The organism is Streptomyces minutiscleroticus (assembly GCF_014650875.1).
GTDB lineage: Bacteria > Actinomycetota > Actinomycetes > Streptomycetales > Streptomycetaceae > Streptomyces > Streptomyces minutiscleroticus.
In genome coordinates this window covers 57672-115342 of record NZ_BMVU01000026.1, presented here as the reverse complement: position 1 = coordinate 115342, position 57671 = coordinate 57672, and the positions used below count along the sequence as shown (strand labels likewise).

The window sequence follows — 57671 nt, the reverse complement described above, 5'->3', positions numbered from 1 at the left end:
GCCAGCTCCTTCACGCCCTTGGCCGCGACGGCCGCCAGTACGGGGTCGGGCGAGGCGCTGAGCCTCCCGAAGTGCGCGAGGCGCCAGCTGGAGAGCACCAGCAGCCGCACCATGGAGAAGGCGAAGTCACCGTTGGGCAGTTCGGCCAGGCGCACGTTGCGGAAGTCCCCGGCGTCGCGGAAGTAGGCGTAGGCGTCCTCGTCACGTCCCGTGCCGTCGACCTGGCCGCAGCGCGCGTACAGCAGGCGGGCCTGGCCGAGCAGGTCGAGCCCGATGTTGGCGAGCGCCACCTCCTCCTCCAGCTCGGGAGCGCGGGTGGTCCACTCGGCCAGCCGCTGGGCCGAGACCAGGGCGTCGTCGCCGAGCGCCAGGCAGCACGCGGCCAGCTCCGCCGCGTCGACCCCGGCGGGCAGGGAGGTGTCCACACCGTGCAGCGGGTCCTCGAAGCCGGTCCCGAACGCCCAGCGGGCGTCGCCGTCGTCGTGCTCCTCGGCCAGGGACAGGTAGACGTGGTCGTCACTCATTTCCCTGCTCCTAGATGTGCGGGACGTCGCCGGGGATGTCGTAGAAGGTGGGATGGCGGTAGACCTTGTCGGCGCTGGGGGCGAAGAAGGGGTCCTTCTCGTCGCGGGTGGAGGCCGCGATGTGCTCGGAGCGCACCACCCAGATGCTCACGCCCTCGTTGCGCCGGGTGTACAGGTCGCGGGCGTGGGTGAGCGCCATCCGGTCGTCGGCGGCGTGCAGCGACCCGACGTGCACGTGGTTCAGCCCGCGCTTGCCGCGCACGAACACCTCGTACAGCGGCCAGTCGCCCTCGGGGGTGTGCGTGTCGCTCATGCCACTGTTTCCTTCCTCGCCCGGGCCGCCTGCCTGGCCGCGTGCGCGGCGGCCGCCTCGCGCACCCAGGCGCCCTCCTCGTGAGCGGTGCGGCGCCGCTCCATCCGCTGCGCGTTGCACGGCCCGTCGCCCTTGATGACGCGCATCAGCTCGTCCCAGTCCGGGGTGCCGAAGTCGTGGTGCCCGCGCTCCTCGTTCCAGCGCAGCTCCGGGTCGGGCAGTGTCACACCGAGCTTCTCGGCCTGCGGGACCGTCATGTCGACGAAGCGCCGGCGCAGCTCGTCGTTGCTGTGCCGCTTGATCTTCCACGCCATGGACTGCGCGGAGTTGGGCGAGGCGTCGTCGGGCGGGCCGAACATCATCAGTGACGGCCACCACCACCGGTCCACCGCGTCCTGGACCATCTCGCGCTGGGCGTCGGTGCCGCGCATCATCGTCATCAGTAGCTCGTAGCCCTGCCGCTGGTGGAAGGACTCCTCCTTGCAGATGCGGACCATGGCGCGCGCGTAGGGCCCGTAGGAGCTGCGGCACAGCGGGACCTGGTTGCAGATCGCGGCGCCGTCCACGAACCAGCCGATCACCCCGACGTCGGCGAAGGACAGGGTGGGGTAGTTGAAGATCGACGAGTACTTCTGCCGGCCCTCGATCAGCCGCCGGGTGAGGTCCGCGCGGTCGGCGCCCAGCGTCTCGGCCGCCGAGTACAGGTAGAGCCCGTGCCCGGCCTCGTCCTGCACCTTGGCGAAGAGGATCGCCTTGCGGCGCAGCGAGGGCGCCTTCGTGATCCATTCCCCCTCCGGCTGCATGCCGATGATCTCCGAGTGCGCGTGCTGCGCCACCTGCCGGATCAGCGTCCTGCGGTACCCCTCGGGCATCCAGTCGCGCGGCTCGATCCGCTGGTCGCGCGCGATCGTCGCGTCGAAGTGTTCCCGCAGCTCCGGAGGGGCGTCCTCCGCCGGTGCCGCCTGCGCCTGCGTCGCAGCCATCCGCATCCCCTAACCCAACCGACCGTTCGTTCGGCCCATGATACGCGGAGCACCCCCGGTCCCGGCAACCGTCCGGGCGGCACGGCGTCCGGACGGTACGACGTCCGGGCGGCCGCGGCACGGAAGCGCCCCGGACCGGGGAACCCGCTCGGGGACGAGCCGTCACTGCCCGACGCCCGAGAGCCCCTGGGCGAGCTGGGCCACGAAGTCGATGACCGCCCGGCCGAACGCGGTCGGGGCGAGCAGTACGCCCAGCGTGACGGCCACGGTCAGGCACAGCATCTGGTCGACCCTGCTCCGGGCCTGAACACGGCGGCGCACCAGCAACACGAGGATGACGGCCAGCAGCAGCGCCACGTCAATGGTCAACATCATGTGCCCGGACCTCCCGTCGGACCGCCACCGGCCCGGTCCACCGGGCGACGGCTGTGCGGCTGCGCTCTCTTGTGTAGCGCGCAACGAAAAGGGCGGGGAGAAGGGCGGCCACAATTGGCGACAAAGCACCTTTCTGACTTGTTTCACCATGCAAGCACGCAAGCCGGGCGCACGACGGTTCGGCGGCGCGAGCGCCCGCGCCGAGGGCGTACGGACCGGAGCGCGAAATCCCCGGCGTACGACGGGGCCGCGCACGCACGGCTACGGAACACCGTGTCCCGCGCCCGCGGTTCCGGACGAACCCGCGGGCGCGGGGAGCACCGGCTCGTGGAGGGTCCGGCCGGGGGTTCACTCCGCGTCAGCGCCCGGCGGCTCCGTCGGCGGCGGTCTCCGGGTGGTGCAGGTCGAACGCCGGGGACTCGGAGCGGATGCGGGGCAGCGAGGCGAAGTTGTGACGCGGCGGCGGGCAGGAGGTCGCCCACTCCAGCGAGCGGCCGTAGCCCCACGGGTCGTCGACGGTCACGCGCTCGCCGTACCTGCCCGTCTTCCACACGTTGTACAGGAACGGCAGGATCGACAGGCCGAGCAGGAACGAGCCGATCGTGGACAGGGTGTTCAGGAGTGTGAAGCCGTCGGCGGCCAGGTAGTCCGCGTACCGGCGGGGCATGCCCTCGGCGCCCAGCCAGTGCTGGACGAGGAAGGTGAGGTGGAAGCCCGCCGTCAGGGTCCAGAACGTGATCTTGCCCAGGCGCTCGTCCAGCATCCTGCCCGTGAACTTCGGCCACCAGAAGTGGAACCCGGCGAACATCGCGTACACCACCGTGCCGAACAGTGTGTAGTGGAAGTGCGCCACCACGAAGTACGAGTCGGAGACGTGGAAGTCCAGCGGCGGGGAGGCCAGGATCACGCCCGTGAGACCGCCGAAGACGAAGGTGACCAGAAAGCCTGACGTCCACAGCATCGGTGTCTCGAAGGAGAGGCTGCCCTTCCACATCGTGCCGATCCAGTTGAAGAACTTCACCCCCGTCGGCACGGCGATCAGGAACGTCATGAAGGAGAAGAACGGCAGCAGCACACCGCCGGTGACGTACATGTGGTGCGCCCACACGGTGACCGAGAGGCCGGCGATCGCGATGGTCGCGCCGATCAGGCCCATGTACCCGAACATCGGCTTGCGCGCGAACACCGGGATCACCTCGCTGATGACACCGAAGAACGGCAGGGCCAGGACGTAGACCTCCGGGTGGCCGAAGAACCAGAAGAGGTGCTGCCACAGCAGGGCCCCGCCGTTGGCGGCGTCGAAGACGTGGCTGCCGAACGTGCGGTCGCACTCCAGGGCGAGCAGCGCGGCGGCGAGCACCGGGAAGACCATCAGGATCAGCAGGCCGGTCAGCAGCACGTTCCAGGTGAAGATCGGCATGCGGAACATCGTCATGCCGGGCGCGCGCATGCAGACGATGGTGGTGATGAAGTTGACCGCGCCGAGGATGCTGCCGAAGCCGGACAGCGTCACACCCATGATCCACATGTCGGAGCCGACGCCCGGCGAGTGCACGGCGTCCGACAGCGGCGCGTACAGGAACCAGCCGAAGTCGGCGGCGCCCTGCGGGGTGAGGAAGCCGCCGGCCGCGATCAGCGAACCGAACAGGAACAGCCAGTAGGACAGCATGTTCAGGCGCGGGAAGGCCACGTCCGGGGCGCCGATCTGCAGCGGCATGATCCAGTTGGCGAACCCCGTGAACAGGGGCATCGCGAACAGCAGCAGCATGATCGAGCCGTGCATCGTGAACGCCTGGTTGAACTGCTCGTCGGACATGATCTGCAGTCCGGGGCGGGCGAGTTCGGCCCGCATGAGCAGGGCCAGCACCCCGCCGACCATGAAGAAGCCGAACGCCGAGACGAGGTACAGCGTGCCGATCCTCTTGTGGTCGGTGGTGGTCAGCCACTCCACCCACGAGTGGCGGGGACCGGGGCGGACGGCCGCGCCCGTTCCGGTCCCCGCCGCCGGCACCCCGGCCGTCGTGCTCCGCGGGTGCCGTGTGCGGCCATGCGTGTGATTGACGTCCACGGGGACGCGACCTCCAGCTGTACTGATCCGGGAGACGGCGCGCGGAGGACCGGGCGGTCCTCGCGGCGCCACGGGAGCCGGTCCGTTCCGGCTGCCTCATGATCAGTGGTGGCGGGAGGGCGGGCACAGGGCTGAACAGTCCCCGGCGCCCAGGGCCGAACGGCCCCGCTCCCCCGGCCCGCCGGCCGGTGCCGGCGGGGGCGCTCAGGTGCCGATCAGCGTCCTGACGCCGAGCAGTTCGGGAAAGAAGGTGAGGTCCAGGGCGCGCCGGAGGAATCCGACACCGCTCGACCCGCCCGTGCCCGTCTTCATCCCGATGGTGCGCTGGACCGTCCGCAGGTGCCGGAACCGCCAGACCTGGAAGGCGTCCTCCAGGTCCACCAGGTCCTCGCAGGCCGCGTAGACGTCCCAGTCCGTGTCGGTGCTCTCGTACACCCGCCGGAAGACCGGGAGCAGTTCCGCCGTCTCCACCCACGGTGTGCGCACGTCGCGGTCGAGCACCTCGGCCGGGACCGCGTGGCCGCGGCGGGCCAGCAGCCGCAGGAAGGCGTCGTACAAGGTGGGTTCGTCCAGCAGCCGGGAGAGCGTGCGGTGGACGTCGGGCCGGGACGCGAAGACGGCGAGCATGCGCTCGTTCTTGTTGCCGAGCAGGAACTCCACGGCGCGGTACTGGTACGACTGGACCCCCGACGAGGTGCCGAGGGTCCCGCGGAACTCGGCGTACTCACTGGGGGTGAGGGTCGACAGCACGGACCACTGTTCGGTCATGGTCCGCAGGACCGCCTTCACCCGGGCCAGCCGCTTGAGCGCCACCGGCAGTTCGTCGGCGTCGAGCAGGTCCCGGGCGGAGAGCAGTTCGTGCAGGACGAGCTTGAGCCACAGCTCCGTGGTCTGGTGCTGGATGATGAACAGCATCTCGTCGTGGTGCGCGGGCGTGCTGCGCGGGTGCTGGGCGCCGAGGACGGCGTCGAGCTCCAGGTAGGCGCCGTAGTCCATGGACCGGCTGAAATCGGTCCTGATCCCGTCTTCGAGCGGACGCTCGCCGTTGGTGACGTGCACGGGTACACCTCCGTACTGGCGAGCGCCAAACTATCGCCTCCTCGGCGGTCGCCGGATCAGTGAAACGCACCGTTCTCGTTTCCGGGGTGGCGGGCGCCCGGCCGGAAGCGTGTGCAGACCCGGGAGAGAACACCTCGGAGAAAACATGTGGAAGGCCGGAGCGGGGGCCGCTACGGTCGCCGCGATGACTACTCGATCTCTCCGCAGATTGGGGGTCCCGTCCACGCAAGGTGAGTGCTGATGGCCACTCACCTCACGGACGGGGACTCCCGCCTCTCCTTCTGGCTGCGCGTGCGTGAGTACGCCGTGCCGCCCTCCATGATCGAAACCGCGACCGCCCGCCGCCTCGCCGGGGACTGGGCCGGGGCGTGCGCCGCCGCGGGCGTCGACGTCGACCTCGACCTGCGCTCCGTGGCGCGCACACGGCCGGGCGCTCGCCGACCGGGTCCGGGCCGATCTGCGCCGACTGGCTCCCGACCTGCTGCGCTGGCACATGCCGAGGATCGCCCCCGACGGGTGGCTGCGCCCGGGACTCACCCTCGCCCTGGCCCGGTACGACACCGCGGGACACGGCCGCGAACGCCCCGTGCACCTCGTGGTGCGGACCGCGCCCGCCTGGGCGGACGCCGGCCAGCGCATCAGCCTCGCGCTGTGGGACGGCTCCCGCGGCGCCTCCGGGGACGAGGCGGGCGCCTGCCGGCATCCGCATCCCCGTCCCGACCGGCGCTTCCGCCTCGACCTGCACCGCCACCTGTGGGACGCGCACAGGGCCGACGAGCTGCGGGTGCGGTGCGGGGCCGACCGGCTCGGCCCCGTCGGTCGGCTCGGCCCGGTCAGTCGGCTCGATCCGGCCGATCGGCTCGACGGGGCCGGGAGAGCCGCGGGGGCTGGCGGGGCGTCCGCCGGTGGTCGCGGTCCCGAGCCGTACCGGAACCTGCTGGAGTCGTTGCCACCGGGGCGGAGTTGCGCCGTCGACCGGTGGGCGGCCGAGGCACGGATCCTGCTCCGCGCCGAGGGGCGGTCCGCCGGCGCCTTCACCGTGCGGTTCGGCGGCAGGCACCGGCTGGTGCTGGAACTGCTCGCGGACGCGGACCGGAACGGGGACGGCGGGTCCGTATCCGGGTGCGGGTCCGTATCCGGGTGCGGGTGCGGGTCCGGGTGCGGGTGCGGGTCCATAGCCGAGTGCGGGTCCGGGTCCGGGCGCGCGTGCGGGTCCGGCGACGATGAAGACCTCGGAACGTCCGCCCTGCGCGTCGCGGACGCGCCCGGGAACGGCCGCGCCTCCGCGCTGCCGGTGCTGCCCGACGCGGCGACCTGGGTGCTGCCCGACCTGGAGCTGCTGCGCACCGGTTCGCTCACGGCCGACCGGCTGCATCCGCTGGTCGCCTCGGCACTCGTACCGGGTCACGGGGCGGCCGGACCGTACCGTGCGCCGGACCGGACGCCGTCGGCGCGCCTGGTGGAGTGCCGGGGAGCCCGGCACCGGGTCGGCCTGGTCGACGGGGTGCTGACCCCGTTGGACCACGACCCGGCCGAGATCCGGCGGGAGGAGCTGCTGGCCGCGCTGACCGGCACTCCGCTGCCCTGCCTCCAGGTCATCGACCGGGCGCACCGCAGGCCGGACGACCTCGCCGGCATCCGCGAACGCCTCGGCCACGGCGACGTGGCCGGTGCGCTCGCCGTCGTGGAGGACCTGCTGGGCCCCGGCGCGCTGCTGCGCGACGGCGCCTTGCGGGACGCGCTGGAGGCGGCCGCGCGACGGCGCGTCACGTACGGGCTGTTCCGGGCCGGTCTGGCCGAGCCCGCGCCCGCGTCCGGCCGCAGCCTGCCGGGGCCGGAGCGTCCACGCGGCCATCGTCCGCACCCGCGGCACGCCACTCTCCACCGCCCTTGAACCCGCACACCGTCTTCCGGGGCGCACGCCCTCACACCGTCTCCCGGACCTGAGTCCCCTTCACACCGGCCGTCGCGCCGAATCGTCACACCGATCCGCCGTACCGATCCGCCGCACCGGTCTTCCGTACCGGCCCGTCGCACCGCCCCGTCGCGCCTGCCCGGCCGACCACGAACCCACAGGTGATCAGACATGCCCTCGAACACACCGTCCACCGCCACCGGCGCCTCCGGCCCGGCCCGCGCCTCCCAGCTCGACGTAGCCGGTGAACTCCTGCGCCTGCTGCGCGCCACCACCACCGAACCGCGCGCCGACGTACAACTGGAGGCGCTGGCCCCGGCCGTCGCCGCCGACCTGCCCGTACTCCTGTGGGGCCAGCCGGGCAATTGGGCCCGCACACGCAGGGCATGGTCTGGCTGGACTTCGGCAGCGGCGCCGACGGGCTGGAGCGCGAGTGGGACCTGGGGCCGGACGGCGCGCACGGCTGGGCACGGGTGGTGGACGTCGGGTAGACCGCCGCAGCCACCGGGACCGCCGGGACCGCGCCGGCCGGGACGGCCGTACGGCACCGCTTAAGGTGAGGACATGCGACCCGTCTCCCGTCCCCGCGCCGCCGGCCGCGTCCGCGCGCGGGCCATGGGCGCCGCCCCCGAGCCGAACGCCCCGGCCGGTCCCGGCGACGGCCCCGCGCCGAGTCCCCGCACCGGCCCAGGGCCCGGTCCCGATTCCGGCGGCACGACGCTCCCCCGCTGTCCCGGCAGCACGGCTGCTGCCCGTGGACCCGGCGGCGCGGTGGACGCCCGTCGCTCCGGCGGCACGACGCTCCCCCACTGTCCCGACACCACGACGCTCCCCCACTGTCCTGACACCACAGCGGCCGCCCACTGTCCCGGTCCCGCCGACACGGCGACCACCCGCTGTCCCGGTCCCGCCGCGGTCGCCGGCTCCCGTACCGGCGGAGTGCGCGGATGACCGCGGAGACCCGCTCCCTGCCCGTGCTCGCGCCGGAGTCGGTGGACACACCCTTCACCATCGTCGGCTACGACGAGGTCTTCACCCGCGACACCACCTGGAACGACCACTCCCACCCCTTCCACGAGCTGCTCTGGAACGCGCGTGGCGCCTCCACGGCCGTGGTCGGCGCCCGGGTCTGGACGATCACACCGGCGTTCGGGCTGTGGATGCCCGCGGGCACGCTGCACTCCGGTTCGGCGATCGCCGGCACGTGGATGCGCGGGAGCTTCTTCGGGTTCGCCACCACGACCTCGATCTCCGACACCCCCGTCGCCGTCGAGATCACCCCGCTCCTGAGGCTGCTGCTCGAACGGCTCGGCGATTCCGGCCTCTCCCCCGGTTCGCGGAGGACGACCGAGGCGATGGTGCTCGACGTGCTGGAGCCCTCGCCCCGCGAGCTGCTCGTGCACGCCCCCACCTCCGGCCTGCTGCGCCCGATCGCCGAGGCGGTGCGGGAGAACCCGGGGGACCAGCGGACGCTGACCGACTGGGCGGGTGAACTCGGTGTGAGTCCACGTACGATCACACGCGCTTTCAACGCCGAGACGGGCACCAGCTTCGCGCGCTGGATCGCGGCGGTCCGCGCGCAGCACGCGGTCGGCCTGCTCACCCGGGGCTGGGACGTCGAGACCGTCGCGGAGCGGGTCGGCTACCGCTCGGCGAGCGCGTTCGGCGTCGCGTTCCGGCGTACGACGGGGCTCACTCCTGGCATGTTCCGGGCCTGCTGAGAGGCGTCCGGACCGGATTCCGGGCCTCCCGAGGAGCGTCCGCGCCCGATTCCGGGCCTCTTGGAAGCGTTCGCGGCGGATTCCGGTCCTTCTGAGGGCGTGTGCCGCTTCACCGTACGATGCCTCCTGTCCCGATCGCGACATCCGCTGTCTCAAAGGATCGATTGCGACACCGACCCCCCTCCCTTAGAGTCCACCAAAGGCAAGCCTTACCTAACCGGCTTGCGTCAGTACGGTGCACCGCTCCACGACGGCATTCCCCACACCCAGGCGTGCGAGGACCGGCACCCCTGACATCCGGACAGTGGAGTACGAAATCATGCGTTCATATCGCCTCAGGTCGCTCGCCGTGGCGGCCGTGGCCCTGCTGGGTCTGTCCGCCTGCGGCGGGCAGACCGACACCGACGACGCCGCCGAGGCGAAGAGCAGCGGTTCCGGCGCGTTCCCCATGACGGTCGAGCACGCCCTCGGCAAGACCACCATCGCGTCGAAGCCCAAGCGTGTGGCCACCGTCAACTGGGCCAACGACGAGGTGCCGCTGGCGCTCGGCGTCGTGCCGGTCGGCATGGCCAAGGCGAACTTCGGCGACGACGACGGCGACGGGGTCCTGCCCTGGACCGAGAAGCGGCTGAAGGAGCTCAAGGCCGACACGCCCGTCCTGTTCGACGAAACCGACGGCATCGACTTCGAGGCGGTCGCCGACACGAAGCCGGACGTCATCCTGGCCGCGTACTCGGGCCTGACCCAGCAGGACTACGACACCCTGAGCGAGATCGCGCCGGTGGTGGCGTACCCGGACGCCGCATGGGCGACCCCGTGGCGCGACATCATCCGGATGAACAGCAAGGCGATCGGCCTCGCCGACGAGGGCGACGAGCTGATCGCCGACCTCGAGGGCGAGATCGAGGACACCGTCGCGAAGTACCCCTCGCTCAAGGGCAAGTCGGCGATGTTCATGACGCACATCGACCCCGGTGACGTGAGCAAGGTCGGCTTCTACACCGCGCACGACACCCGCACGCTGTTCTTCGAGGACCTCGGTCTGAAGATCCCGGACAGCATCGAGAACCTCTCCGAGGACTCGGAGAAGTTCTCCGGCACGCAGAGCGCGGAGCAGATCGACGTGTTCAACGACGTCGACATCATCACCGGGTACGGGGACGAGAAGGGCGAGCTGGTCAAGACGCTCGAGGAGGACCCGCTGGTGTCGAAGCTCCCCGCCGTCGAGCGCGGCTCCACGGCCTTCCTGTCCGGCTCCGGCCCCGAGGCGACCGCGGCGAACCCGACGCCCCTGTCGATCTCCTGGGTGCTGGAGGACTACGTCGCCTCGCTCGCCAAGGCCGCGGACAAGGTCAAGTGACGACAGTACGAACCCCAGCAGTGCCGGACGCCGCCGTGGTGCGGCGTCCGGCCCGTGTCCGGACCCTGTGGCTCCTCGCGGCCCTGCTGGTCCTGGCCGCGATCATGGTGGCCTCCGTCGCCCTCGGCTCGCGCAGCGTCGCCTGGTCCGACGTGTGGGCGGCCCTCGGCGGCTCGGACGGGACCCTGGAGGAGGCGGCGGCCACGAAGCGCATCCCCCGCACGGTGCTCGCGGTGCTCGTCGGCGCGTCGCTCGGCCTGGCCGGCGGTGTCATGCAGGGCGTGACCCGCAACCCGCTGGCCGACCCGGGCGTCCTCGGCGTCAACATGGGGGCGTCGCTCGCCGTCGTCACGGCGGTCGCGTTCTTCGGTCTCACCTCGCCGACCGGGTACATCTGGGTCGCGCTGGCGGGCGCCGCGCTCTCGGCCGCGTTCGTCCACACGGTCGGCTCGCTCGGGCGCGGGGGCGCCACGCCCCTGAAGCTCGCGCTCGCCGGCGCCGCCACGTCGGCGGCGTTCGCCTCGCTCGTCACCGCCGTCATCCTCCCCCGCAACGACGTCACCGGCAGCTTCAAGCTCTGGCAGATCGGCGGCGTCGGCGGGGCGTCCTTCGAGCGCATCGGGCAGGTGCTGCCCTTCCTGCTGGTGGGCTTCGCCGTCTGCCTGCTGTCGGCGCGGGCGCTCAACTCCCTCGCGCTGGGCGACGAGCTCGCGGCCGGACTCGGCGAGCGCGTCGCCCTCGTACGGGCCACGGCCGCGCTCGGCGCCGTCGTCCTGTGCGGGGCGTCGACCGCGATCGCCGGGCCGATCGGCTTCGTCGGGCTCGTCGTGCCGCACGCCTGCCGTCTGCTGGTGGGCGTGGACCACCGCTGGCTGCTGCCGTTCTCGGCGCTCCTCGGCGGCTCGCTGCTGACCGCCGCCGACGTGGTCGGGCGGGTCGTGGCGCGCCCCGCGGAGATCGACGTGGGCATCGTCACCGCGCTGATCGGCGGCCCGTTCTTCATCTACATCGTCCGCAGGCAGAAGGTGCGTGCCCTGTGAGTGCCCACGTCGTCACCCGCCCGTCGACGGTCGAGGCCGTCGCGCGCGGGCGCGTCCGCCGCGCGTCCCGGCGGCGTCTGGTCGTCCTGGCGCTGGCCGTCCTCGTCGTCGCCGGCTTCGTCGTGTCCCTGATGTTCGGGCAGACCTTCTACCCGTTCGACGACGTGCTCCGGGTGGTGTTCGGCGAGCAGGTGCCGGGGGCGTCCTTCACCGTCGGCCGGCTGCGGCTGCCGCGGGCGGTGCTCGCCGTGGTGGCGGGCTTCAGCTTCGGCCTGGCCGGCGTCACCTTCCAGACGATGCTGCGCAACCCGCTCGCCAGTCCGGACGTCATCGGCATCAGCTCCGGCGCGAGCGCCGCGGCGGCCATCGCGATCGTGTCGTTCTCCCTCGGCGAGACGACGGTGTCGGCCGTCGCGATCGCCGCCGGCCTCGGTGTGGCCCTGCTGGTGTACTTCCTGGCGTTCAAGGACGGTGTGGTCGGCACCCGGCTGATCCTGATCGGCATCGGGATCTCCGCCATGCTCGACAGTGTCATCTCCTACGTGATGTCCCAGGCCGCCGAGTGGGACTTCCAGGAGGCGATGCGCTGGCTGACCGGCAGCCTCAACGGCACGACCTGGGACCAGGTGGTGCCCGCCGCCCTCGCCCTGGCCGTGCTGGCCCCCCTACTGCTGTCGCAGCGGCGCAACCTCGCCGCGCTGCAGCTCGGCGACGACACCGCGTCCGCCCTCGGCGTCCGTGTGGAGCGCACCCGCGTCACGGTCATCGTCGCCGCCGTGGGGCTGATCGCCTTCGCGACCGCGGCCTGCGGCCCGATCGCGTTCGTGGCCTTCCTCTCCGGTCCCATCGCGGCCCGGATCGTGGGACCGGGCACCTCCCTGCTCGTGCCCGCCGGGCTCGTCGGCTCCCTGCTGGTGCTCGTCGCCGACTTCACCGGCCAGTACGCCTTCGGCACCCGGTACCCGGTCGGCGTCGTCACCGGCGTCCTCGGCGCGCCCTACCTCATCCACCTGATCATCCGCACCAACCGGGCGGGAGGCTCCCTGTGACCACGTCCCACTCCCTGGCGGCCGAGCGGCTCACCCTCGGCTACGGCGACCGCACCGTCGTCGACTCCCTCGACCTGGTCGTCCCGCCTGGCCGGGTCACGGCCGTCGTCGGCGCGAACGCCTGCGGCAAGTCGACGCTCCTGCGCTCGATGTCGCGTCTGCTCGCCCCGCGCGAGGGGCGCGTCGTCCTGGACGGCAAGGAGGTGCACCGCCTGCCCGCGAAGGAGCTGGCCCGCACCCTCGGGCTGCTGCCCCAGTCGCCGGTCGCCCCCGAGGGCATCACCGTCGCCGACCTCGTCGGCCGCGGCCGCCACCCCCACCAGGGCCTCTTCGCCCGCTGGAACGAGAAGGACGACGAGGCCGTGGCCGCCGCCCTGGACGCCACGGACACGGCGGCGCTCGCCGACCGCTCCGTGGACGAGCTCTCCGGCGGCCAGCGCCAGCGGGTGTGGATCGCGATGGCGCTCGCCCAGCAGACCGACCTGCTGCTGCTCGACGAGCCCACCACCTACCTCGACGCCAGCCACCAGGTCGAGGTCCTGGACCTGCTGACCGACCTCAACCGGGCGCGCGGCACCACCATCGTCATGGTCCTGCACGACCTCAATCTCGCCGCCCGGTACGCGGACCACATCGTCGCCCTCGCGCAGGGGCGGCTGCACGCGGCCGGGACCCCGCAGGAGGTGCTGACGGAGGACACCGTCCGCACCGTGTTCGGCCTGGAGAGCCACATCATCGAGGACCCGGTCTCGGGCCGTCCCCTGATGCTCCCGATCGGCCGCCACCACGTCCGGCCGCGGGCCGGCGCGACGACCGCGCGGACTCCGGCCGAGGAGGCGCACCGGTAGCGCGGGCGGCCCGCCCGGCGGAGCGCCCGCCCGCCGTTCCGTACGGAACCGGCCTCCCGTACGGAATCGTCTCCCGTACGGGACCGGCCGCCGGCTCTCTGCCGAACCGGCGGCCGGCCCGTCGTCCCGCCCCGCAGGCCGCGACCGCCGTACGGCTCGTCCGCTTCCCGCGGGCAGGTCCTGCCGGGCGGTCGCTTCCTGCCCGCCGGCAGGGCCGCCGGTCGGGCGCGCGTCACTCGGAGACGAACTCCGGGCGCACCCGGGGCGGCCACTGCCCCACGGTGAAGACGCCCATGGAGTAGCTCTTCGAGATCAGCGCGGGCCTGTTGGTCACCTTCATCTTCCGCAGCAGCGAGGAGACGTGGTACTCCACTCCCCCGCGGCTGAGGAAGAGCTTCGTGGCCAGTTGCACCGTGGACTCGCCGGCCGCCACGCCCTCCAGGATGCGGGCGTGCATGGGGCTGAACAGCTTGCGGCGGGTGCTGACGATCCGGGGACTGCTCTCCGACTCCTCGGGGTCGACCAGCACCAGGATGCGGTTGACGCGACCCGTGCTGCTGCGCACGGCGATGCCCGTCATCTCTCCGAGGAAGACGGCGTCCTTGGAGTCGACGGCGACCATGTGACCGGCGAAGCGGGGGCTCTGGCCGTCGGCCAGGCGTGTCAGTTCGTTGCGCAGCTTCATCTGCACGCTGGGGTGGAGGAACTCGCAGAAGTTCTTCCCGGCCACCCGGCCGGGACTCGAACCGAACCGGTGGATGAACGACTGGTTGGCGTCGAGGATGCGGAACTCGAGGTCCAGGTTGGCCATGCACACGAAGGACTGCTGGAAAAGCGCCCAGTAGCTGTCGCGATAGGAATCGGACGCCCAATCGCGGGAAGCACCGGGAATTATCTCAGCAGAGTCGGGGCCTGCATTCTTCATGGGGGTGGGCCACTCTTTCTCTGAGTCGAGCCTCAGAGGCGCTTCTTCGGAGGGGGGTGATGCGGGGAGACGATCGGTACGCCTCTTCACGCCCCAGAGATTGCCATTCGTTGAAAAGTCAAGTCAAGGCTTCCAGGTATCCACCAGACCTTTTGCGGTTAAGACTGCGGTACCCGCGGGGCATGGTTCGGTCGGCGTTGCGGTACTTGCGGTGCGCCATTCCACGGACTCGTTCCCCACTGTTTCCGGTCCCGATCCGGATTCCGCCCCGTATCCGCGATCCGGGCACGAAGAGGGCATCCGCACCGCCCGTTCGGGCATCGTTCCCTCAGGTGGGCGCGGCCGGTTCGGCCGGTCGACCGCCCGCACGGGCCCCATCGCCCTCGCGCGCAGCGTTCCGCATGCCCTTCCGGTCCCCGTCGTCGGGCCCCGCGGAGCAACCCTCGCACCCGAGAAACGGAAAGGGGAATGGAGGGGGAACGCAGGACGACCGGGCGTATCCCGCGGAATGCTCCGGCCATGGATACAGGGGCCGGCGGCCGGTGGTCTGCGGCCGGCGGCCGAAGTTATTCAGCTGTCCGCCGCCGTATCGGGTTCGAGCATACGGGCGAGCCCCTCGCGGCCCGCTATCCCGAATTTCCGGTACGAACTCGTCAGGTGCCTTTCCACCGCGCGCACACTGATTTCCAGTTCATCGGCGATGTCCCGATTGCTCAGCCCCCGGGCGGCCCGCTGCGCGACTTTCGTCTCGGCGGGGGTGAGACCGGCCGCCACCGCCCGCGCGGGCCGTGCGGCGAATCCCGCGTCGGCGGGGGCGGAGCGCGCCTCGGCCAGCAGCAGCCGCCCGCGGCCCGCGAGCCGCTCGCCCTCGGCGTCCGAGGTGCCCTGCAGCCGCTGTCCGAGTGCGATCAGGGCATGGGCGAGATCGAGGCGGCTGCCCGCGGCGTCGAGGGCGTCGACGGCCTCCCGCAGCAGCGCCGTGCCGTGCGGGCCCTCGGTCAGCTCGCCGCGCAGTCTCAGGGCGCGCCCCACTCCGCTGGGCGTTCCCCAGGCCACGGCGCGTTCCTGGTACTGCTCGGCCGTCTCCTGCGCGCGGGCGGTCATGCCCAGCCGGTACTGGAGCCGGGCCGCCCGCACCTGCCAGCGGAACAGCCAGGGGTTGAACCAGCCGGCCCGCTCCAGCGCCCGCCCGCAGTCGAGGTACCGGGTGAGCGCGACCGTCAGATCGCCCCGCGCCTCGGCCCTGATCCCGCGCAGCGTGCGGTCCAGGGCGAACAGCCGCACGTCGGCGCCGGGGCCCTCGACATCGATGTCGACCTGTCCGGCCAGCTCCTCGTCGTCGAGGTCGGTGGCGATCCGGCCCAGGGTGAGGGTGGGCAGCAGCCGGTCCTCGGACGGTTCCCCGGCGGTCAGCGCGGCGGCGCGCAGCGCGCACGCGCGGGCCGCGGCGGCCTCGCCCCGGGCGAGCAGGACCAGTCCCCACTGCGCCTCGACCCGGGCCCGCTGGGCCGGGGTCCCCTCGCGGGCCGCGTACAGGCGCGCGGCGCCGAGCCAGGAGGCCGCGGCCTGCGGGGCCTCCGCGATGCACAGCACCGGGGGCACGAGTTCGAGCGCGGGGCCGTGCAGGCAGGAGTGCGCGGGCTCGTGGTCGAGCACCTGACGGGCCATCCGGACGACGTCCCGGTGACCGGTGCGCCCGTGCATCGCGGCGCAGAACAGCAGCACGGTACGGAGTTCCCGCTCGGCCTCGGAGACGTCGCCGTGGAGTTCGCCCAGTTCCCGCAGGCGCCGCGCGGCCGAGACGACGGTCGCGTGGTCGTCGAGGCCGACGTAGCGGACCCGCGCCTCCAGGCGCATCGCGAGCCAGCCGCCCTGCCGGTCCTCCTCGGGCGGGGTGCCCAGCGCGGCGGCGGTCTCCCGCACGAGCCCGACCAGTTCGGGGTCGCCGGCGACGGTGCGCATCGGCACGCTCGCCACCATCTCGGCCCGCCGCCCGGGCCGCGGCATGAGGCGGGCGGCCTGCGCCAGGTGGCGGCGGGCCGAGGGCGCGCCCGAGTCGAGTTCGATCGTGCCGAGTTCGAAGAGCAGCTCCGCGCGGACCGGTCCGTCGGCGGGCACGTCGGCGAGGGCCCGGCCCAGGTAGCGCACGGCGTCGTCGGGGGCGCCGCGCCGGCGGGCGGCCGCGGCGGCGGCGCGCAGCTGGTGGATCTCCCAGGGGTCGCCGATCCGGTCGACGTGGAGCAGGGGGGCGACGGCCTCCTCGGGGCCCGCGCCGCTCTCCTCCAGCAGGACGGACGCCTCCCGGTACCAGTGGGAGCTCTCCTCGGCGCTCATGGCGCGCAGGACGACCCCGCCGATGTCCGGTACGCCGTCCGCTCCCCCCGCGCCCGCGGGCCAGAGGGCGGCCAGGGACGCGCGGGCGTGGTCGCACTCCTCCTCGCTGAGTCCGGCCAGCCGGGCCACGAGCTCGCGGTCGGCGCCCGGCCCGAGGACGGCGGCGGCCTTGGCGTAGGCGTCGAGCACCGGTTCCCTGCGCAGCGCCAGCAGCAGCCTCTCCCGGCACAGTGACTCGCCCAGTTCGCGCAGGTCCCGGGTGCGCCAGTGCGGAGCGCCCAGGCGGCGCAGCCGGGCCCGGTCGGCGAGCACCCTCAGGTCCTTGGGCCGGCCACCGGTGACCTCGTGGCAGGTCCGGGCGAACTCAGCGGGGCAGTCGGCGCCGAAACGGTTCTCCACCAACCGGGCCGTGGCGTGCCGGGTCAGCGGCCGGGCGCGGACGCGGTGGGTGGCGCGGTCGGCGATCTCACGGACCAGTGGATCGGGTGCGCCGAGGCCGCCCTTGCGGACCACGGCGATCAGTACGGGCATGCCGTCGAGGCGTGCGGCGAGGTGGGCCAGCGCGTGCAGGGAGGCCTCGTCGGCCCAGCGCAGGTCGTCCACCAGGAGCGCCACGGTGCGTTCGGCGGCGGTCGCGGCGAACAGGATGTGGAGCCGGTGCAGGGTGTCGGCGAAGGCGGCGGGACCTCTCGCGGCGGCCCGCGGGTCGGCCACGGCGGCGAGCACGGGGTGGGCGACGGGCGGGACGGCGACCCCGGGCTCGGCGGCCAGTTGCAGGATCAGCTGGCGTACGACGCCGAAGGGGACGGACCGTTCGGTGGCGGTCCCGGCGGAGCGCAGGACGAGGGCGCCGCGGTCACCCGCCACGTCGGCCAGCCGCTGGAGCAGGGCGGTGGTGCCGGTGCCCGCCTCGCCGTCGACGAGGACCAGGGCGCCGGAGCCCGACCGCGCCTCGGCGACCGCCTCGTTCAGGACGACCTGCTCCTCCTCGCGCTCCAGCAGCATGGGTCAGGCGCTCTCCCGCCCGGCCAGGACATGGGCCACCAGGGCCGCCCGGCCCCTGACGCCGAGTCTGCGGTAGGTCTTGGTCAGCCGGAGCTCGACCGTGCGGGTGGCCATGCCGAGCCGGTCGGCGATCTCCCGGTTGGTGAGACCGGCGGCCACGAGGTCGGCGACCTGCCGCTCGGACGCGGACAGGACGTCGCCGGCGGACGCTTCGCCGGCGGTGGCGGCGGGTCCGGAAGCGGCGGCGGGCCGGGCGGCGTCCACCGGCTCGGGAAGGTCGACGCCGTGGTCGGCGAGCGTCTCGCGCACACGGGCGCGCAGGGCCGTGAAGGCCCGGCCCGTGCCCCAGTGCTCGACGATCCGGTGCTCCTCGGTCAGCAGCTCGCCGGCGGTCCCGGAGGCGCCGAGCAGGTGCTGGGCGACGGCCGCGGTGTGCCGCCAGGGGATGAGCACGGGGTTGCGCCAGCGGCGGGAGCGCAGCAGCCGGCCGCACTCCTCCAGCAGGAGCAGGGCGCGCGGGGCGTCCTCGTCGATCAGGGCCAGTTCGGCGCGCGCGTACAGCAGGTGGGCGGTGGCGACGCTCTCCTCCCCGGCGGGCGCCTGCGCGGCGCGTTCGGCGGCGGTCCGGGCCTCGTCCACGCGGCCGCAGCGCAGCAGGGCGAGGATCTCGGCGGCGGCGAGCCGGGGCAGCAGCAGGGAGTGCCAGGAGGCGCGGGGCAGCTCCCGGACGGCCTCGGCCAGGTGGCGCAGGGCCTCCTCGGGCCGTCCGAGCCGTACGGCGGTCTCGGCGTGGCACAGCAGGACCTGCGCGACGACGGCGCGGGCACCGCTGCGCCGGGCCTCCGCGGCGACGGCGTCGAAACCGGCGACGGCGCCGGGGACGTCGTCGGCGCACGACAGGGCGCGGGCCGCGGCCAGCCGGCACATCAGGGGCACGCCCTCGGGGTCGGCCGACACCTGCCGGGCCAGCTCCAGGACCCGGGCGCGCTCCTCGGCGCGGGTGGCAAGGAACCAGGCGGCGACCGCGGCCTGGGCGGGGTGCCCGGGGCGGTCGGAGTGGGAGGGGGCGGGGGCGACGAGGGGCAGACCGCCCTTCTCGTTCTGCGCGAGCCGGCCGAGGGCGCGCAGCGGGCGCAGGAGCGGGTCGGGTATCCCGGTCAGGGCGCGCTGGTGGACGTCGGCGATGACCCAGCGGGCGGTGTCGGCGTCGCCCCGGGCGAGCAGGAGGTCGGCGGCGCGCAGGACGCCCGGCCAGGTCTCCTCGGTGGCGTGCCGCAGCAGTACCTGGCGCAGCCGGCCGTCGCTGGCCTGCGGGGCGGAGACGGCCTCGGCGGTGGCGAGCCGGAGCAGGAGCCGGACGCGTTCGGAGTCGGGGACGGGTTCGCGCAGGGCCAGGCGGAGCGCGGCGGTGGTGGCCTTGTCGGCGCCGCGCACGGGCCGGCCGGCCCCGGGACCGGAGGCGGTGCGGGGGCGGACGAGGCCGGTGACGGCGCCGAGCATGTCGACGACGGTGCCGATGCGGAGGCCGCTGTCGCCCTGGAGGGCGGCCGCGCGGACGTGCAGGGCGTCGCGTTCGGCCCGGGTCAGGCCGGCCAGGACGTCGTCGGCGAACCAGGCGTGGCGCAGCCGGGGGGTGCCGGTGTGCCCGGCGAGCAGTCCGCAGGAGCGCAGGACGGCGACGGCGTCCTCGAAGGCGGTGTCCGCCAGCCCGGCGAGCGCGGCGATCCGGTCTGCGTCGAGCGTGCGCCCGGCCGCGGCGATCACCCGCAGGAGCCGTACGGCGTCGTCGGGCAGGCCGCGGACGGCGGAGAGGGCGCAGGCCGACCAGGCCGCGCGTCCGGCGGCGGCGAGTCCGGGGACGTCGTCGGCCTCCAGGGGCCGGCCGAGCGCCGCGATCCGGTCGGCGACCGCGCACAGCACGGCGGGGTGCCCGTCGGCGACGGCGTCGACGGACAGCGCGGACGGCGGCACCGGACGGCCGGCGCGGGCGCTCAGCAGCGCGCGCGAGTCCTCGGCGTCCAGCGGGTCGACGCGCAGGGGGCGGACGAGGCAGGGGCCGTCGGGCAGTTCGGCGCCGGCGGCGACGAGGAGCTGGCGCAGCGGGAGCGGCGAGGTGCCCAGCACGAGGACGGAGCCGTGGTGCAGGCGGCGGGAGAGGTCGACCAGCCAGCGCAGGGACTCGGGGTCGGCGAGGTGCAGGTCGTCCACGGCCAGCAGGACCGGGCGGGCCACCGAGCTCGACAGCAGGGTGTCGCACATCCGCACCATGACGGCGGCCGCCGACTGCGCGTCGCCCTCGGCCGCGGCGAGGGCGCCGATCCGGGAGGCGGGCCACAGGCTGGCCATCAGCTGGGTGACGACGGCGTAGGGGACGCGGGACTCGCGGGGCGAGCAGCGGGCGACGCCGACGGCCGTACCGGCCGCGCGGGCCCGGGCGACGGCCCGGTCGAGCAGGGCGGTGCGGCCCACTCCGGCCGGGCCGGTGAGGAGGGCGAGGTCCGAGGTGTGGCGCTCCAGGCCGACGAGGAGGTCTTCGAGGCTGCCGAGGGTGTCCTCCCGCCCTATGAGGGTGTGGGACGGCAGTGCCGGAACCACGGTCACGAACGCCTCCCGCGGTGGTGCTCCAGGGTGCCGCGGACAGGACGCGGAGAACGACTCGTGAACCGATCCGGACGGTTGCCCATGCAGCACCCCTCGTCTGACGACAGCCGGTGACCTGCCCTTCCTCTGATGACGGACGTTACCCGGCTTCCCCCGCCGCGACGGATCACGGCCTCGAACCCTGAGCTTTTTCTGAGGTTGCCGTTCCGCAACACGCGTTGATCGGGGCACCCGCCGCAGAGAGAGCCGATCCGGCCGTTCCCGGGAAAACGCCGGAGCGCCGCGCGAAATGCCACGGCCGCGTTCAGGATTCCTGATTCCGGAGGCCGGAGAGGGCCTCGGTCAGCTCCTGCCTGCGACGGATGCCGAGCTTGCGGTAGACGCTGGTGAGATGGAACTCGACGGTGCGCTGGGAGAGGAACATGGCCTCGGCGATCTCCCGGTTGGTGGCCCCGCCCGCGGCCCGCTCGGCCACCTGGCGTTCGCTTCCGCTAAGGGAGTCGACGGGGGAGGCGGTACCGCGGCGCAGCCGTCCGCCGGCGGCGGCGAGGGCCGGCCGCGCCCGGCTCAGCAGCAGCCGGTCGCCGCACAGCACGGCCCGGTCGATGGCCCGGCGCAGCCGCTCCCGGGCGCCCTCGGTGTCGCCGCGGTCGAGCAGGCGCCGGCCGAGGAGGTACTCGGCGCGGGCGTGTTCGAGCCGGCCCGGGGTGCCGTCGAGGACGCGGGCGGACTCGCCGAGCAGTTCGACACCGGCGTCTCCGGGGGTGAGGGCGCCGCGGACGAGGGTCAGCATGCCGCGCGCCCGGGCCGTGCCCCAGCGCTCCACGGAGGCGGCGACGCGTTCGGCCACGTCCAGACCCTCGCCGGGGCGGCCGAGTCCGGCGAACGCCAGGCCGGCGTCGAACCACCAGGGCGCGAAGAGCGGGTGGGCGATGCCGGCCTCGTCGAGGCTCTCCCCGCAGCGCAGCAGGTGCTCCAGGGCCCCTTCGAGGTCGCCGAGCGCGGCCCGGACGCGGCCGCGGGCCATCAGGTAGCTGTGGTGCTCGATGGTGAACTGGTCGAGACGGGGCCGTGCGACCAGATCGAGGACCTCCTGCGCCCGGTGCGCCTCGCCGCGGTGCACCAGGGGGAGGGCGAGGGAGTAGTACGGGGTGACGGCCGTCCGCACCCGCAGTTCCCGGATGAGCACGTCGAAGGAGAACTGCCCGTCGGAGAGCGACTGCCCCACGTCGCCCGCCCACAGGCGGACCTGGGCGCGGGTGCTGGCGACGAGCGCGGCGGTCCAGGCCTCGCCGCGGCCGCGGGCGTGTTCGAGCAGCGTGGTGAGCACCGTGTCGACCGGTTCGATCTCGTCGGCGAGGTAGAGGGCGACGCTGGCTCCGAGCACCGCCCAGCCGCCGAGCCCCACGTCCCCGGCGCGCAGGACGTGCGCGGCGGCGGGCACGACCTCGGCGGCGGGCCGCCCCTGGAGGGTGCGGAGCGCGGCCAGCATGCCCAGCTGCTGGCGTTCCTCGGCGGTCTCGCCGCGGGGCGGCGCCTGGTCGCGGAAGCGTTCGCCGACCCGGCGCAGCGTCGACTTCTCGTCGAGGCCGGAGACGAGGAGCATCGCCTCCATACGGGTGCGCAGCGCCCGGTCGGCCGGGGAGTCGCCCAGTTCGGTGCCGGTGCTCTCCAGTGCCTGGTCGACGAGTTCGAAGGCGCGCAGCGAGTTCTGCGCGGCGAGCGAGGTGACCGCGTACTGCAGGACGAGCAGGCAGCGGGTGCGCGGGTCGGTGTCCAGCGAGAGGGCGTGTTCGAGGTGGCGCAGCGCGGCCCGGGGGTCGCTGTGGACCAGCGTCCGGGCGGAGACCGACAGCAGTTCCACGTCGTCGGGGGCGTGGCGCAGGGCGCGGCCGAGGTACTGGGCGGCGGCGGCCGGGGCGCCGCGCTGCTCGGCGCCGAGGGCGGCCGCGCGCAGCACGGTGACCATCCACGGCTCCGGGACGCCCGGCAACAGCATGAGCTGGGCCGCGACCTCCTCCGTCGGCCGTCCGGAGTCGTTGAGCAGCCCGGCCGCGCGTGCGCGCAGGGCGGTGCGCTCGGAGTAGGGCGTGGCGTTCAGGACGGCGTCCCGGATGAGGTCGTGGCGGTACTCCAGCGAGTCCGGGCGCAGCAGCCCGGCCGCGCGCAGGTCCTCCACGGCGCCGCAGGCCGGCCCGGGGCGGGTGCCGGCGAGCGCCGCGACGGTCTCGATGTCGTGGCCCTCCAGGACCGCGGCCGCCCGGGCCACGGCGAGCCGGTCGGGGGCCAGCCCGTCGATCCGGTGGCGGGCGACGACGCGGTGGCCGAGGCCGTCGAGGACGGCGGCGTGGTCGACGCCGGACAGCGCGGACAGTTCCCTGATGCCGTCGGCCATCAGCTGCACCAGGAACGGTGTGCCGCCGGTCAGTTCGGCGCAGGTGGCGACGAGGCCGGGCGCGGGCGCGGTACCGAGGGCGGCCGTGAGCAGGTCGCCGACGGCCTTCTCCGGGAGCGGCTCGACGTCGACGGTGAGGCAGCCGGCGGCGTCGGCCATCTCGTCCAGGACGTCGGGCAGCGGCGGCCCGGTCTCGGTGCGCAGGGTCAGCAGCAGGACGACGCGCAGGTCCTCGGCGCGCCGCAGCAGGAAGCCGAGCCACCGCAGCGACGCCTCGTCGCACCACTGCAGGTCGTCCACGGCGAGGACGAGGGGCCGCTCGGCGGCGAGTCCGGCGGTGAGCCAGTACAGGCCGTGCATGACGGCGTAGCCGTCGGCGGGGGCGCCGTCGGGCGTGCGGTCCGGGGCGAGCGCGGGCAGCGCCAGGCGCGCGCTGCCGCGCAGCAGCGGGTGGCCGGCGCCGTCGTCCGCGCCCTCGGCGCTCCGCGCGGGAAGGCCGAGCGCGCCGAAGAGCGCCCGGACGGTTCCGTAGGGACCGGACCCGCTCTCGGCGCACTTGGCGGTCAGCACCTGGGCGTCCCCCGCCAGTCCGGTCAGCACGGCCCGCATCAGGCGGGTCTTGCCGATGCCCGCGGTGCCGCGGAGCAGGACCGCACGCCCTGAGCAGCTCAGGTGCTCGTGGATGAGCGACAGTTCCAGGTCCCGGCCGACGAGCCGGGGCTCACCCTCCGCCTCAGCACCGCTGAGCAAGGCCACCGCGACTCCTGTTGCTCGCCCGCCGGACGGGAGGGAACGGCGGACCATGGGGGACATTGCAAGACTTGCGCGTCAGATCATATGCACGACCGTGGATCCCCCCGGGGTCTTCGCACGAGCCGGTGGCACCGCGGACGAGGCTCCGCCGTTCGCTCCCGTGAATGATCATCAGTGCACAGCGCATTCCGAGGAGCGCGCCCGGGCGGCTCGTCGCCCCCTCACCGGAAGGCCCGCGTCGAAGAAAGCGAGGAACGCCCACCGTTTTCCGCGCGGTCTTTCGGCGTTGCCCGCAAATCCGTTTACCGGCACGATCCGGATGCCGAATTTCCGTCCGGCGGACGGCATCCGCCGCGAGCACTGAAGGTTTTTCCGATCCGTGCATGACAAGGGGCGCCACAGACGCGCCCGCATTCACGGCTTTCCGTACCCCGTCCGGCCGGCGCATCGTCCGGGAGCCCGGTCCGCCGTTCACCCGCGCCCGCGTCCGTGCGAAATCGGGGACTCTCCCGCCGCCCCCTCGTCCGTCCTCCGCGTCCTCGTGCCGGCCCGCCCCGGCCCCCTCGACGGCTGGCACGCGCCGGAGCGGGACGCCGTCGTGCGGCCCGTGCACCGCGCCGACGGCACGGGAACGGACCGCACACGACACGCAGGGAGCGGTCGCCCCGGGGGGAGTCACGGGCGACCGCCGCGTCCGATCACCTCGGTGGCCGGGGGCGCCGAGGCGCCGCCGTGGGTCACACGGCTCGTCCGGCCGGTGCTCTCGGATCCTGCACTGGGAGAGTGTCGGGCAAGGGGTACGGGAAATTCCCTAGGGTCCGCCGCCGGGCGGCCGATGACACCGTCCTCGTGCGGGCACTGGCACTTCCGTACGAGCACCACCGTCCCTGCGCGGGCACCGCCGTCCCTGCGCGGGCACCGCCGTCCCGGTACGGGCGCCGCCGTTCTTGCGCGAGCAGCACCGCCCCTGCGCCGGCACCGACGTCCCGGTCCGGCGGTCCCCGTTTCCACGGGTCCGCCCGGGGTACACCGTGCGCCGCGGCGCGCACCCGGCCCGTCCGGCGGACGTACGGCTCACGAGAGAGGAACACCGTGCCCGATGAGAACCTCGGTCCGGTCCTGGTCGTCGACGCGGGGTCGTCGAGCCTGCACCTGACCGTCCTCGACGACGACCGGAACGTCCTCGCCCGGCACGACAGTTCCTCCGCCCCAGGCGACGACGTGCCCGACCTCCTGCGGCAGGTGCTGCGGGAGACCCCGCCGCCCGCGGCCGTGGGCCACCGTGTGGTGCACAGCGGCCCCGGACTGCACGGGCACACGCTGGTGGACGACCGTGTCCGCGCGCACCTGGACCGGGCGGCCGACCTGGCCCCGCTGCACGTGCCGCCCGCCCTGACCGCGCTGGACGCCGCCCGCGAGCTGCTGCCCGACGTCCCGCACGCCGCCTGCTTCGACACCGTGTTCCACACCGGCCTGCCCGCCGCCGCCCGCGAGTACGCGGTGCCGGCCGTCTGGCGCGAGGAGTACGGACTGCGCCGCTACGGCTTCCACGGCCTGTCCTACGCCTGGGCGCTCGCCCGGACGGCGGAGCTCCTCGGGCGCCCTTCCGAACGGCTCCACGTGGTGATCGCCCACCTCGGCGGCGGCTGCTCCGCCTGCGCGGTGCGCGACGGCCGCAGCGCCGACACCACGATGGGGTTCACACCGTTGGAGGGCCTGGTGATGAGCCACCGCAGCGGCAGCGTGGACCCCGGCGCCCTCACCTGGCTGCAGACCCGCCACCGCCTCTCCCCCGACGACGTCGACGACGCCCTGAACCACCGTTCCGGCCTCCTCGGTCTGTCCGGCACCTCGGACGACACCCGCGACCTCGTCCGCGACCGGGCGGCGGGGGACGAGCGCGCCGCCCTCGCCCTGGACGTCTTCACCCACCACTGCCGCCGCGGCATCGCCGCGATGGCCGCGTCCCTCGACCGGCTCGACGCCCTGGTGTTCACCGGGGAGATCGGCGAGGACCAGCCGGAGGTGCGCGAAGAGGTGTGCGGCCGGCTCGCGGCGCTGGGCCTGTCGGGCGGCCTGCGCACGCCCGACGGCGACCGCCCGGGGCGCCCGGAGGTCGTCAGCGGCCCGGACGCCGCCGTCCCGGTCGTCGTCGTGCCCACCGGGGAGACCCAGCAGGTCGACCACGAGACCCGGGCCCTGCTGCGCGGGTCCCCGCGGTGAGCCGAGCGGCGGGACCCCGGACGGTGTGGCACGCCGGCGGCACCGAAAGCGGCGACGCCGGAGACGGTGGCGACAGCGGCGGCGGAGACGGTGGACACCACGTACTGGCGCAGGTGCGCGTACGGGCTCGTGACGCCCGCGTCCAGCGCGGGCCGGTAGGTTCCCAGTCCCATCAGTACGGTGTCGAACTGCGGATCGGGCGCGTCCGCCAGTCCCGGGCCACCGGAGCCTGCCGTTCCGTCACCCGGTCGTCGCGGTTCTCCGGGCACGCCAGGCTGACCTCGCGGGGGTGTCCGGCCGACGTGTGGCCATGGGCGTCGATCCAGTGGGCCAGGGTCTGGGCCGTGGGGAGGACCGCGTCCATGGACCCGCGGTGCACGATGGTCGCAGCCCGGTCGGGGGACGGCAGGTACAGGACCCGGAAGGCGCCGTCCTGCAACGGTGCGGAGACCTGGACGGCGGCGTGGACGCCGATCCTGCCGTCGCCCTCCGGGGCGTCCTCGTAGCAGGCGACACCGGGTCCCGTCGGGGTGACGCCCGCCTCCTCCGGGCGCCGGAAGAGCTCGTCGTGGAGCGGTCCGACGACGGGGCCGATGTCCTCGGGCCGGTAGCTCCCGGCGGTCGCGGTCAGCTCCGCCGCCCGCACGGTGGGAACGTTCTTGAGGACGACGTCGTCGGTGGGCATGTGTCCCTCGCTCTCGATCGCTCGGAGCCTCGCCTCGGCCTGGACCAGTCGCGCCGCCGCGGCGGCCGCGGCCGCCTCCGGTTCGGCCCGCCGCAGCCGCAGCATGCCGCGCAGCTCCTCGGCGCCCCTCGCCCTCCGGGCCCGCGCACCGGGGCTCCGGGGCTCCGGGGCTCCGGGGCTCCGTACCGGCCGAACCGGGCCTCTTGGCACGGCAGCCGGTACTGGCGCGAAGGGGACGCACCGGTTGCGCCGGTCCGCGGCGCCGATTAAATGGAGGGCAGCACGGGCGGCCACGGGCCGGCCGGCGGGCCGGTCGTCCCGCACGGGCCGTCCTCCGGGTTCCCCACCGCACGCCGGGACGGCACCAGGACAGCACGGGTGCGGCGCCGGTGCGGCCCCGGGGCCGTGAGACCGAGTCAGCCTCCGGACCCATCGAAAGCAGCCCGAGATGACCTCTGACCCCGCCTCCGCGCCGTCGGCTCCACAGGTCAGGTTCTGGCCTGTCGACGATCTGCCCGCACTCTCCCCCGACCCCTTCCTCGACGAGGTGCTCCGCGAGGAACCGATCACCCGCATCAGGCTGCCCCACGGCTCCGGCCACGCCTGGCTGGTCACGCGCCACGAGGACGTCCGCTTCGTCACCTCCGACCCGCGCTTCTCGCGCGAGCGGGTCGTCGGCCGCTCCGTGACCAGCATGTCCCCGCAGCCCGTGGCCTCGCAGACGGCGGGCCTGCAGTACATCGACGCGCCCCGGCACACGCGGCTGCGCCGGGTCGTCTCCCGGGCGTTCACCGGCAAGAGCATGAACCGGCTGCGCCCGGTGGCGGAGCGCACCGCGGCGGAACTGCTCGACGGGATGCGGCGGGCCGGGGCGCCCGCCGACCTCATGCAGCACCTGCACGGCCCCTTCCCGATCGCGGTCGTCTGCTGCTTCCTCGGCGCGGAGGAGGGCGACTGGCGCGGCTGGGCCGCCGCCGCCGAGACGATGCTGTCGGTGGGCGGGGGCGGCAACGCCGAGGAGCGCAACCGGGCGGCGCGCAAGGTGACGCGCGACCGCATCGTCGAACTCCTCCGGCGCCGCCGCGACGAGCCCCGCGAGGACCTCTCAAGCGTGCTGGCGCAGGCCGCGGCGACGGGCGAGATCACGGACGACGAGGCGGTCTCGCTCGCCACGGCGATCTACGTCAGCGGCGGCCACGCCGTCCGCAACAACAGCGGGTCGATGATGTACGCCCTGCTGACCCACCCGGACCACCTGGACCGGCTGCGCCGCGAGCCGGAGACGCTGCCGAGGGCCGTCGACGAGCTGTTCCGCTACGTCCCCCACCGCAACGGCGTCGGGATCCCCCGGATCGCCACCGAGGACGTCGAGCTCGACGGCCATGTGATCCGCGCGGGCGACGCCGTGTACAACGCCTACGTCGCCGCCAACCGGGACCCCGAGGTCTTCCCCGACCCCGACGCCCTCGACTTCGACCGGACGGGCCCCGGCCACCTGGCCTTCGGGTACGGGCCCCACCACTGCATGGCCGCCCTGATGGCGCGCATGGAGGCCGAGGTGATGATCGGGTCCGTGCTCGAGCGCTTCCCGCGGATCCGGCTGGCCGTCCCCGCCGACGAGGTCGAGTTCCAGCGCCGCGGGCTGCTCCGCGGACCGCGGTCCCTGCCGGTCGCCTGGTAGCCGACCGGCGCCCTCCTCCCTTTGCACCCCGGGCCTCCTCCCTTCGGGGGAGAACGGGCGATCCGGTCCGCCGGGGCGGGGAGGCTCCCAGGGGCTCCCGGCTCCGGGCGGCCGGCACGGTCAGCACGGTCAGGAAAGGAAGCACACGATGACGGTCAGAATGGTCACCGGAGAAGGAGCGGACGTCTGCCCGGAGGGCAGTTACGCCCTCTACGAGCACGCCCTGTGCAACACCGACCCGCCCGGCGGACCGAGCGGCCGGCCCGGTGGCCGGGTCCTGATCGCCGACGAGCCCATCGAGGACCTCGCGGCGTACCGGTTCGCCAACGCGGTCAGCTCGGTGGTGAACAAGACGGACCGGCCGCTGGAGATCCTCGTCGGCGCGACCGTCGGCGTCGGCCAGAGCCTGGACCGGCTCCCCCGGGGACTCGACGGCTGCCTGGCCGCCACCCGCCTCGACGTCCCCGGCGGGGCGGGCGACGAGGGCCCGGCGGGCTCCACCGCCGCCTCCGCGCGCAGGACCACCGGTGCCGGTGCCGAAGCCGGTACGGGTGCCGTCACCGGTGCTGGTACCGGCGCCAAGGCGGGCGCCGGTGAGCGCGCCGCCCTGGAGCAGGAGCCCGACTGCCCCTCCTTCTTCGGCAGCGGGCGGCGGATCAAGTACACGCTCGACGACGACCCGACGCGCGTGGAGACCGGCGTCGTCATGGAGACCAGGATCGACGACTCGGGCTGCTACCTGTACGTCGTCTTCAGGGACCACGCGGCGGCGGGGCCGCGGGAGGACGGCTCCGTGATCAAGGTCGACCACCACCACGTCCTGGGACCCGCCGGGCCCCCGCTGGGATGAGGGAAGGACCCGGGCGGGAGCGTCGGGCCCGGCCCGGGACGCCCCGGTCGTATCCGGTCGCACCGGCCTCGGTCGCGGGCGGCGTGCCGGTGTCCGTGCCGTACGACGGGGCGGTCGTCGACGATCAGCAGGGTGGTCCCGGTCCCACCGGACGGACAGTGGCAGCGACAGTGATGCGGGTGTGTTCCCTGTGCCCAGGGAACACACCCGCATCACTGTCGATCCCGCCGTCGGCGTCGATCCCGCCGTCGGTCCGTGGGCCGTCGGTCAGCCGCCGACGTACCAGCTGAAGCCGCCGCTCGACGCCGCGAAGGCCATCAGCACGATGAAGAGGATCACATCGACGACACCCAGGACCAGGCCGGCCTTGGCCATCCCGCCGCCACCCTTGGCGCCGGCCTGTCGCACGGCGACCGCACCGAAGATGATCGCCAGCGGTCCGAGGACGATGTTCAGGAAGAAGAGCCCGACGATGCCGCAGACGAGGCTCGCGATGGCCAGGCCGTTGGTGCGCGATCCGGCCGGCGCGGAGGAATTTCCGTAACTAGTCATCACATGCTCCCGCAGTCAGTGCAGTTGACGGTCGAGCGCGCCCTGCCGGTCGCGCCGTCCTTCCTTTCGCTGACCTACCGGATGCCCGGACACCGGGCGGCCATGCCACACCGGTGACGGCCCGGTGCGGGGCCGCCGCGCGGCGGTCCCCGGGCGCCCGGGCGGCACACCTTGTGTTGCCGTGTCAGTCGATCCCGGACCGCTCCACCCCCGCCGCGATCCACCGCTGGAAGCCGAGGAACAGCACCAGCAGCGGCAGGATCGACACGGCCGCCGCGACGAACAGTTCGTGCAGCCGGACCACCTGGGACGTGGTGAACGACGACAGTGCGACCTGCACCGTCCAGGCGCTGCGGTCCTGGCCGATCACCAGCGGCCACAGGAAGGAGTTCCACGCGCCGATGAGGACGATCGCGCCGACGGCGGCGAACACGGGCCGTGCGTTGGGGACGACGACGAGCCAGTACGTCCGCCAGTACCCGAGCCCGTCCACGGCCGCCGCGTCCTCCAGCTCCCGCGGGAACCCGAGGAAGTACTGGCGGAAGACGAAGCAGGCGAACGCCGAGAAGAGAGTGGGGACGACCAGTCCGCGCAGGGTGGAGATCCAGCCCAGTGACGACACCAGCACGAAGCTGGGCACGAAGGTGACGGCGGCCGGGACCATCAGGGTGCCGAGGACGCCGTGGAACACCTTGTCCGCGTGCCGGTAGGGGATGCGGGCCAGGCCGTAGCCGGCGAGGGAGGCGAGCAGCACCGTGCCGAGGGTCGTGGCGACGGCGATCAGCGCGGAGTTGAGCAGGGAGCGGGCGAAGGGGACGGAGCCGTCCCGGAAGAGCTCCGCCACGTTCGACCACCGCACCTCCGTGGGCAGGAACGTCCACTCGGGCGAGGTGATGTCCTGCTCGCTCGCCAGGCCGTTGCGGACCAGCAGGTAGAACGGGACCAGGAAGAGCAGCGCGAGGGCGGTCAGCAGCACCAGCCGCAGGGCGCGCCCCGCCCGTACCAGCGTGTCGTCCGCGCTCGTCGCCCGCTCGCCCGCCCTCACCGCCCGCCCCCTCGTCCTCGTCGTCGTCCCCGTCCTCCGCCCGGCCGGGCCCGGACTTCCCCCGGTCGTCCTCGTCCCGCTCACGCCCGCGCCTCCTTCGCGCCGAGCCGGAACCACCGGGCCTGCCCCACCGTCACCACCGCGACGACCAGCGCCAGGACCACCGCGCCCGCGCTGCCCACACCGAGGTTCTGCCCCTGCCCGAGGGCGGTGTAGTACAGGTACACCAGCGGTGGCCGGGCGTAGGGCGGGTAACCGCGGGCGTCGGACAGGAGGTTGTAGAACTCGTCGAAGGCCTGGAAGGCGTTGACGACGAGGAGCAGCACGACCGCCACCGACGTGGCCCGCAGCTGGGGCAGGGTGATGTGCCGCAGCACCTGCCGGCCGGGCCGGGCCCCGTCCACGGCGGCCGCCTCGTACAGCACGGGGTCGATCCGCTGGAGTCCGGCCAGGAACAGGATCATGTAGAAGCCGGCCTGGAGCCAGAGCCGTAGGGTCACGATCACCAGCCAGTACCACGGCGGGTCGGTGGTCGACAGCCAGGCGACCGGGTCGGCCCCGAACCATCCGAGCACGGTGTTGGCCAGGCCGAACCGCACCCCGTTGAAGAGCGACATCTTCCAGATCAGCGCGGCGACGACGTACGAGCAGGCGACCGGCAGGAAGAACACCGACCGGAAGAACGCCCGCGCCCACCGGACCCGGTTCACCATCAGGGCGAGGGCGAGCGAGAGGACGTAGGTGGCGGGCACGATGAACGCGGTGAAGACGAGGAAGGTCCACAGGCTGTCGGTGAACGCGTCGTCCCCGAGCACGTGGACGTAGTTGTCGAGCCCCACGAAGTCCGTCGGCGTCACCGTGTTGCGCGCGTCGAAGAAGCTCAGTGCCAGGCTCCACAACAGTGGCACGTAGGTGAACAGCGCGAGCCCCAGCGCGAAGGGACCGACGAAGACCCAGAACCACACGGTTCGCCGGCGGACCGTGCCGGCCGCGCCGGTCACGACGTCCTCTTCGCACGGTCGAGTTCGGACGACACCTTCCGTACGACGGTCCTCAGCTCGCGCTCCGGATGCGCGCCGTCCTTGATGATCCTGCTGAGCGCGTCCTGGTAGAGGGTCTGGACCGTCGGCGTCCACAGCAGCGGCTGCGCGTGGCCGTGGTCGGCGGTGAAGCGGACGGCGTCGGCGGCCGCCCCCGTCCTCAGCTCGTCCGCCTTCTCGGCCAGGGAGCGGCGGGCGGGGATGTGGAAGCCGTAGGAGAGTGCGAAGTCCTGCTGGTAGTCGGTGCGTTCGACCCACAGCCACTTCACGTACGCCTTGGCCGCCTCCTTGTGGGCGCCGCGGGCGCTGACGGCCGCCCCGTAGGCGCCCACGGGCACCGCCGGGCGGCCGGACGCCCCGTCCCGGGGGAAGGGCAGTACGCCGAAGTCGTCGCCGAGCTCCTTCTGCACCCGGGGCAGCGCCCACAGCCCGGACCACTGCATCGCGGTCAGGCCCTGAAGGAAGGCGGACGGATCGGACCAGTCGGTGGGCGCGCCGAGGAGGAGGGATCCGTCCGCGTACAGTCGGCGGAGCCTGCCGAGGGTGCGGGCCGCCGCGGGGTCGTCGAAGCCGACCTCGCCGCCGTCGGTGACCAGTTCGAGCCCGGCCGCGTACAGGGGTGTCCCGCCGAGGGCGCCCGCGCCGCCGTCGTTGCCGAGGAAGAGTCCCTTGACCTTGCCGTCGGTCAGCTCCCTCGCCGCGTCGACGAGTTCGTCGAGCGTGGCCGGCGGCTGCACACCGGCGTCCTCCAGCAGGCTCTTGCGGTAGTACAGCAGCTGCGTGTCGACGGCCTGCGGGACGCCCCAGATCCGCCCGTCGTACGTCTTCGGGGCGAGCACCGCCGGGTCGAAGTCGTCCTTCACCCCGTCCAGCAGGCCGGTGAGGTCGACGACCTGGCCGCCCTGGATCTGGTCGAGGGTGGGACCGCCCTCGAAGACGTCCGGTCCCGCGTCGGTGAGCAGGGCGGCGGCGGTCTGCTGGTCGTAGTTGCCCGGCCGCCACTGCACACTGACGTCCGCCTCCCGGTAGGCGGCGGCGTACCGTTTCACCGCCTGTTCGGCGCCCGCCTCGCCGTACTGGTGGTACCAGTGCGACAGCGCCGGCCCCGCACCACCGCCGCCACCGCGTCCGGTGTCGGACCCGCAGGCGGTCAGGAGCCCGGCGCCCGCCCCCGCGGCGAGCAGTGCCCTGCGCTTCATGGTCATGGCCTTTCCCCTGCCTCTTCACCTGTTGCACCCGCACATGGCCCAACGGTCCATCCTGCGCGGTGATTACGGAGAAGGTGTCGCGGCGGCGTGCGGCCGGTTCGGGGTTGTCCGGTAACCGCCGGTCGTGGGCGGGGTGTCCTGGGGGCACGGGTGCGGGGGCGCGGCCGGATCCTTTTCCGTACAGCCGTTCCCGTACGGCCCGTCAGGCGGCACGCGCCCCCGGGGCGCCACAGGGGACGCACTCCTGCCGTACCGCCTCTGGCCTGCACAAGGACCCGTTTTCGGCCTTTCTTGCCGCACCCGCGCGGACTCGCCCCCTCCTCCCCCGTCCGACCCTTATGCTTCTACACGTTTGTAGAAGATCCGGCGCGGGCCGGGTCGCACACCGTTGGGAGACGGCAGAGATGGCTTCGATCGACCTGGACAAGGTGCTGGACAAGGCATGGGCGGACAAGAGCCTGCCCGAGATCCTGGCGGCCCCCGTGGCGGCGCTGAAGGGGGTTTCCGACCGTGACGGCGAACTGCTCCAGGAGGCGTTCGGGGTCAGGACCGTCGCGGACCTGGCCGATCTGAAGTACGCCCGCTGGGCGCAGGCGCTCGCCGCCCTCGACGGGGCCGAGTAGGCGGGTCGCGCACGGGACGGGGGACGGGACCGGCCCCGGCGCCGCCCGGGCCGGTGCCGGCGGCCACCCGGCGGCACCCGGGGGTCCGGGCCGCCGCCCGCGGTCACCGGACGGCGTCGGGGGTCACAGGACGGCGTCGGGGTCGAGGTCGGTGCCGACCACGAGGGTCACCACGCCCGCGGCGGCGCCCGCGTCCTCGCCGGCCCGCGCGCCGGGCAGGCGGGAGGCCAGCACCTCGGCCTGCCCCTCCAGGCCCTGCGGGTAAGCGACTTCGGTGGTGCGGACGGTCTGTGCCGCGTTGCCCGTGCCGACGACGGAGAACCCGGCCTCGCGCAGCCTCTCGGCGACGGCGGCGGCCCGCCCGGCGGCACCGGTGCCGTTGAGGACCTGTACGCGCACGGAGGAGGCGTGGACAGGGTCCTCCGCGTCCGCCCGCAGCCGTTCCTCGTCCACCTCCCGGTCCTTGGCCAGGTCTCTGAAGAGGTCGGCGGCCTGCGGGTACTGCCACACCACGTTGGCCTTGTCGGTGGGCACGTCGGCCTGGCGCGGGTAGTTGGGGACGGTGAGGAAGGTCAGCCGGTCGCCGGGCACGTCCTGGAGTTCGGACGCGAGTCCGTACAGCGGCCTGATGCCGGCGAGTCCTTCGTCCGTGGTCAGGGACTTGGTGACGGACTCCAGCACGCCGTACAGCGCGCTCGGGCTGGTCAGCCGGGACTGCGCCTTCTCGGCCACGGCCTCCATGAACTCCTGCTGGCGGCCGATGCGCCCGAGGTCGGAGCCGTCCCCGACGCTGTACCGGGCGCGTACGTAGCCGAGGGCCGCCTCGTCCCTGACCGTCTGGCAGCCCGCGTCCAGGTCCAGGTGGGCCTTCTCGTCGTGGATGGCCTCCTCGGGACAGACCTCGATGCCGCCGAGCGCGTCGACCATGCCCTTGAAGCCCTGGAAGTCCACGGACATGAAGTGGTCGATGCGCAGCCCCGTGTTCGCCTCCACCGTCTTGATGGTGCAGGCGGCGGCCTCGGACACGTCGCCGCCGGTGCCACCGATCGCGAACGCCTCGTTGATCTTGAAGTGGTGCGGGGAGGACGTGGTGCCGTCCCCCTTGTCGCAGGCGGGTATCTCCACCCACGAGTCGCGCGGGAAGGACACGACGGTGGCCCACTCACGGTTCGCCGGGAGGTGCACCACCATCAGCGTGTCGGACTGCATGGTCGTCAGGTCCCTGCCGTACTCCGCGTTGTCGCCGTCACGGCTGTCGGAGCCGACGACCAGGATGTTCTTCGAGCCGGGGCTGAGGTTCACCGGGCGGTCCCCGCCCAGTTTGTCGTCGAGGTCGGCGGTGTGGATGTTGCCGTCCAGGTGCCGGTACGCCCAGACGCCGACACCCGCGACGGCGAGGACGAGCACCGAACAGACGCCCGCGCCCCACACCACGATCCGGCCCCGCCGCGTCAGCCTCACCCTGCCCGGCCCGGCCGCGGTGTGCCGCCGCCTCCCCGTACCGCTCACTGCCGTCCGCCCCTCCGCCTCGACCGCTTCCAGCCCGTCCGCCGTTCCCGGGCACCCGGCCCCGCGCCCGCCGGGCGGCTTGACTCTACACGCCTGTAGAAACAGACGACGAAAGCCCGAGGATTCCGCTCCGGCCGAACACGACGATGTGCGACGGCACCTGGGAACCTACCCTTCCGCTCCACCGTATGTGCCTCTACAGATCTGTAGAAGATAAGCTGCCCGGGCACGCCCTCCGTGGGTGAGGACCGGGGAGACCCTCCGTGGGTGAGGGTCGGGGAAAGGAGCGACAGGACGTGGGTGTCATCGCATGGGCGGTGCTCGGACTTCTCGCGGGCGCGATCGCCGAGGCCCTCCTGCCGGGCCGCGACCCGGGCGGCTGCGTCGGCACGACGCTCATCGGCATCGCCGGCGCCTTCGTGGGCGGCCGGCTGTCGGCGCGCTTCCTCGACCGTCCGGTGCAGCGGGGGTTCTTCGACGCCGCGACCTGGGGCTCGGCCATCGTGGGCGCGCTCGTGCCGCTGATCGGCCACCGGCTCCTGTTCGGCGGTTCCCGGGACTGACCCGGCCGCGCCGGGCCCCTCCGCGCCCCGGCCCCCTCGCCAGCCGCCCCACCGACCACCGGGAGACCACGTGACCGGCCCGCCCCGCCCCCGCCCGCAGGACCGGGGGGACTTCGAAGCGGTACCGCGCCTGGCGCTGCGGACCGCGGACATCCGCGACGCCCCGGCCTCCGACCCCACCGGCCGGGCGGCCGAACGCCTCCGCGCCCAGGCCCTCGGCGCCGCCGACGAGATCGCGGCCGCCGCGGGCGACGCCTACCTGACCGTACGGGCCGCGGCCGGAGGCGCGCCGGAGGAGGTGACGGGCCCGGACCGTCCGACGGGCTTTCGGCACACGGTGGGCAAGGACACCCTGCTGCCCGCGCTCGCCGTGCTCACGCCGCTGGTGAGCGCGGCGTCGGCCGCGATCCTGCTGGTGCTCGGCCACTCCCTGCGGCTCGCCGGAGCGCGCGACCCCTTGCCCGGCCAGCTCGTCACCGCGGGCTGGGTCCTGGCCCTCGTCGCGTCGGTGAGCGCCCTGGCCGCCCTGGCCGCCCTGGTCGGCACGGCGCTGCGCCAACGCGGCGGGGCCTTGCCCGCCGACCACCCGGCACAGGCACGGCTCGTCCGGCAGCGGGCGCTGCCCGACCGCGGCATGCTGCCCTGCCTGCGCAGCCGCATCGGCCAGGACCCGACGGACCCGTTCCCGCGCCCGCTGTCGCCCGGACCGTCCCCACGGCCCTCTCCGACGCCCGCGTCCCCGGACACGGACGGCACGTCCCGCTCCGTTCCCCGGGTACCCGGGCTTCCGCAGCCTCGTCGCACCACACCGTCACACCGCACGGCCACGCCGTACGCACCCGAAGGAGCACCTCTCATGACCGTCAATCTGGGCAAGGGCCAGCAGATCAGCCTCAGCAAGTCCGACGGCAGCAGCCTGACCGCCGTCCGCATGGGCCTGGGCTGGCAGGCCGCGCCCCGCAAGGGCTTCCTGGCCAAGCTCACCGGCGGGGGCGGCGCGATCGACCTGGACGCCTCCGCCGTGCTGTTCGCCTCGGGACAGCCTGCCGACGTCGTCTTCTTCCAGCACCTGACCAGCGACGACGGTTCCGTCCGGCACACCGGGGACAACCTCGTCGGCGGGGCCGGCGCCGGGGACGACGACGAGGTCGTCCTGGTGGACCTGGCCCGGGTCCCCGCCCACATCGACCAGATCGTGTTCACCGTCAACTCCTTCACCGGCCAGACCTTCGCCGAGGTGCAGAACGCCTTCTGCCGCCTGGTCGACGAGACCACGGGAGCCGAGCTGGCCCGCTACACCCTCACCGGCGGCGGCGACCACACCGCCCAGATCATGGCGAAGGTGTACCGCAGCGGCGGCGGCTGGCGGATGAAGGCCATCGGCGAACCCGCCTCCGGGCGCACGTTCCAGGACCTGCTGCCGTCGATCGCCGCACACCTTTAGCCGCGACACGCGTCGTGCGCCACGCATGACGGGTCACGGATCACGGGTCATGGGTCACGCGCAGGCGATGCGGGATCGCCGTTCCCGCGGACGAGCAGGACACACCAGCAAAGGAGTACCCACACCATGTTCGACGCCCTGAGGAACCTCAAGGAGAAGGCCGAGGACCTCGCCGAGGCCCACGGTGACAAGATCTCCGCGGGGCTGGAGAAGGCCGGCGACTTCCTCGACGACAGGACCGGCGGCAAGCACAGCGACAGGATCGGCACCGCCGTCGACAAGGTCCAGGACTACGTCGGGAAGCTGGGCGAGAAGAAGGACTGAGGACCGTCCGGGCGAGGGCGGGTGCCGGACTCCGGACCAGGACCGGGCACCCGGCCCCCGACCTCGCTCCGGCTCCCGCTCCGCCCCTTGCCCCGGTCTCGCTCCGGCCCTCGCCCCGCCCCGGCCCGAGTCCTTGCCCCGCCCCTGTCCCCTCCTCGCCGCGGTCTTCTCCGGTCCTTGCACCGCTCGCATCCCGGGCGGCCGGCGCGTGACACACTCCTTCACCACAGACGCCGGCCCCGTACTGGTCCACCCCTGGGCGGACGGCGAGGTCCTCCACCACCCGACCGTCTCGCGCAGCGGGGGCCGTGCCGCGCCCGGCAGCCCGATGGCGCCTCGGGGCCCAGCCGCGCCCCCTGGTGCACGCGGCGCTGGAGTCCGTCCTCGACGCCCACCTGGCCGTGGAGGAGGCCGGGTCCGTCGCGGTCGGCCCCTACGACGGATGCATGCTGTACGACTTCGACGCACACCGCATGGTGCTGTGCGACCTGGACGAGTACCGGCCGGGCCCCTTCGTCCTCGCGGCGGACCGGCTGCCCGGGTCGAGGCGCTGCATGGCGCCGGAGACGTTCGTGCGCGGCGCGCCGATCGACATCCGGACGACCGTGTTCGTCCTCGGCCGGGCGATCCGTCTCCTCCTGGACACCGGCGACGAGGAGGACCGGTGGCGCGCGGGACGCCCGGCCAGTGGGAGGTCGTCAGGACGGCGACCGCCGCCGCTCCGGAGCACCGTTCCGCGTCCGTCCGCTCCCTCGCCGATGCGTGGCGGGCGGTGCCCTGACGGCCGGGACCACCGTCGGCCGCCCCGCGTACGCAGCCGGGTGGCCGGTCACGTGCCGGACGGCCGCTCGCTCCGCCGGGCTGTCCGGCGACGCCGCCGGGAGGACCGGTCACCGTACCTCGGGACCGCGAGGAACGTCCCGTGGGTGTCGTAGGGCCAGGCGTCGGCCACGCACCCCTTGAGTCCCTTGATCTGCTGCATCATCACCGGCGCGGGACGCCCCCGCGCGGGCACGTCTCGTGGCCGTCCCCGGGCGGTGCCCGACTTCGTGGTTGATCACGCCGGTGGCACGGGCCTCCTCCACGTCGTCGAACGGGTCGTCGGCGGCGCACGGAACCGGCCTCGGTGCCGTACCGGCCCCGGTGAGCCCTCTCCCCTGTCCGCTGCGGAGCCGGGTGGCCGGATGCCTCCACGGGAGGCGGGGCTCACAGGACTCGAAATAGGTATCTGAAATGCAACATTGCTAGAGTGCGGATGTGCGACTGACCAGGTACACGGATCTCGCGCTTCGGGCGGTGATGCGCCTGGCCGTCATGGACGGCGAGGAGCTGCTGACCACGAGGCAGATCGCGGACGGCATGAACGTCCCCTACACCCACATGACCAAGGCGATCGCACACCTGCAGCACCTGGGCGTGATCGAGGCCCGCCGGGGGCGCAACGGAGGGCTGTCCCTGACCCCGGCCGGACGGCGCACCGGGGTGGGCGAGCTGGTGCGGGCACTGGAGGGCGACCGCGAGGTCGTCACCTGTGAGGGCGAGCAGGCCTGCCCGCTCGCCGGCGCCTGCCGGCTGCGGCACGCGCTGCGCCGGGCCCAGGATGCCTTCTACGCCTCCCTCGACCACCTCACCGTCGACGACCTCGTCGCCTCCCCCACCGGCCCCGTCCTCCTCGCCCTCGGCGGACCGCCGGGCTGACCGCCCGCGCCCGCCACGGCAGCGCAGCACACCGCACCGCACCGCACCGACGGCCGCACCTCGACCCCGCCCAAAAATTAGAGTTTTCTGTTCAAGTTAAGGAGTGCCCGATGCTTTCCGCGCAGTCGGCCCCGCTCGTGCAGACCACCCTCCCCGTGGTGGGCGCCAACCTCACCACGATCACCGGACGGTTCTACGAGCGGCTCTTCGAGGACCACCCCGACCTGCTGAAGAACCTCTTCAACCGCACCAACCAGGTCAGCGGCGCCCAGCGCGAGGCCTTGGCCGGCGCCGTCGCCGCCTTCGCCACCGTGCTGGTGGAGCGCCCCGGCGAGCGGCCCGACGCCGTCCTGTCCCGCATCGCCCACAAACACGCCTCGCTGGGCATCACCCCCGACCAGTACACGATCGTGGGCCGGCACCTGATGGCGGCCGTCGGCGAGGTGCTCGGGGACGCGGTCACCCCGCAGATCGCGGCCGCCTGGGAGGAGGTCTACTGGCTGATGGCCAACGCGCTCATCGCCCTGGAGGCACGGCTGTACGCGCAGGCCCAGGTGGCCGAGGGCGACGTCTGGCGCACCCTGGAGATCGCCGAGCGCCACGAGGAGTCCGCCCACGCCGTCTCCCTCGTCCTGCGCCGGCCCGACGGCCTGCCCCTCCCGCCGTTCCGGCCGGGCCAGTACGTCGGCGTCCGCGTCCGGCTCCCCGACGGCGCGCGGCAGATCCGCCAGTACAGCCTGTCCTCCGCACCGGGACAGAAGACGTGGCGCATCACCGTCAAGAGGGAGCACCGCGCCGACGGCTCCGTCCCCGACGGCGAGGTCTCCTCCCGCCTCCACGCCCACGCGCGGGTCGGCGACGCCCTCGACGTCTCCCTCCCCTTCGGCGACCTGGTCCTGCCCGAGGGCGACGGCCCCCTCCTGCTCGCCTCCGCCGGCATCGGCGTCACGCCCATGCTCTCCATGCTCGACCACCTGGCGCTGGCCTCCTCGCCGCGCCGGGTCGTCGTGGTGCACGCCGACCGCTCCCCGGCCGACCACGTCCACCGCGACGAGCAGGCCGAGCTCGTCGGCCGCCTGCCCCATGCCTCCCTGCACCGGTGGTACGAGTCCGGCGCCGCCGACCTCACCGGCCCCGGCGTCTCGGCCGGCCGGGCGGACCTGGACGGCCTCGACCTGCCCTCCGGGACCACCGCCTACCTGTGCGGCCCCCTGCCCTTCATGCGCGCGGTGCGCGGACAGCTCCTGGACAAGGGCCTGTCCCCCTCCGCCGTCCACTACGAGGTCTTCGGCCCCGACCTCTGGCTCGGCAAGTAACCGGCGCCGTCCCCGGCCCGCCGCTCCGGGCCGCCGCTCCGGGCCGCCGCGCACGGCCGGTACGCCCACGGGCGACCCGCGCGGCCGGCGGCAGCCGCCCGGGCCGGTCCGGACGGACCGGCCCGGGCGCACCCGCAACGGTGTCAGCGGCTGGAATAGGGCAGGAGCGCCATCTCCCGGGCGTTCTTGACGGCGGCCGCGAGCTGCCGCTGCTGCCGGGCCGTGACCCGGGTGACCCGGCGGCTGCGGATCTTGCCGCGGTCGGAGACGAACTTCCGCAGCAGGTCGGTGTCCTTGTAGTCGATGTAGGTGATGCCCGCGGCGTCCAGGGGGTTGGGGCGCGGGGACCGCGCGGGGCGCGGGCGCCGGCTGCGTGCCATGGTGTGCTCCTCGGGGGCTGGTCGTGGCGACGGTGGTCTCGGGAACGTTCGGAACGGGGCGCGGAGTCGCGGGACGGGCCCGGAGACCACGGAACGGGGTCGAAGGTCGGGAGTCGGGGGGACAGGGGGAAGGCCAAAGGGACGGGGAACGGGGCCGGACGGTCAGGGGACGGGGTCCAGGAACTGGTCGAAGACGGCCGGGAAGTGCTTCCACCGCTCCGGCCCGCCCGCCAGCTCCGCGTCCGTGAGCAGGCAGGACTCCAGGACGGTGGTGAGACCGTCGCGGTCGAGCCCGGGCGAGGTGAAGACCAGGTGCTGGCAGCGGTCCCCGTGCTCGGGGTGCCAGTCGAGCGCGGCGGCGGCACGGCGCACCGGCGGCACCATCTCCCACGCCGCGTCGGGCAGCGAGGCGAGCCAGGGCCCGGCGCTCTCCACGCACAGCGCGCCGCCGGCCGCGTCCCAGGCCAGCAGGGTGTCGGGCCGGTCGGCGAGCCAGAACCGGCCGCGGCTGCGGACCGCGGCGCAGCACAGGTCCTCCAGAGCGTCGTACAGGCGCTCGGGGTGGAACGGACGGTGGCTGCGCCAGACCAGGGTGGCGACCCCGGCCTCGTCGGCCTCCTGGGGCAGCAGGGCGCACGCCGGGTGCTGGGCCGTCGCCGCGCTCTCCACGTCGAAGCCGGCGAAGGCCAGCCGGACGAGCTCCTCCGAGTCGAGCGGCACACGGTGTGCGGTCGGGTGCAGTTGCCGCAGGAGTTCGAGGTCGTCCGCGTCCGCCGCGTCCTGGTCGACGACGACGTGCACGCCCGGGTACTCGAGCTGACGGGCCCAGGTGTCGCCCACGGTGCGCTGGTCGGAGGCCGCGGCCGCCAGCCCGGCCTCCGCGAGGTCGTCGCCGTTGCCGAGGCAGGAGAGCAGCAGGGACGGGTCGACGGCCGTCATCACACCGGTCAGGCGCAGCGGTCCCCCGCCGTTCGCCGCCACGACCTCGGCCATCGCCCGGGGCTCGACGGAGTCCCACAGCTCGACCACCGCCAGCCGCGTCGTGCCGTCCCTCGCCAGCCGTTCCAGTTCGGGGACGAGGTCCTCGCGCAGCGCGCAGCAGGCGCAGTCGTTGACCAGGGGCGTCTCCCCTTGTGACCGTTGGCCCAGGGCGTCGCGGACGGTGCGGTGCACGGTGCCGGCGGGCGCGGACGACAGGTCGTGGTGCAGGGCGACGCTGCCGGGTACGTCGTGCAGCAGCCGGTCCACGGTGAGACGGCGCGCGTCGGCGTGCAGCCCCGCGACGAGGACGACCGGCAGCCGGGTTTCCGGAGCCATCAGCGACCTCCGCGACCGTGGCGGCGGGCCGGGCCCCCGGCGGGTCCGTACGCGGGGTGGATTCCGGATGTCATAACGGGTCCTTGTCTGTGTCTGTGTCTGTGTCTGTGTCTGTGCGGGGTGGAGGAAGTCGGCGCCCGGGGACGGGGTGGGCCGACGACTCGTCCGGACCGCGCACGGGGGGCCGATCGCGGCGGCGGAGCGGAGTCCGGCGACCGGGGTACCTCGGGCCGGGCCACGACGGGTAGCATACGACAACGATTTTCATTAACGATAGGGGCTCCCGCCTCGCGGCCCCCGTGGAAGGAGAAGCGCAAGCGTGTCCGCGCACTGCCAGCTGACCGGAGCCCGCCCCGGCTTCGGCAACAAGATCTCCCACTCCCACCGGCGCACCTCGCGCCGGTTCGACCCCAACGTCCAGCGCAAGCGGTACTGGCTCCCGAGCGAGGGCCGGTACGTCCGGCTCGTGCTGAGCGCCAAGGCGATCAAGACGGTCGACGCCATCGGCGTCGAAGCCGCCGTGGCACGGATCAGGGCACGCGGGGAGCGTGTCTGATGGCGAAGAAGAGCAAGATCGCGAAGAACGAGAAGCGCAAGGCGGTCGTCGCGCGCTACGCCGCCCGCCGCGCCGAGCTCAAGGACGTCGTCCGCAGGCCGGGCTCGAGCGAGGCCGAACGGGCCGCGGCCCTGCGGGAGTTGCGCAACCAGCCCCGGGACGCCAGCGCGACCCGTGTGCGCAACCGCGACAGTGTGGACGGCCGCCCCCGCGGCCACCTCCGCAGGTTCGGCCTCTCACGGGTCCGGGTGCGCGAGCAGGCGCACGCCGGGTTCCTGCCCGGAGTGACCAAGTCCTCCTGGTAGGAGGGCCGGCAGGAGCCTCCCCGGCGGCGGGGCCGACGGGGGGTGCGTACGCGTCCCGCGCGGCGGGCCGTGCGGGCGCGTCCTCGCGACACGACCGTACGGCCCGCCGCCGGCGTGCCCCCGCACGCCGGCACGGCGTCAGGACAGGTTCCGCCAGGCGTGGTCGAGGGCGTCGCGCAGGTGCGCGACCTGCCGGGGGGTGAGGCCGTCGGTCATGGCCTCCTCCAGCTCCCGTACGGGCCGCGCGTGGTCGGCGAGCAGCCTGCGCCCGAGGTCGGTCAGGCCGATCAGCCGCTCGCGCCGGTTGGCGGGGTTGGGACGGCGGGCGATGTAGCCGCGGCCCTCCAGTGTGCGCACCATGTCGGCCATGGACTGGGCCGTGACGAAGGAGTCGCGGGCGAGCTGGGCGGCGGTCAGTCCGTCGTGCCGCTCCAGCACGGTCAGCGCCGTGTACTGCAGGGCCGTCACACCGGCCGGCTTCAGGACCTCGTCGAGGCGGGCCCTGACGACCAGCTCGGCTCGCTTGACCAGGTACAGCAGCGAGGGGGCCGCCTTCACGCCCCGTTCGTCCGCCGACGCGACCTCTTCCCGCACGACACCCTCCCGTCCCGGCCGCTCCGGCCGTCCCGTCGGGCGCAGCGGGTCGCGCGCCCTCCGGCCGAAGCGGGTCCCACCCTATCCCGTTGACAGGATTCCTGCCGAAGTCGAGAGCCGAAGGCCGGGAGCCGAAGACCGAGGGGTGAAAGCGGAGAGCCCAGGGCCGGGGACCGAGGCACTGGGGCCCCCGACCCGGTCCGCGGCCGGTGCCGGTGCCGAACCGGCCGATGCCCAGGTCCAGGAGCGCGGCCGAAGGTGTGCCACTGTTCCGGAGACCGAGCAGGTCGGTGCCGGTCAGGCGCGGGCCGGGCCGGGCGGCGCCGTCACGGGCGGGGCCGGTGAGGACGCAGGACGCCACGAAGAGGGGTACGCCGGCGCCGTGTCCGGCCCGCCGCGCCCGCTCCGCCCACCGTCGTCCGCTTTGCCCGCCGGTATACGCGCACCGGCCGTACGACGGCGCTCGCGGAGCAGGTGACGGCGACGGGCGCCGCGGTGGACCACACTGTCTCCGCGGCGCCGTCTCCCCCTTCGCGCGCTCCCTCCGTGACTCCCCGCCCGGCGGCCCGCCCGTTCCGCGCGACCGTCGGAGGCGCCGTGCCCGTGTGTCAGGGCAGGGCCAGGACCTTCCTCAGGGTCTGTCGCAGGGTCGCCTCGGCGTCCTCCGCCGCGCCCGGGGAGCGCCAGGCGACGAAGCCGTCGGGGCGGACGAGGACGGCGCCCTCGGGTGTCGTGCCATAGCGCTCGGTCCAGCGCACGCCGTCCTCGACCACGAGGTCGGCGCCGGGTCCCGTGCCCAGCCGGTACGGCGTCAGCGGGACGGACGTCCCCTCGGCGAGGCGGAGGGCGGCCTCGTGCCACGCTCCGCCGGCGTCCGCGTCGCTGAGCAGGACCAGGCAGCACTCGTGGAGGTCGAGGGTGGAGACGCGCTCGTTCCGGTGCCGTACCCACAGGTGGGGTGCCCTGCTGCCGGGCTCTCCGGTCAGGTCGAGCGTCTCGGGGACGACCGGGGCGGCGGGGTCGGTGCCGACGACGGCGCCGCGGGGGTAGCGGTAGCCGAGGGCCACGCCGAGGAGGCCGCTCCTGCGGCCGCCGCCCACGGCGGGCGGCGGGGTGAAGCCGGGGTGGCTGTGCTCGGCGGACCGGTCGGCCGCGCGGGCGCTGGTCGCCTCCGCGATCGGGCGGCGCTCCGCGTCGTAGGTGTCCAGCAGCCCCTCGCCCGCCCAGCCGCCGAGCACCGCGGCCAGCTTCCAGGCGAGGTTGTGGGCGTCCTGGATGCCGGTGTTGGAGCCGAAGGCACCGGTGGGCGACATCTCGTGGGCGGAGTCGCCGGCGAGGAGGACGCGCCCCGACCGGTAGGAGCGGGCCACGCGCTGGGCGGCGTGCCAGGGGGCCCGGCCGGTGACCTCCACGTCGAGGGTGTCGTCCCCGACCGCGCGGCGGATGTGGTCGGCACACCGTTCGTCGGTGAACTCCTCCAGCGCCTCCCCGTGTTCGGGGTGCCAGGGGGCGTGGAAGACCCACTGTTCGCGGTTGTCCACGGGCAGCAGCGCGCCGTCGGCGCCCGGGCGGGTCAGGTAGCAGACGATGAAGCGCCGCTCGCCCACCACCTCGGCGAGACGGCGCGAGCGGAAGGTGACGCTGACGTTGTGGAACAGGTCGCCGGGTCCGCTCTGCCCGATGCCCAGCCTTTCCCGGACGGGGCTGCGGGGGCCGTCGGCCGCGACGAGGTAGGCCGCGCGGACGGTCGTGCGCCGGTCCGTCTCACGGCTCCTGACCACCGCGGTGACACCGTCGGAGTCGGCGTCGAACGACATCAGTTCGGTGCCGAAGCGCACGTCGCCGCCGAGCTTCTCCGCGTGCTCGCGCAGGACCGGCTCCAGGTCGTTCTGGCTGCACAGGCACCACGAGGAGGGGCTGAAGCGGGCCAGGCCGCCACCGGGGTCGATCTCCTTGAACAGCCACTCGCCCGCGTCGCCCACCAGGGAGGGCGCCTGCAGGATGCCGTGGTTCCCGGCCAGTGTGGCCGCCGCCCCCCGGACGTCCCGCTCCACGCCCGCCACCCGCAGCAGTTCCATCGTGCGGACGTTGTTCCCGCGGCCGCGCGGATGGACGGAGGTGCCCGCGTGCCGCTCCACCAGTGTGTGCCGTACGCCCAGCCGCCCCAGGAACAGTGAGGTCGACAGACCGACCAGGGAGCCGCCGACGATGAGGACCGGGACGTCGAGACCGGCCCGCTCGGCTTGTGGGTTCATAAGCAGTACTCGCCTCCAGCGTGTGGGATTCACCGGCCGGGCCGGACCCGGTGCGGTCCTCATGCATGCCCTGCGCCGGGTGCGGCGGACCGGGCTTCACCCGCTTAACCCGCCCGGTATGCGGCGTGTCGGAGGATGCCCCACGATCGTGCTTACGCAACCGCCACATCCAAGGACAATACGTGACGGTTCACCCCTCGGCCCCCGAGACGACTCCTTCAGGAAGAGGTGTGCTCGATGCCGGTCCCCGCTGCCCTGCCGAAGAACACGGAGGGCATCTCCCTATCCGCCTTCGACGGATCCCGACTACGCGTCGTCCTGATGCTGGACATCCACGACGGCACCCAGCAGGAGTTCCTGGACGCCTACGAGCAGATGCGCGACCGGGTCGCCGCCATGCCGGGCCACATCAGCGACCAGCTGTGCCAGAACCTCGAGAACCCCACGCAGTGGCTCCTCACCAGTGAGTGGGAGAGCGCGCCGCCCTTCCTCGCCTGGGTCAACAGCGAGGAGCACCTGGAGCTCGTCGCGCCCCTGCAGAACTGCGTCCGCGACACCCGCTCGATGCGCTACACGGTGCTGCGCGAGACCACGGGCGCCGGCGCCGGCTCGCGCACGGTGCCCCGCCACGCACCGGAACCCGCTCCCCGTGTGGGGGAGAACGTGGTCCGGCACGCCCTCACCTTCACGGTCAGGCCCGGCAGCGAGTCGAAGGTCGCCGAGATCCTCTCCGACTACACCGCGCCCGCCGCCCGGGTGGACGACACCACCCGCCTGCTGCGCACCTCGCTGTTCCTGCACGGCAACCGCGTCGTACGGGCGGTGGAGGTCCGCGGCGACCTGCAGGCCGCGCTGCGCCACGTCGCCCGGCAGCCCGAGATCCGCGCGGTGGAGGAGGCGCTCGACCCCTATCTGGAGCAGGAGCGGGACCTGAGCGATCCGCGCTCCGCCCGCCTGTTCTTCACCCGGGCGGCGCTGCCCCCCGTCCACCACGTACGCTCCGGGCGGCCGGCGGACGACAGTGTGCAACGGTGTGCGCTGCACTACCCGGCCGGGCCCGGCGCGGGGACCGCGCTGGCGCGCGTGCTGGCGCGGCAGGACGAGGCCATCGCCGCCGACCCCGACGGCCCGGTGCTGGCCGCCACCGTCTTCCACCGCGACGACCTCGTCGTACGGCTCGTCGACGTGGCGGGCGACCCCGAGGACGCGCCCGCGTCCGTGCTGGCCCTGCACGACCCGGCCGGCACCGCCGACGCGGCGCCGCTGCTGGACACGGCCGCGCTCGGCATCGACGGCCCCCTGACGGACCACACCACACTGCTGCGGCTGCTCGCCCGCATGCGTATGCGGCCCCTCACCGACCGGCGGTCCCCGGTCGCCTGAACCGGCCGCCGCCCCTCATCCCTTCCGTGTTCCGCCTCACCATCTCCGGAGTGATCGACATGGCACAGCCTCCCGCACGCATCGTCTCGCTCACCGACATAGCGCCCAACCGTCGGCGCGGTGGTGACGTCCGCGCCCTCCTCACCCCGACCACGGCAGGCTCGACCAGCGGCTTCATGGGTGTGGCCCTGGTGGGGCCCGGGGAGCGCATCGCCGAGCACTACCACCCCTACTCGGAGGAGTTCGTGTACGTCACGGACGGCATGTTCGAGGTGGACCTCGACGGCGAGGCGCACCCTCTCGCCACCGGGCAGGGACTGCTCATCCCCCCGTACGTGCGCCACCGCTTCCGCAACGTCGGCGACGGCGAGGCCCGCCTCGTCTTCCACCTCGGCCCCCTGGCCCCGCGGCCCGAGCTCGGCCATGTCGACACGGAAGGGAAGGACGCGGACGAGGTCCGTCCCGCCGCGGCGGCCGCCGAGGCGGTGTCGTGACGCGGCGTCGGGTCGCCGTCAGCGGCATAGGCGTCGTCGCCCCGGGCGGCATCGGGGCGGGGCAGTTCTGGGACCTGCTCTCACAGGGCCGTACGGCCACGCGCCGCATCTCCCTGTTCGACCCGGAGGGGCTGCGCTCGCAGATCGCCGCCGAGTGCGACTTCGACCCGGCGGCGCACGGACTGGACGCCGGCACGGTCGAGCAGTGCGACCGGTACATCCAGTTCGCGCGGGTCGCCGCAGCCGAGGCGGTCCGGGACGCGGGGCTGGACCCGGCGCGGGAGGACCCCTGGCGGGTGGGTGCCACCCTGGGCACCGCGGTCGGGGGCACCACACGCCTGGAGCACGACTACGTCCTGGTCAGCGAGCGCGGTTCACGGTGGGACGTCGACGACCGCAGGGCCGGACCGGCCCTGCACCGCGCCTTCGCGCCCAGTACCCTCGCCTCCTCCGTGGCCGAGCAGTTCGGCGTGCACGGCCCGGTGCAGACCGTCTCCACCGGCTGCACCTCGGGGCTGGACGCGGTCGGCTACGCGTACCACACCGTCGCCGAGGGACGGGCCGACGTGTGCGTCGCGGGCGCCGCGGACTCCCCCATCTCACCGATCACCATGGCGTGCTTCGACGCCATCAAGGCGACGTCGCCGAACAACGACGACCCCGCCCACGCCTCCCGGCCCTTCGACGCGGACCGGAACGGCTTCGTCATGGGCGAGGGGGCCGCCGTGCTGGTCCTGGAGGACCTGGAGCACGCGCGGGCCCGCGGCGCCGAGGTGTACTGCGAGATCGGCGGGTACGCCACCTTCGGCAACGCCCACCACATGACCGGGCTGACCAAGGAGGGCCTGGAGATGGCACGGGCCATCGACGCCGCCCTGGACCAGGCGCGCCTGGACGGGACCGCCGTCGACTACGTCAACGCCCACGGTTCGGGCACCCTGCAGAACGACCGTCACGAGACCGCCGCGGTCAAGCGCTCGCTGGGCGCCCACGCCTACGCGACCCCGATGAGTTCGATCAAGTCCATGGTGGGCCACTCGCTGGGCGCGATCGGCGCGATCGAACTGGTCGCCTGCGTCCTGGCCCTGAAGCACCAGGTGGTGCCGCCCACCGCCAACTACACGACCCCCGACCCCGAGTGCGACCTCGACTACGTACCGCGGACGGCCCGCGAGCGGACGCTGCGCACCGTGCTGTCGGTGGGCAGCGGCTTCGGCGGCTTCCAGTCCGCCGTGGTCCTGACCGGGACGGGCACCCGAGGAGGCCGGCCATGAGAGAACGCAGGAGGGATCCGCGGCACCGCGGCGCGGCCGTCACCGGCCTCGGCGTGGTCTCCCCGCACGGCGTCGGCGCCGAGCCGTTCTGGAAGATGACCGCCGACGGCACGAGCAGCCTGACGCGCCTCGGCAGGGACGGCTGCGAGAACTACCCCCTGAAGGTCGCGGGCGAGGTCCGCGGCTTCGACCCCGCCGCGCTGATCGAGGAGACCTACCTCGTCCAGACCGACCGCTTCACCCACTTCGCGCTGACCGCGGCCCAGCTCGCGCTCGACGACGCGCGCTGGGGCCCCGCCGACGCGGCCTCCCCCTACTCCGTGGGCGTGGTCACGGCCGCGGGCTCCGGCGGCGGGGAGTTCGGACAGCGCGAGCTGCAGAACCTGTGGGGGCAGGGCCCGCGTCACGTCGGCCCCTACCAGTCGATCGCCTGGTTCTACGCGGCCAGCACCGGCCAGATCTCCATACGCAACGACTTCAAGGGTCCCTGCGGTGTGGTGGCCGGTGACGAGGCGGGCGGTCTCGACGCCCTGGCGCACGCGGCCCGGACCGTGCGCCGCGGCACCGACACGGTCGTCGTCGGTGCCACCGAGGCCCCCCTGGCCCCGTACTCCATCGTCTGCCAGCTGGGCTACCCCGAGCTGAGCAGGAGCGGCGACCCGGGGGGCGCCTACCGGCCCTTCACCTCCGCCGCCTGCGGGTTCGCACCCGCCGAAGGGGGCGCGGTGCTCCTGCTGGAGGAGGAGCGGACGGCACGGGAGCGCGGAGCCGAGGTACGGGCGACGGTGGCCGGCCACGGGGCGACCTTCACCGGCGCCTCCCGCTGGGCGGAGTCACGGGCCGGGCTGGCGCGGGCCATCACCACCGCGCTGGCCGAGGCGGACTGCCGGCCCGAGGAGGTGGACGTCGTGTTCGCCGACGCCCTCGGTGTCCCCGAGGCCGACCGGGCCGAGGCGCTCGCCCTCGCCGACGCGCTCGGTCCGCACGCACGGCGCGTCCCCGTCACCGCGCCGAAGACGGGAACGGGCCGCGCCTACTGCGCGGCGCCGGTGCTCGACGCGGCGACCGCCGTACTGGCCATGGAGCACGGGCTGGTCCCCCCCACGCCCAACGTGCTCGACATCTGTCACGACCTGGCGCTGGTGACCGGCCGCGCGCACCCCGCCGAGCTGCGCACCGCGCTGATCCTCAGCCGCGGACTCATGGGTCTCAACTCGGCGCTCGTGCTGCGCCGGAGCGCGGCGTCATCCTCTCACCGAAGGAGCACACTCGTATGACCGATCAGATCACCTACCAGGTCACCGTGGCGGACCTGGCCGCCCTGATGAAGCGCACGGCTGGCGTCAACGTCGACCCCGACGACCTGGGGCGGCAGGCCGACGACGGCTTCGACACCTTCGGCCTGGACTCCCTCGGGCTGCTGGGCATCGTCGCCGAGCTGGAGAAGCGCCACGGGCGGAGCCTGCCCGAGCAGGCGGAGCGCTGCAAGACACCCGCCGAGTTCCTCGCGCTGGTCAACACCTCTCTGCAGACTGGAGCATGACATGGCAGGCCACACCGAGAACGAGATCGTCATCGCCGCGCCGATGGAGCTCGTCTGGGACATGACCAACGACCTCCAGAAGTGGACCCGGCTGTTCAGCGAGTACGCCTCCGTGGAGATCCTGGACCGCGACGGCGACCGCACCACGTTCCGGCTCACCATGCACCCGGACGACAACGGCAAGGTGTGGAGCTGGGTGTCCGAGCGCGTCCCGGACCCCGTCACACGCACCGTCGTGGCGCGCCGCGTCGAGACCGGCCCCTTCCAGTACATGGACATCCGCTGGGAGTACGCCGAGACGTCGGAGGGCGTCCGGATGCGCTGGATCCAGGACTTCGCGATGAAGCCGGACGCCCCGGTCGACGACGCCTGGATGACGGACAACATCAACCGCAACTCCCGTACGCAGATGGCGCTCATCCGGGACCGGATCGAGCAGGCCGCCGGTGAGCGGCCCGCGGCCGCGCTGCTCGCCGACTGAACCGCCCGGATCGGCCGGAACCGGCTGGAAGGAACCCGATGCACCACACCCTGATCGTGGCCCGCATGGCGCCCGGCGCGGGACCGGACATCGCCAAGGTGTTCGCCGAGTCGGACCGGGGCGAACTGCCCCACCTCGTGGGAGTGACCGGACGCAGTCTCTTCGAGTTCGGTGACGGTGTGTACCTGCACCTCATCGAGAGCGAGGACGACCCGGCCCCCACCATCGCGAAGCTGACCGGGCACCCGGAGTTCCGCGAGGTGAGCGACCGGCTCTCGCAGTACGTCTCCGCCTACGACCCGGAGACCTGGCGCAGTCCCAAGGACGCGATGGCGCGGTGCTTCTACCGCTGGCAGCGGGACACGCCGAGCTGACACCGCGTCGCCGACACCGCGTCCGGCCTCCGACGCCGCCGGAACGGAAGCAGCCCTTGCGCGTGGGCCCGGGCGGACAGCCGCCCGGGCCCACGCGCGGTGCGTCGGGGCGGAGGAGGCGGCCGGCCGCCCCACACCGTGTGACACCGGTCACACGCACGCCATCGCCGGTCCATCCGCCGGTTCCCGCCGCGACATCCGGGCAGCCGGGCGCCGACCGACCCGGCCGACCGGCGAACACCCAGGTCGGCGCGAGGCCGATGGACCGATGGGGCACGCATGGGAAATCCGCCGGCCCCCACGCACCGACGCGGCCCGCGCGGAGCCGCCTAACACCACCATCGTCTCCGAGGTCGAAAACAAGCCACGCGGACCCGGCGTTATACCGGCCGATCAACCCTGAAACAGGTCCGCGGAGGGACACCCTCGTGGCGGCGGCGCGCCGCCGCGAGCGCACCGCCGGAGCCGCTCACAGCGGCTTGCGCCCCATCGCTCACTCCCGTCCGCCGTATGCCGTACCGCCCCATGCGTTCGGCCGACGATGCGCCCGAAGGATCGGCGCAAAAGCACCGCGTGACGCCCCGCGATCATCGTGGCACCCACGGTGACCTGCGCGCCGTCCGGATGCGCGCGGCGCGGGAGCGAGGGTCCGACACCGGCCGGGACCGAGCCGTCACGGCCCCCTCCGAAGTGACGAACTTTTTACGGGGACCCTTGCCCCTGCCCCGTCCGCGCACGGACGGGGCAGCCCGCGCGGCTCCCCTCGCGCGCCGCGGACGCACCGTGGGGGCCGGGCCCGGAGGCAGTGTCCGAAAGCACGTCTTGTCCGGCGCGGGGGATCAGCTGAGGATCCCCTTAGCAAAATTTGACGCGTCCATGACTCAACCATGAGCCGGGCGTGAAGTTTTGCGTCCACATGGCCCGGCCAACCCCACGGGCCTGACCCCACACTGGAGGATCCGGTGAATCTCAAGCGGTTCTCGTCCTTCCGCGCCGCGTCCAAGGGTGCGAGACTCGGCGCCTTCGCGGCCGCGCTGGTCGCCGCCTCGGCGCTGACCGTCCCCTCCGCGCTGGCCGAGGAGGCCCCCGCGAAACTCGGCGCGACCCAGCTGGCCCAGGCCAGCGAGGCCGTGCTCGACGCCGACGTACCGGGCACCGCCTGGTACACGGACAAGGCCACCGGCAAGATCGTGGTGACCGTCGACTCGACCGTCTCCGCGGCCGAGATCAACAAGATCAAGTCGGCCTCGGGCGCCGTGCAGATCAAGCACACCGAGGGCGTGTTCAACAAGCTCATAGCCGGCGGGCAGGCCATCTACGCGGGTGGCGGACGCTGCTCGCTGGGCTTCAACGTGCGCAGCGGCAGCACGTACTACGCCCTCACCGCGGGCCACTGCACCGAGATCGGCAGCACCTGGTACACCAACTCCTCGAACAGCGCCGTCCTCGGCACCCGCGCCGGCACCAGCTTCCCGGGCAACGACTACGGCCTGATCCGGCACTCCAACTCCGCCAACGCCGACGGCCGCGTGTACCTGTACAACGGCAGCTACCGCGACATCACCGCCGCGGGCAACGCGTCCGTCGGGCAGTCGGTGCAGCGCAGCGGCTCCACCACCGGCCTGCGCAGCGGCACCGTGACGGGCCTCAACGCCACGGTGAACTACGGCGGCGGCGACATCGTCAGCGGCCTGATCCAGACCAACGTCTGCGCCGAGCCCGGCGACAGCGGCGGCGCCCTCTTCTCGGGCACGACCGCGCTCGGCCTGACCTCGGGCGGCAGCGGCAACTGCACCAGCGGCGGCACCACGTTCTTCCAGCCGGTCACCGAGGCCCTCAGCGCGTACGGCGTGAGCGTCTTCTAGTCCGGCGGAGCACCACGCACCTCCACTTCCCGGTCGGCGGTCCCGTCCTCTGGACGGGACCGCTCGGCGTCGGGCCTCAGGTGCGGGTGCGGGAGCGAGTATGGGTGAAAGCCTTGCGGTCCGTCACCAAGTACGGTGCGAGGCGCGGAGGTCGAGGCGGGGCGCCCTCGGCGAAGGGTGGCACAGGACACGTTCCCGCCCGGATTGCGTCCGGCGACGACTCGGGAAGTCATACGGGCGCCATGATCACTCCGAAGGGAGCACGACGCCCCGTGACGCTCGTAACGCCTCCCCCCATACCCAGGGCCGCCGGGTCGCTCCCCCTCCTGGGTCACGCGGTACGGCTCATGCGCGACAACCTCGCGTTCATCGCCTCGCTCCGCGAGAACTACGGCCCGCTGGTGGAGATCACGCTCCAGCCGGGCACCCGCACGGTCATCGTCCAGGACCCCGAACTCGTCCGCACGATGCTCACCGACCTCGGGCCGAGCCTGGACAAGGGCCGCTTCTTCGAGAAGATGGGCCAGCTCCTGGGCCGGTCGGTGGTCACCGCCGCAGGACAGGAGCACGTCCGCAAACGGCGCCAGCTCCAGCCCGCCTTCGCGCGCCCGGAGATCGCCCGCTACGTGGACATCATGCGCGACGAGGCGACCGCCGCCGTCGGCACGTGGGAGACCGGCCGGGTCCTGGACGTCCGGGAGGCGATGGTGGGGCTCTCCCTCGACATGCTCGCCAAGACGGTGTTCTCCGGCAGCCTGGAGGAGTCCGCCTTCCGGCGGCTGCGCGACGACCTGTCGGTCGTGATGAACGGCGTCGGCGCGCGCGTCATGCTCCCCGACTGGGTGGAGCGGCTGCCGCTGCCGTTCAACCGCCGCTTCGACCAGGCGCGGGAGGCCGTCCGCGCCACCATCGACCGCGCCGTGGAGAGTCTGCAGGCCTCCGGGCGCGACACCGGCGACATGCTGTCCCTGCTGCTGCGCGCGACCGACGAGGAGACGGGCCGACCTCTGACGGGGGATCAGATCTCGTCCGAGATCCTCACCCTCGCGGTGGCCGGGACCGAGACCACGGCCTCGGTGCTGTCCTGGGTGCTGTACGAACTGGCCCGCGACCCGGACGTCGAGGCCCGCGTCCTGGCCGAGCTGGACGAGGTCCTCGGCGAGGAACCGGTGGCCTTCGGCCACATCACCCGGTTGCCCTACCTCAAGCGTGTGATCGACGAGGCCCTGCGGCTGCACCACACCGGATGGCTCGTCACCCGCCGCACCGTCACGGAGACCCGGCTGGGGGCGTGGACCCTGCCCGCCGGCACCGAACTCGCCTACTGCCAGCACGCCCTGCACCGCGACCCGGAGCTCTATCCCGACCCGCTGCGGTTCGACCCCGACCGCTGGCTGGACAGTGCCGAGCCGCCGCCCACGGGCGCGTACCTGCCCTTCGGGGCGGGCAGGCACAAGTGCATCGGGGACCGCTTCGCCCTCACGGAGCTGGTCACTGCCATCGCGACGATCGTGCGCAGGGTGCGGCTCGGCCTCGCGCCGGGGCAGACGGTGCGCCCCGTCGCCCAGGCGACCGTCCGCCCCCGCACCCTGCTGATGACCGTACGGCCGCGCGAGGGGGCCGGGGGCCCGCGCACCGGACACGCCGCGGCCTGAGGACGGCGCCGGGCGGCCCGGGGACCGGGCCGCTCCTCCCCGGCCGCGGGGCGGCCCGGTCCCCGGGCCGGGGGCTCCGTTCACAGTGCCGGCACCGTTCGCACCGTCGGCACCGACACCGTTCACACGGCCGACGCCGCCTTCGCCGCCGGTACCGCGGCGGTGACTACGACGAAGCCCGCTCCCCCTGTTCGAGGGCGACGAGCAGCCGGTCGAGCACGGGCAGGGCCGCCGCCAGGGCCTGCCGGTCGGCGGCGGACAGCCCGGCGCCGGCGGCGGTCAGCGCGGCGGCGCTGGCGCGGTCGTAGCGGTCGAGCAGGGTGCGCGCCTCGTCGGACGCGGTGAGCACCGCGGTCCGCAGGTCGTCCGGGTGCTGCTCCCGCGTCACCAGGCCGCTCGCCGTCATGGACCGCAGCAGGTTGCTCAGGGTGGACGGCGCGATCCTCAGCCGGGCCGCCGCCTCGCGCGGGGAGAGCCCGCCGGGCGCGCCGGACAGCGTCCGGAGCAGTTCTATCTGCGCCTCCGGCAGGTCGGGGAGGTCCGCGGCCTGCCGGGTGGCCCGGAGTACGGCCCGCCGCAGAGGGCCGAGGCGCCTCCCCAGGCCGGCCGCGGCGGCCGCGGCACTGTCTGTCGTGTGCATGCGTCCAGTCTGCACTCCCACCGTTTTGTTTTGCAGCAAAACAGTTTTGTGACAAAATCGCCCGTGGGGCGCGCACAGCGCCCCTGGCACGAGGCAAGGAGCACCACCATGTCGAGCGAGCACGTGACCACCGTCGCCGACCCCGTCCCGCCGCAGGACCTCTCCGGGATCGTCGGGCACCGCTTCATCTACACCTACGCCAACGGCTGGCAGTACGAGATGTACGTCAAGAACGCCACCACCATCGACTACCGCATCCACACCGGCATGGTCGGCGGCCGCTGGGTCAAGGACCAGGAGGTCGACCTGGTGCAGCTCGCCGACGACGTCTACAAGGTCTCCTGGAACGAGCCGACCGGCACCTCCGTCGTCGTCAACGTCCTGCCCGGCCGGCGCGTCCTGCACGGCACCATCTTCTTCCCGCAGTGGATCGAGCAGGACGGCGGCAGGACCGTCCTCTACCAGAACGACCACCTGGACGAGATGCGCGCCTACCGCGACGCCGGGCCCACGTACCCCATCTACGTCGTCCCGGAGTTCGCGCGGATCACGCTGTTCGAGTACGTCGGCGAGGACGACGAGAGCGTGGTGTCCGTCGCCCCCGCGGACCTTCCCGCCGGCTTCGCCGACCGCACCGACTGAGCGCACGGACACGGACGACGCCATGGCATCTCCGCCTCCTGAGCTGCGTTCTTCGCACACCTTTCGGCCCGCGTCGCCGCACCGATCGGCCTCGGCCCGGCGTCCGGCGGCCACCGGCGGCCGGTCCCGATCACCGGTGGCACCTTCGAGGGGCCGGACGTGCGGGGCAGGGTCCTCCCGGCGGGGGCCGACAACCAGGTGCTGCGCACCGCCGCACCGACCGAGGCCGTCGCCCAGTACGCGCTGGAGACCGACCGCGGAGAGCCCGTCGCGATCCGCAACGCCGGCATCCGCACGGGCGCCGCGGAGGACATCGCCGCCGTCGTCCGCGGCGAGGAGGTGCCGGCCGAGCGCGTCTGCTTCCGCGGCACGCCCCGCTTCGCCACCGCGTCCCCCCGCCTCGCCCGGATCGACGAACGGCTCTTCGCGGCCCGCGGCGAACGCCGCCCCGACACCGTCGAACCGGACGTCTTCCTCCTCGGCTGACGTGTGTCGCCCGCCGGGGCCGGGCGCGGCCCCGTCCCTCCGTCACTCCCGGTCGGGGTCCTCGGGGTGCTCCCCGGGGCCGTCGAGCTGCGGTGACAGCGGGGTGGGCGACAGGTCGGTGGGCTCCTCGCCGTGCTCCAGGAGGGTGTTGGCGGCGCCGATGATGCGCGGGTCGGCGGCGCCCACGGCCTCCTCGTCCTTGGACGCGTAGTCGCAGCGCAGCAGCAGGTGCCGCATGGCCTCGATGCGGCCCCGGCGCTTGTCGTTGTTCTTCACCACGGTCCACGGGGCGTGGGGTGTGTCCGTCGCCCGGAACATGTCGACCTTGGCCTCGGTGTAGGCGTCCCACAGGTCCAGCGAGGCCAGGTCGGTGGGTGACAGCTTCCACTGTCGCACCGGGTCGACCTGGCGGATGGCGAAGCGGGTGCGCTGCTCGTTGCGGGAGACGGAGAACCAGAACTTCACCAGGACGATGCCGTCGTCGGTGAGCATCTTCTCGAAGACCGGCGCCTGGGCGTAGAAGTGCCGGTACTGCTCGGGCGTGCAGAACCCCATGACCCGCTCCACGCCCGCCCGGTTGTACCAGGACCGGTCGAAGAACACGATCTCGCCGGGCGCGGGCAGGTGGGTCACGTACCGCTGGAAGTACCACTGTCCGGCCTCGCGCTCCGTCGGCTTCTCCAGGGCGACGACCCGCGCGCCGCGGGGGTTGAGGCGTTCGGTGAAGCGCTTGATGGTGCCGCCCTTGCCCGCGGCGTCGCGGCCCTCGCACACCACGACGACGCGCTGCCCGGTCTCCTTCACCCACCTCTGCAGTTTGAGCAGCTCGATCTGCAGGATCCTCTTCTGGCGCTCGTACTCCTTGCGGCCGAGCTTCTTGTCGTACGGGTAGTTCTCGCGCCAGGTGTCGAGGGGCCGGCCCTCGGCGTCGAGCAGGATCGGCTGCTCGGGCCGCTCCTCGTCGACGAGCAGGCCCTCCAGCAGGTCGACGTCGTCGCGGGTGCCCGCGGCGTTCGGAGGGATCGCCTCTCGCGCGGGTACGGGTTCGGCCACGTGCGGGTCCCTTTCTCGGACTTTTCCGGGCTCTCGGACCGGTGCGACCGGTACGCAGGGTTCGGACGGCCCGCCCGGAGGGGGCGGGGCGGAACAGTGGGTCAGAACGGCATGTGGCCACGGGCCTTGCGCCCCGTGGAGCCGCTGCGGCCCACCGCACGGGAGCTGCTGTTGAACGGCTTGCTCAGCCAGCGGCCGAGCCGGCCCGGCGCCTTGCCCGCGGCCTGCGAACCGGCCCCGAGCGTGCGCTGCGTACCGCGCTCGGGGTGGCGCGACAGCCGCGGCACCAGGAAGGCCAGGACGAGCAGTACGGCACACACCGCCACGATGCCTGCGACGACCATG

Annotated in this window: 50 protein-coding genes and 4 pseudogenes (1 of these 54 only partly in view); 30 read left to right on the top strand and 24 right to left on the bottom strand. The window is 73.6% G+C overall.

Annotated elements, in window-relative coordinates; all coding sequences use genetic code 11:
* From paaC to IE271_RS23800, 6 genes are all read right to left on the bottom strand, one after another.
* On the bottom strand, positions 1–524 hold the 5' portion of the coding sequence (gene paaC, locus IE271_RS23825; RefSeq protein WP_190192448.1) for a 1,2-phenylacetyl-CoA epoxidase subunit PaaC. It extends 307 nt beyond the left edge of the window; the window shows 524 of its 831 coding nt (coding positions 1–524); the start codon lies at positions 522–524; the stop codon falls past the left edge of the window.
* Between the two features lie 10 nt (positions 525–534).
* Positions 535–837 carry a 1,2-phenylacetyl-CoA epoxidase subunit PaaB gene (paaB, locus tag IE271_RS23820; RefSeq protein WP_190192447.1) on the bottom strand — a complete coding sequence of 101 codons (303 nt, stop codon included), beginning with the start codon at positions 835–837 and terminating at the stop codon, positions 535–537.
* Complete coding sequence (gene paaA, locus IE271_RS23815; protein WP_190192446.1) at positions 834–1820, bottom strand: 1,2-phenylacetyl-CoA epoxidase subunit PaaA; 987 nt, start codon at positions 1818–1820, stop codon at positions 834–836. The genes paaB and paaA overlap by 4 nt, the downstream gene beginning before the upstream one ends.
* Before the next feature lie 162 nt (positions 1821–1982).
* Positions 1983–2195: a hypothetical protein gene (locus tag IE271_RS23810; RefSeq protein WP_190192445.1), complete on the bottom strand. Its 213-nt coding sequence runs from the start codon at positions 2193–2195 to the stop codon at positions 1983–1985.
* A gap of 358 nt (positions 2196–2553) precedes the next feature.
* Positions 2554–4206 (bottom strand): aa3-type cytochrome oxidase subunit I, encoded by a 1653-nt coding sequence (gene ctaD, locus IE271_RS23805; protein ID WP_229919526.1) that lies wholly within the window; start codon positions 4204–4206, stop codon positions 2554–2556.
* Between the two features lie 261 nt (positions 4207–4467).
* Positions 4468–5322, bottom strand: coding sequence for a tryptophan 2,3-dioxygenase (locus IE271_RS23800; RefSeq protein ID WP_190192443.1), 855 nt, complete (start codon positions 5320–5322; stop codon positions 4468–4470).
* Positions 5323–5815: 493 nt separating this feature from the next.
* Here IE271_RS23800 and IE271_RS23795 point away from each other — a divergent pair, with 493 nt between their 5' ends.
* The 7 genes and pseudogenes from IE271_RS23795 to IE271_RS23770 all read left to right on the top strand — a co-directional run bounded on the left by IE271_RS23795 (position 5816) and on the right by IE271_RS23770 (position 13255).
* Positions 5816–7216 carry a hypothetical protein gene (locus IE271_RS23795; RefSeq protein ID WP_229919521.1) on the top strand — a complete coding sequence of 467 codons (1401 nt, stop codon included), beginning with the start codon at positions 5816–5818 and terminating at the stop codon, positions 7214–7216.
* Positions 7217–7408: 192 nt separating this feature from the next.
* Positions 7409–7600 (top strand): annotated as a pseudogene (locus IE271_RS42235) (AAA family ATPase); the annotation flags it as partial.
* Positions 7601–8184: 584 nt separating this feature from the next.
* A complete protein-coding gene (locus IE271_RS23790; protein ID WP_190192442.1) occupies positions 8185–8958 on the top strand; it encodes a helix-turn-helix domain-containing protein in 774 nt (257 codons plus the stop codon).
* Positions 8959–9277: 319 nt separating this feature from the next.
* On the top strand, positions 9278–10318 hold the full coding sequence (locus tag IE271_RS23785; protein WP_190192441.1) for an iron-siderophore ABC transporter substrate-binding protein: 1041 nt from the start codon (positions 9278–9280) through the stop codon (positions 10316–10318).
* Positions 10315–11358: a FecCD family ABC transporter permease gene (locus IE271_RS23780; protein ID WP_190192440.1), complete on the top strand. Its 1044-nt coding sequence runs from the start codon at positions 10315–10317 to the stop codon at positions 11356–11358. The genes IE271_RS23785 and IE271_RS23780 overlap by 4 nt, the downstream gene beginning before the upstream one ends.
* Complete coding sequence (locus tag IE271_RS23775) at positions 11355–12407, top strand: FecCD family ABC transporter permease (protein WP_190192439.1); 1053 nt, start codon at positions 11355–11357, stop codon at positions 12405–12407. Before IE271_RS23780 ends, IE271_RS23775 begins: the two co-directional genes overlap by 4 nt.
* On the top strand, positions 12404–13255 hold the full coding sequence (locus IE271_RS23770; RefSeq protein ID WP_190192438.1) for an ABC transporter ATP-binding protein: 852 nt from the start codon (positions 12404–12406) through the stop codon (positions 13253–13255). The genes IE271_RS23775 and IE271_RS23770 overlap by 4 nt, the downstream gene beginning before the upstream one ends.
* A gap of 232 nt (positions 13256–13487) precedes the next feature.
* Here IE271_RS23770 and IE271_RS23765 read toward each other — a convergent pair whose 3' ends face one another.
* The 4 genes from IE271_RS23765 to IE271_RS23750 form a co-directional block, all read right to left on the bottom strand.
* Positions 13488–14180 carry a helix-turn-helix transcriptional regulator gene (locus IE271_RS23765; RefSeq protein ID WP_190192437.1) on the bottom strand — a complete coding sequence of 231 codons (693 nt, stop codon included), beginning with the start codon at positions 14178–14180 and terminating at the stop codon, positions 13488–13490.
* 570 nt (positions 14181–14750) lie between these two features.
* Entirely contained in the window at positions 14751–17519 is a 2769-nt protein-coding gene (locus tag IE271_RS23760) for an AAA family ATPase (protein WP_190192436.1), read from the bottom strand.
* A 3-nt stretch (positions 17520–17522) separates the two neighbouring features.
* Complete coding sequence (locus IE271_RS23755; RefSeq protein ID WP_190192435.1) at positions 17523–20120, bottom strand: AAA family ATPase; 2598 nt, start codon at positions 20118–20120, stop codon at positions 17523–17525.
* 304 nt (positions 20121–20424) lie between these two features.
* Entirely contained in the window at positions 20425–23271 is a 2847-nt protein-coding gene (locus IE271_RS23750) for a helix-turn-helix transcriptional regulator (RefSeq protein ID WP_190192434.1), read from the bottom strand.
* A gap of 1089 nt (positions 23272–24360) precedes the next feature.
* On the opposite strand from IE271_RS23750, the gene IE271_RS23745 reads away from it, so the two are divergent.
* Positions 24361–25491, top strand: a complete 1131-nt coding sequence (locus IE271_RS23745; RefSeq protein WP_190192433.1) for an acetate/propionate family kinase — start codon at positions 24361–24363, stop codon at positions 25489–25491.
* A gap of 172 nt (positions 25492–25663) precedes the next feature.
* On the opposite strand, the pseudogene IE271_RS23740 reads toward IE271_RS23745, so the two are convergent.
* Positions 25664–26299 (bottom strand): annotated as a pseudogene (locus tag IE271_RS23740) (GyrI-like domain-containing protein); the annotation flags it as partial.
* 325 nt (positions 26300–26624) lie between these two features.
* On the opposite strand from IE271_RS23740, the gene IE271_RS23735 reads away from it, so the two are divergent.
* Both IE271_RS23735 and IE271_RS23730 read left to right on the top strand, forming a co-directional pair.
* On the top strand, positions 26625–27857 hold the full coding sequence (locus tag IE271_RS23735) for a cytochrome P450 (RefSeq protein ID WP_190192432.1): 1233 nt from the start codon (positions 26625–26627) through the stop codon (positions 27855–27857).
* Positions 27858–28005: 148 nt separating this feature from the next.
* On the top strand, positions 28006–28707 hold the full coding sequence (locus tag IE271_RS23730; protein ID WP_190192431.1) for a hypothetical protein: 702 nt from the start codon (positions 28006–28008) through the stop codon (positions 28705–28707).
* A gap of 267 nt (positions 28708–28974) precedes the next feature.
* Here IE271_RS23730 and IE271_RS23725 read toward each other — a convergent pair whose 3' ends face one another.
* The 4 genes from IE271_RS23725 to IE271_RS23710 all read right to left on the bottom strand — a co-directional run bounded on the left by IE271_RS23725 (position 28975) and on the right by IE271_RS23710 (position 32549).
* On the bottom strand, positions 28975–29259 hold the full coding sequence (locus IE271_RS23725; protein ID WP_190192430.1) for a DUF4190 domain-containing protein: 285 nt from the start codon (positions 29257–29259) through the stop codon (positions 28975–28977).
* 184 nt (positions 29260–29443) lie between these two features.
* Positions 29444–30304: a carbohydrate ABC transporter permease gene (locus tag IE271_RS23720; protein ID WP_190192429.1), complete on the bottom strand. Its 861-nt coding sequence runs from the start codon at positions 30302–30304 to the stop codon at positions 29444–29446.
* 80 nt (positions 30305–30384) lie between these two features.
* A complete protein-coding gene (locus IE271_RS23715) occupies positions 30385–31305 on the bottom strand; it encodes a carbohydrate ABC transporter permease (RefSeq protein WP_190192428.1) in 921 nt (306 codons plus the stop codon).
* A complete protein-coding gene (locus IE271_RS23710; RefSeq protein ID WP_190192427.1) occupies positions 31302–32549 on the bottom strand; it encodes an ABC transporter substrate-binding protein in 1248 nt (415 codons plus the stop codon). The genes IE271_RS23715 and IE271_RS23710 overlap by 4 nt, the downstream gene beginning before the upstream one ends.
* A 407-nt stretch (positions 32550–32956) precedes the next feature.
* On the opposite strand from IE271_RS23710, the gene IE271_RS23705 reads away from it, so the two are divergent.
* Positions 32957–33175: a hypothetical protein gene (locus tag IE271_RS23705; protein ID WP_190192426.1), complete on the top strand. Its 219-nt coding sequence runs from the start codon at positions 32957–32959 to the stop codon at positions 33173–33175.
* 123 nt (positions 33176–33298) lie between these two features.
* Here IE271_RS23705 and IE271_RS23700 read toward each other — a convergent pair whose 3' ends face one another.
* Positions 33299–34684: an LCP family protein gene (locus IE271_RS23700; RefSeq protein ID WP_373308819.1), complete on the bottom strand. Its 1386-nt coding sequence runs from the start codon at positions 34682–34684 to the stop codon at positions 33299–33301.
* A gap of 296 nt (positions 34685–34980) precedes the next feature.
* Between IE271_RS23700 and IE271_RS23695 the strand changes: the two genes are divergently transcribed.
* The 4 genes from IE271_RS23695 (at position 34981) to IE271_RS23680 (ending at position 37950) form a co-directional block, all read left to right on the top strand.
* On the top strand, positions 34981–35247 hold the full coding sequence (locus tag IE271_RS23695; RefSeq protein ID WP_190192425.1) for a GlsB/YeaQ/YmgE family stress response membrane protein: 267 nt from the start codon (positions 34981–34983) through the stop codon (positions 35245–35247).
* An 856-nt stretch (positions 35248–36103) separates the two neighbouring features.
* Positions 36104–36691: a TerD family protein gene (locus IE271_RS23690; RefSeq protein WP_190192463.1), complete on the top strand. Its 588-nt coding sequence runs from the start codon at positions 36104–36106 to the stop codon at positions 36689–36691.
* Positions 36692–36817: 126 nt separating this feature from the next.
* Positions 36818–37015 (top strand): antitoxin, encoded by a 198-nt coding sequence (locus IE271_RS23685; protein ID WP_190192424.1) that lies wholly within the window; start codon positions 36818–36820, stop codon positions 37013–37015.
* Between the two features lie 308 nt (positions 37016–37323).
* The gene (locus tag IE271_RS23680; RefSeq protein ID WP_190192423.1) at positions 37324–37950 is read left to right on the top strand and encodes a hypothetical protein; all 627 of its coding nucleotides are present in this window, start codon (positions 37324–37326) and stop codon (positions 37948–37950) included.
* On the opposite strand, the pseudogene IE271_RS42230 reads toward IE271_RS23680, so the two are convergent.
* Positions 37914–38100, bottom strand: a pseudogene (locus tag IE271_RS42230) (DUF3152 domain-containing protein); the annotation flags it as partial. The gene IE271_RS23680 and the pseudogene IE271_RS42230 sit on opposite strands and share 37 nt — an antisense overlap.
* Before the next feature lie 172 nt (positions 38101–38272).
* On the opposite strand from IE271_RS42230, the gene IE271_RS23675 reads away from it, so the two are divergent.
* Entirely contained in the window at positions 38273–38713 is a 441-nt protein-coding gene (locus IE271_RS23675) for an RrF2 family transcriptional regulator (RefSeq protein ID WP_190192422.1), read from the top strand.
* A gap of 110 nt (positions 38714–38823) precedes the next feature.
* Entirely contained in the window at positions 38824–40029 is a 1206-nt protein-coding gene (locus IE271_RS23670) for a globin domain-containing protein (RefSeq protein ID WP_190192421.1), read from the top strand.
* A 143-nt stretch (positions 40030–40172) separates the two neighbouring features.
* Here the strand turns inward: IE271_RS23670 and rpsR are convergent, their stop codons facing one another.
* Entirely contained in the window at positions 40173–40409 is a 237-nt protein-coding gene (gene rpsR / locus IE271_RS23665) for a 30S ribosomal protein S18 (RefSeq protein ID WP_190192420.1), read from the bottom strand.
* Positions 40410–40571: 162 nt separating this feature from the next.
* Positions 40572–41726, bottom strand: coding sequence for a CobW family GTP-binding protein (locus IE271_RS23660; RefSeq protein ID WP_190192419.1), 1155 nt, complete (start codon positions 41724–41726; stop codon positions 40572–40574).
* Positions 41727–42045: 319 nt separating this feature from the next.
* On the opposite strand from IE271_RS23660, the gene rpmB reads away from it, so the two are divergent.
* Together rpmB and rpsN are read left to right on the top strand one after the other, a co-directional pair.
* Positions 42046–42282 carry a 50S ribosomal protein L28 gene (rpmB, locus tag IE271_RS23655; protein ID WP_190192418.1) on the top strand — a complete coding sequence of 79 codons (237 nt, stop codon included), beginning with the start codon at positions 42046–42048 and terminating at the stop codon, positions 42280–42282.
* Complete coding sequence (gene rpsN / locus IE271_RS23650) at positions 42282–42587, top strand: 30S ribosomal protein S14 (RefSeq protein WP_190192417.1); 306 nt, start codon at positions 42282–42284, stop codon at positions 42585–42587. Before rpmB ends, rpsN begins: the two co-directional genes overlap by 1 nt.
* 138 nt (positions 42588–42725) lie before the next feature.
* Here rpsN and IE271_RS23645 read toward each other — a convergent pair whose 3' ends face one another.
* Both IE271_RS23645 and IE271_RS23640 read right to left on the bottom strand, forming a co-directional pair.
* Complete coding sequence (locus IE271_RS23645; RefSeq protein ID WP_229919519.1) at positions 42726–43181, bottom strand: MarR family winged helix-turn-helix transcriptional regulator; 456 nt, start codon at positions 43179–43181, stop codon at positions 42726–42728.
* A 608-nt stretch (positions 43182–43789) separates the two neighbouring features.
* Complete coding sequence (locus IE271_RS23640) at positions 43790–45436, bottom strand: FAD-dependent oxidoreductase (RefSeq protein WP_190192416.1); 1647 nt, start codon at positions 45434–45436, stop codon at positions 43790–43792.
* 237 nt (positions 45437–45673) lie between these two features.
* Here IE271_RS23640 and IE271_RS23635 point away from each other — a divergent pair, with 237 nt between their 5' ends.
* From IE271_RS23635 to IE271_RS23595, 9 genes are all read left to right on the top strand, one after another.
* Positions 45674–46819 (top strand): SchA/CurD-like domain-containing protein, encoded by a 1146-nt coding sequence (locus IE271_RS23635; protein WP_190192415.1) that lies wholly within the window; start codon positions 45674–45676, stop codon positions 46817–46819.
* Between the two features lie 59 nt (positions 46820–46878).
* The gene (locus IE271_RS23630) at positions 46879–47313 is read left to right on the top strand and encodes a cupin domain-containing protein (protein WP_190192414.1); all 435 of its coding nucleotides are present in this window, start codon (positions 46879–46881) and stop codon (positions 47311–47313) included.
* Entirely contained in the window at positions 47310–48587 is a 1278-nt protein-coding gene (locus tag IE271_RS23625) for a beta-ketoacyl-[acyl-carrier-protein] synthase family protein (protein WP_190192413.1), read from the top strand. Before IE271_RS23630 ends, IE271_RS23625 begins: the two co-directional genes overlap by 4 nt.
* Entirely contained in the window at positions 48584–49864 is a 1281-nt protein-coding gene (locus tag IE271_RS23620; protein WP_190192412.1) for a ketosynthase chain-length factor, read from the top strand. Before IE271_RS23625 ends, IE271_RS23620 begins: the two co-directional genes overlap by 4 nt.
* Positions 49861–50130: an acyl carrier protein gene (locus IE271_RS23615; protein WP_190192411.1), complete on the top strand. Its 270-nt coding sequence runs from the start codon at positions 49861–49863 to the stop codon at positions 50128–50130. Before IE271_RS23620 ends, IE271_RS23615 begins: the two co-directional genes overlap by 4 nt.
* A gap of 1 nt (position 50131) precedes the next feature.
* Positions 50132–50611 (top strand): SRPBCC family protein, encoded by a 480-nt coding sequence (locus tag IE271_RS23610; RefSeq protein ID WP_190192410.1) that lies wholly within the window; start codon positions 50132–50134, stop codon positions 50609–50611.
* Between the two features lie 38 nt (positions 50612–50649).
* Complete coding sequence (locus IE271_RS23605; protein ID WP_190192409.1) at positions 50650–50985, top strand: TcmI family type II polyketide cyclase; 336 nt, start codon at positions 50650–50652, stop codon at positions 50983–50985.
* Positions 50986–51947: 962 nt separating this feature from the next.
* A complete protein-coding gene (locus IE271_RS23600; RefSeq protein WP_190192408.1) occupies positions 51948–52850 on the top strand; it encodes a S1 family peptidase in 903 nt (300 codons plus the stop codon).
* A gap of 242 nt (positions 52851–53092) precedes the next feature.
* Complete coding sequence (locus tag IE271_RS23595) at positions 53093–54505, top strand: cytochrome P450 (RefSeq protein ID WP_190192407.1); 1413 nt, start codon at positions 53093–53095, stop codon at positions 54503–54505.
* Between the two features lie 166 nt (positions 54506–54671).
* On the opposite strand, the gene IE271_RS23590 is transcribed toward IE271_RS23595, so the two are convergent.
* Entirely contained in the window at positions 54672–55145 is a 474-nt protein-coding gene (locus tag IE271_RS23590; RefSeq protein ID WP_190192406.1) for a MarR family winged helix-turn-helix transcriptional regulator, read from the bottom strand.
* Between the two features lie 108 nt (positions 55146–55253).
* Between IE271_RS23590 and IE271_RS23585 the strand changes: the two genes are divergently transcribed.
* Complete coding sequence (locus IE271_RS23585) at positions 55254–55787, top strand: phenolic acid decarboxylase (RefSeq protein ID WP_268256215.1); 534 nt, start codon at positions 55254–55256, stop codon at positions 55785–55787.
* A 60-nt stretch (positions 55788–55847) separates the two neighbouring features.
* Positions 55848–56273: pseudogene (locus IE271_RS23580) on the top strand (DUF3237 family protein); the annotation flags it as partial.
* 42 nt (positions 56274–56315) lie between these two features.
* Here the strand turns inward: IE271_RS23580 and ppk2 are convergent.
* Both ppk2 and IE271_RS23570 read right to left on the bottom strand, forming a co-directional pair.
* Entirely contained in the window at positions 56316–57326 is a 1011-nt protein-coding gene (gene ppk2, locus IE271_RS23575; RefSeq protein ID WP_373308817.1) for a polyphosphate kinase 2, read from the bottom strand.
* Positions 57327–57427: 101 nt separating this feature from the next.
* Positions 57428–57670 carry a DUF6411 family protein gene (locus tag IE271_RS23570; protein ID WP_190192405.1) on the bottom strand — a complete coding sequence of 81 codons (243 nt, stop codon included), beginning with the start codon at positions 57668–57670 and terminating at the stop codon, positions 57428–57430.
* Position 57671: the final 1 nt, after the last annotated feature.

Bases quoted from the DNA above. Each gene is read 5' to 3' on its own strand.
- IE271_RS23790 (WP_190192442.1), top strand. From the start codon at position 8,185: ATGACCGCGGAGACCCGCTCCCTGCCCGTGCTCGCGCCGGAGTCGGTG.
- IE271_RS23795 (WP_229919521.1), top strand. From the start codon at position 5,816: ATGCCGAGGATCGCCCCCGACGGGTGGCTGCGCCCGGGACTCACCCTC.
- IE271_RS23710 (WP_190192427.1), bottom strand. From the start codon at position 32,549: ATGACCATGAAGCGCAGGGCACTGCTCGCCGCGGGGGCGGGCGCCGGG.
- IE271_RS23735 (WP_190192432.1), top strand. From the start codon at position 26,625: ATGACCTCTGACCCCGCCTCCGCGCCGTCGGCTCCACAGGTCAGGTTC.
- IE271_RS23620 (WP_190192412.1), top strand. From the start codon at position 48,584: ATGAGAGAACGCAGGAGGGATCCGCGGCACCGCGGCGCGGCCGTCACC.
- IE271_RS23725 (WP_190192430.1), bottom strand. From the start codon at position 29,259: ATGACTAGTTACGGAAATTCCTCCGCGCCGGCCGGATCGCGCACCAAC.
- IE271_RS23810 (WP_190192445.1), bottom strand. From the start codon at position 2,195: ATGATGTTGACCATTGACGTGGCGCTGCTGCTGGCCGTCATCCTCGTG.
- IE271_RS23595 (WP_190192407.1), top strand. From the start codon at position 53,093: ATGATCACTCCGAAGGGAGCACGACGCCCCGTGACGCTCGTAACGCCT.
- rpsN (WP_190192417.1), top strand. From the start codon at position 42,282: ATGGCGAAGAAGAGCAAGATCGCGAAGAACGAGAAGCGCAAGGCGGTC.
- paaB (WP_190192447.1), bottom strand. From the start codon at position 837: ATGAGCGACACGCACACCCCCGAGGGCGACTGGCCGCTGTACGAGGTG.
- IE271_RS23615 (WP_190192411.1), top strand. From the start codon at position 49,861: ATGACCGATCAGATCACCTACCAGGTCACCGTGGCGGACCTGGCCGCC.
- IE271_RS23605 (WP_190192409.1), top strand. From the start codon at position 50,650: ATGCACCACACCCTGATCGTGGCCCGCATGGCGCCCGGCGCGGGACCG.
- IE271_RS23765 (WP_190192437.1), bottom strand. From the start codon at position 14,180: ATGAAGAATGCAGGCCCCGACTCTGCTGAGATAATTCCCGGTGCTTCC.
- paaA (WP_190192446.1), bottom strand. From the start codon at position 1,820: ATGGCTGCGACGCAGGCGCAGGCGGCACCGGCGGAGGACGCCCCTCCG.
- IE271_RS23785 (WP_190192441.1), top strand. From the start codon at position 9,278: ATGCGTTCATATCGCCTCAGGTCGCTCGCCGTGGCGGCCGTGGCCCTG.
- IE271_RS23760 (WP_190192436.1), bottom strand. From the start codon at position 17,519: ATGCTGCTGGAGCGCGAGGAGGAGCAGGTCGTCCTGAACGAGGCGGTC.
- IE271_RS23685 (WP_190192424.1), top strand. From the start codon at position 36,818: ATGTTCGACGCCCTGAGGAACCTCAAGGAGAAGGCCGAGGACCTCGCC.
- IE271_RS23570 (WP_190192405.1), bottom strand. From the start codon at position 57,670: ATGGTCGTCGCAGGCATCGTGGCGGTGTGTGCCGTACTGCTCGTCCTG.
- IE271_RS23690 (WP_190192463.1), top strand. From the start codon at position 36,104: ATGACCGTCAATCTGGGCAAGGGCCAGCAGATCAGCCTCAGCAAGTCC.
- IE271_RS23640 (WP_190192416.1), bottom strand. From the start codon at position 45,436: ATGAACCCACAAGCCGAGCGGGCCGGTCTCGACGTCCCGGTCCTCATC.
- IE271_RS23630 (WP_190192414.1), top strand. From the start codon at position 46,879: ATGGCACAGCCTCCCGCACGCATCGTCTCGCTCACCGACATAGCGCCC.
- rpsR (WP_190192420.1), bottom strand. From the start codon at position 40,409: ATGGCACGCAGCCGGCGCCCGCGCCCCGCGCGGTCCCCGCGCCCCAAC.
- IE271_RS23670 (WP_190192421.1), top strand. From the start codon at position 38,824: ATGCTTTCCGCGCAGTCGGCCCCGCTCGTGCAGACCACCCTCCCCGTG.
- IE271_RS23660 (WP_190192419.1), bottom strand. From the start codon at position 41,726: ATGGCTCCGGAAACCCGGCTGCCGGTCGTCCTCGTCGCGGGGCTGCAC.
- IE271_RS23705 (WP_190192426.1), top strand. From the start codon at position 32,957: ATGGCTTCGATCGACCTGGACAAGGTGCTGGACAAGGCATGGGCGGAC.
- IE271_RS23585 (WP_268256215.1), top strand. From the start codon at position 55,254: ATGTCGAGCGAGCACGTGACCACCGTCGCCGACCCCGTCCCGCCGCAG.
- IE271_RS23635 (WP_190192415.1), top strand. From the start codon at position 45,674: ATGCCGGTCCCCGCTGCCCTGCCGAAGAACACGGAGGGCATCTCCCTA.
- IE271_RS23730 (WP_190192431.1), top strand. From the start codon at position 28,006: ATGACGGTCAGAATGGTCACCGGAGAAGGAGCGGACGTCTGCCCGGAG.
- IE271_RS23590 (WP_190192406.1), bottom strand. From the start codon at position 55,145: ATGCACACGACAGACAGTGCCGCGGCCGCCGCGGCCGGCCTGGGGAGG.
- IE271_RS23610 (WP_190192410.1), top strand. From the start codon at position 50,132: ATGGCAGGCCACACCGAGAACGAGATCGTCATCGCCGCGCCGATGGAG.